This window comes from Shewanella sp. AS1 (genome assembly GCF_021412565.1).
In the GTDB taxonomy this organism is placed as follows: domain Bacteria; phylum Pseudomonadota; class Gammaproteobacteria; order Enterobacterales; family Shewanellaceae; genus Shewanella.
This window is the reverse complement of the sequence record NZ_JAKCLJ010000012.1, coordinates 1-57,671: the sequence shown is the minus strand read 5'-3', so window position 1 is coordinate 57,671 and position 57,671 is coordinate 1. Positions and strand designations below refer to the sequence as shown.

Annotated in this window: 51 protein-coding genes, 1 tRNA gene, 2 rRNA genes, 1 other RNA gene and 1 pseudogene (1 of these 56 running past the window's edge); 23 read left to right on the top strand and 33 right to left on the bottom strand. The window is 49.4% G+C overall.

Going from position 1 to position 57,671, the window contains the following annotated elements; translation table 11 throughout:
* The 5 genes from LZP69_RS13930 to LZP69_RS13910 form a co-directional block, all read right to left on the bottom strand.
* Positions 1-592, bottom strand: the 5' portion of a protein-coding gene (locus tag LZP69_RS13930; protein ID WP_234201327.1) for a thiol:disulfide interchange protein DsbA/DsbL. The gene continues 20 nt to the left of window position 1, outside the view; only the first 592 of its 612 coding nucleotides appear in the window; the start codon lies at positions 590-592; its stop codon lies beyond the left edge, outside the window.
* Positions 593-735: 143 nt separating this feature from the next.
* On the bottom strand, positions 736-1,740 hold the full coding sequence (locus LZP69_RS13925; RefSeq protein ID WP_234201326.1) for a serine/threonine protein kinase: 1,005 nt from the start codon (positions 1,738-1,740) through the stop codon (positions 736-738).
* Positions 1,741-1,779: 39 nt separating this feature from the next.
* A complete protein-coding gene (locus LZP69_RS13920) occupies positions 1,780-2,061 on the bottom strand; it encodes a DUF3630 family protein (RefSeq protein ID WP_234201325.1) in 282 nt (93 codons plus the stop codon).
* Positions 2,058-2,366: a hypothetical protein gene (locus tag LZP69_RS13915; RefSeq protein WP_234201324.1), complete on the bottom strand. Its 309-nt coding sequence runs from the start codon at positions 2,364-2,366 to the stop codon at positions 2,058-2,060. Before LZP69_RS13915 ends, LZP69_RS13920 begins: the two co-directional genes overlap by 4 nt.
* Positions 2,367-2,760: 394 nt before the next feature.
* Entirely contained in the window at positions 2,761-3,411 is a 651-nt protein-coding gene (locus LZP69_RS13910; RefSeq protein WP_234201356.1) for a hypothetical protein, read from the bottom strand.
* Positions 3,412-3,759: 348 nt separating this feature from the next.
* Between LZP69_RS13910 and LZP69_RS13905 the strand changes: the two genes are divergently transcribed.
* The 3 genes from LZP69_RS13905 (at position 3,760) to LZP69_RS13895 (ending at position 7,312) form a co-directional block, all read left to right on the top strand.
* A complete protein-coding gene (locus LZP69_RS13905; RefSeq protein WP_234201323.1) occupies positions 3,760-4,164 on the top strand; it encodes a nitrous oxide-stimulated promoter family protein in 405 nt (134 codons plus the stop codon).
* A gap of 114 nt (positions 4,165-4,278) precedes the next feature.
* The gene (locus LZP69_RS13900; protein ID WP_234201322.1) at positions 4,279-5,157 is read left to right on the top strand and encodes a hypothetical protein; all 879 of its coding nucleotides are present in this window, start codon (positions 4,279-4,281) and stop codon (positions 5,155-5,157) included.
* Between the two features lie 88 nt (positions 5,158-5,245).
* Entirely contained in the window at positions 5,246-7,312 is a 2,067-nt protein-coding gene (locus LZP69_RS13895; protein WP_234201321.1) for a S9 family peptidase, read from the top strand.
* A gap of 61 nt (positions 7,313-7,373) precedes the next feature.
* Here LZP69_RS13895 and LZP69_RS13890 read toward each other — a convergent pair whose 3' ends face one another.
* The gene (locus LZP69_RS13890) at positions 7,374-7,952 is read right to left on the bottom strand and encodes a hypothetical protein (RefSeq protein WP_234201320.1); all 579 of its coding nucleotides are present in this window, start codon (positions 7,950-7,952) and stop codon (positions 7,374-7,376) included.
* A gap of 507 nt (positions 7,953-8,459) precedes the next feature.
* Here LZP69_RS13890 and LZP69_RS13885 point away from each other — a divergent pair.
* Together LZP69_RS13885 and LZP69_RS13880 are read left to right on the top strand one after the other, a co-directional pair.
* Positions 8,460-8,879 (top strand): annotated as a pseudogene (locus LZP69_RS13885) (acetate uptake transporter); the annotation flags it as partial.
* A gap of 260 nt (positions 8,880-9,139) precedes the next feature.
* Positions 9,140-10,585 carry an MBL fold metallo-hydrolase RNA specificity domain-containing protein gene (locus tag LZP69_RS13880; protein ID WP_234201319.1) on the top strand — a complete coding sequence of 482 codons (1,446 nt, stop codon included), beginning with the start codon at positions 9,140-9,142 and terminating at the stop codon, positions 10,583-10,585.
* Positions 10,586-10,634: 49 nt separating this feature from the next.
* Here the strand turns inward: LZP69_RS13880 and LZP69_RS13875 are convergent, their stop codons facing one another.
* From LZP69_RS13875 to LZP69_RS13865, 3 genes are all read right to left on the bottom strand, one after another.
* A complete protein-coding gene (locus LZP69_RS13875) occupies positions 10,635-10,982 on the bottom strand; it encodes a YkvA family protein (protein ID WP_234201318.1) in 348 nt (115 codons plus the stop codon).
* 27 nt (positions 10,983-11,009) lie between these two features.
* Positions 11,010-13,262 carry a YgiQ family radical SAM protein gene (locus tag LZP69_RS13870; protein WP_234201317.1) on the bottom strand — a complete coding sequence of 751 codons (2,253 nt, stop codon included), beginning with the start codon at positions 13,260-13,262 and terminating at the stop codon, positions 11,010-11,012.
* Positions 13,263-13,446: 184 nt separating this feature from the next.
* On the bottom strand, positions 13,447-13,842 hold the full coding sequence (locus tag LZP69_RS13865; RefSeq protein WP_234201316.1) for an MAPEG family protein: 396 nt from the start codon (positions 13,840-13,842) through the stop codon (positions 13,447-13,449).
* A gap of 138 nt (positions 13,843-13,980) precedes the next feature.
* Between LZP69_RS13865 and LZP69_RS13860 the strand changes: the two genes are divergently transcribed.
* The 9 genes from LZP69_RS13860 (at position 13,981) to LZP69_RS13820 (ending at position 25,535) form a co-directional block, all read left to right on the top strand.
* Positions 13,981-15,201, top strand: coding sequence for a threonine/serine ThrE exporter family protein (locus LZP69_RS13860; protein ID WP_234201315.1), 1,221 nt, complete (start codon positions 13,981-13,983; stop codon positions 15,199-15,201).
* A gap of 175 nt (positions 15,202-15,376) precedes the next feature.
* The gene (locus LZP69_RS13855) at positions 15,377-17,080 is read left to right on the top strand and encodes a ShlB/FhaC/HecB family hemolysin secretion/activation protein (protein ID WP_234201314.1); all 1,704 of its coding nucleotides are present in this window, start codon (positions 15,377-15,379) and stop codon (positions 17,078-17,080) included.
* A gap of 17 nt (positions 17,081-17,097) precedes the next feature.
* Entirely contained in the window at positions 17,098-17,568 is a 471-nt protein-coding gene (locus LZP69_RS13850) for a TlpA disulfide reductase family protein (protein WP_234201313.1), read from the top strand.
* A gap of 3 nt (positions 17,569-17,571) precedes the next feature.
* A complete protein-coding gene (locus LZP69_RS13845) occupies positions 17,572-17,787 on the top strand; it encodes a DUF4266 domain-containing protein (RefSeq protein WP_234201312.1) in 216 nt (71 codons plus the stop codon).
* A complete protein-coding gene (locus tag LZP69_RS13840; protein WP_234201311.1) occupies positions 17,778-19,067 on the top strand; it encodes a DUF3570 domain-containing protein in 1,290 nt (429 codons plus the stop codon). Before LZP69_RS13845 ends, LZP69_RS13840 begins: the two co-directional genes overlap by 10 nt.
* A 121-nt stretch (positions 19,068-19,188) precedes the next feature.
* Entirely contained in the window at positions 19,189-20,025 is an 837-nt protein-coding gene (locus LZP69_RS13835) for an FAD:protein FMN transferase (protein WP_234201355.1), read from the top strand.
* 112 nt (positions 20,026-20,137) lie between these two features.
* Entirely contained in the window at positions 20,138-22,264 is a 2,127-nt protein-coding gene (locus tag LZP69_RS13830; RefSeq protein WP_234201310.1) for a TonB-dependent receptor, read from the top strand.
* Between the two features lie 80 nt (positions 22,265-22,344).
* Entirely contained in the window at positions 22,345-23,421 is a 1,077-nt protein-coding gene (locus LZP69_RS13825) for a PepSY-associated TM helix domain-containing protein (RefSeq protein ID WP_234201309.1), read from the top strand.
* Between the two features lie 167 nt (positions 23,422-23,588).
* A complete protein-coding gene (locus tag LZP69_RS13820) occupies positions 23,589-25,535 on the top strand; it encodes an alpha/beta hydrolase family protein (RefSeq protein ID WP_234201308.1) in 1,947 nt (648 codons plus the stop codon).
* 55 nt (positions 25,536-25,590) lie between these two features.
* On the opposite strand, the gene rnpB is transcribed toward LZP69_RS13820, so the two are convergent.
* An RNA gene (gene rnpB / locus LZP69_RS13815) (RNase P RNA component class A) lies at positions 25,591-25,951 on the bottom strand.
* A 53-nt stretch (positions 25,952-26,004) separates the two neighbouring features.
* Positions 26,005-26,847, bottom strand: a complete 843-nt coding sequence (rsmI, locus tag LZP69_RS13810; protein ID WP_234201307.1) for a 16S rRNA (cytidine(1402)-2'-O)-methyltransferase — start codon at positions 26,845-26,847, stop codon at positions 26,005-26,007.
* A 90-nt stretch (positions 26,848-26,937) separates the two neighbouring features.
* On the opposite strand from rsmI, the gene LZP69_RS13805 reads away from it, so the two are divergent.
* The 4 genes from LZP69_RS13805 to LZP69_RS13790 all read left to right on the top strand — a co-directional run bounded on the left by LZP69_RS13805 (position 26,938) and on the right by LZP69_RS13790 (position 30,553).
* Positions 26,938-28,986 (top strand): penicillin-binding protein activator, encoded by a 2,049-nt coding sequence (locus tag LZP69_RS13805; RefSeq protein WP_234201306.1) that lies wholly within the window; start codon positions 26,938-26,940, stop codon positions 28,984-28,986.
* On the top strand, positions 28,983-29,327 hold the full coding sequence (locus tag LZP69_RS13800; RefSeq protein WP_234201305.1) for a YraN family protein: 345 nt from the start codon (positions 28,983-28,985) through the stop codon (positions 29,325-29,327). The genes LZP69_RS13805 and LZP69_RS13800 overlap by 4 nt, the downstream gene beginning before the upstream one ends.
* Positions 29,328-29,393: 66 nt before the next feature.
* Positions 29,394-29,987, top strand: coding sequence for a phosphoheptose isomerase (locus tag LZP69_RS13795; RefSeq protein ID WP_234201304.1), 594 nt, complete (start codon positions 29,394-29,396; stop codon positions 29,985-29,987).
* The gene (locus LZP69_RS13790; RefSeq protein WP_234201303.1) at positions 29,984-30,553 is read left to right on the top strand and encodes a BON domain-containing protein; all 570 of its coding nucleotides are present in this window, start codon (positions 29,984-29,986) and stop codon (positions 30,551-30,553) included. Before LZP69_RS13795 ends, LZP69_RS13790 begins: the two co-directional genes overlap by 4 nt.
* A gap of 61 nt (positions 30,554-30,614) precedes the next feature.
* Here LZP69_RS13790 and trpS read toward each other — a convergent pair whose 3' ends face one another.
* From trpS to rpe, 3 genes are read right to left on the bottom strand one after another with little or no spacing between them, the layout of a single operon-like run.
* Entirely contained in the window at positions 30,615-31,613 is a 999-nt protein-coding gene (trpS, locus tag LZP69_RS13785; protein ID WP_234201302.1) for a tryptophan--tRNA ligase, read from the bottom strand.
* A 5-nt stretch (positions 31,614-31,618) separates the two neighbouring features.
* Complete coding sequence (locus tag LZP69_RS13780; protein WP_234201301.1) at positions 31,619-32,314, bottom strand: phosphoglycolate phosphatase; 696 nt, start codon at positions 32,312-32,314, stop codon at positions 31,619-31,621.
* Positions 32,308-32,985: a ribulose-phosphate 3-epimerase gene (gene rpe, locus LZP69_RS13775; RefSeq protein ID WP_234201300.1), complete on the bottom strand. Its 678-nt coding sequence runs from the start codon at positions 32,983-32,985 to the stop codon at positions 32,308-32,310. Before rpe ends, LZP69_RS13780 begins: the two co-directional genes overlap by 7 nt.
* 217 nt (positions 32,986-33,202) lie before the next feature.
* Between rpe and LZP69_RS13770 the strand changes: the two genes are divergently transcribed.
* Positions 33,203-33,523 (top strand): hypothetical protein, encoded by a 321-nt coding sequence (locus tag LZP69_RS13770; protein ID WP_234201299.1) that lies wholly within the window; start codon positions 33,203-33,205, stop codon positions 33,521-33,523.
* Complete coding sequence (locus LZP69_RS13765; RefSeq protein ID WP_326490272.1) at positions 33,510-33,722, top strand: DUF2970 domain-containing protein; 213 nt, start codon at positions 33,510-33,512, stop codon at positions 33,720-33,722. The genes LZP69_RS13770 and LZP69_RS13765 overlap by 14 nt, the downstream gene beginning before the upstream one ends.
* 77 nt (positions 33,723-33,799) lie before the next feature.
* Here the strand turns inward: LZP69_RS13765 and LZP69_RS13760 are convergent, their stop codons facing one another.
* The 9 genes from LZP69_RS13760 to LZP69_RS13720 form a co-directional block, all read right to left on the bottom strand.
* The gene (locus tag LZP69_RS13760; protein WP_234201298.1) at positions 33,800-34,639 is read right to left on the bottom strand and encodes a Dam family site-specific DNA-(adenine-N6)-methyltransferase; all 840 of its coding nucleotides are present in this window, start codon (positions 34,637-34,639) and stop codon (positions 33,800-33,802) included.
* A 54-nt stretch (positions 34,640-34,693) separates the two neighbouring features.
* Positions 34,694-36,253: an AAA family ATPase gene (locus LZP69_RS13755; RefSeq protein WP_234201297.1), complete on the bottom strand. Its 1,560-nt coding sequence runs from the start codon at positions 36,251-36,253 to the stop codon at positions 34,694-34,696.
* A gap of 33 nt (positions 36,254-36,286) precedes the next feature.
* Positions 36,287-37,369, bottom strand: coding sequence for a 3-dehydroquinate synthase (gene aroB / locus LZP69_RS13750; RefSeq protein ID WP_234201296.1), 1,083 nt, complete (start codon positions 37,367-37,369; stop codon positions 36,287-36,289).
* Positions 37,370-37,385: 16 nt separating this feature from the next.
* Positions 37,386-37,901 carry a shikimate kinase AroK gene (gene aroK, locus LZP69_RS13745; RefSeq protein WP_234201295.1) on the bottom strand — a complete coding sequence of 172 codons (516 nt, stop codon included), beginning with the start codon at positions 37,899-37,901 and terminating at the stop codon, positions 37,386-37,388.
* 209 nt (positions 37,902-38,110) lie between these two features.
* The gene (locus LZP69_RS13740; RefSeq protein WP_234201294.1) at positions 38,111-40,162 is read right to left on the bottom strand and encodes a type IV pilus secretin PilQ; all 2,052 of its coding nucleotides are present in this window, start codon (positions 40,160-40,162) and stop codon (positions 38,111-38,113) included.
* 21 nt (positions 40,163-40,183) lie between these two features.
* Positions 40,184-40,699 (bottom strand): pilus assembly protein PilP, encoded by a 516-nt coding sequence (locus LZP69_RS13735; protein WP_234201293.1) that lies wholly within the window; start codon positions 40,697-40,699, stop codon positions 40,184-40,186.
* On the bottom strand, positions 40,696-41,322 hold the full coding sequence (locus tag LZP69_RS13730) for a type 4a pilus biogenesis protein PilO (protein WP_234201292.1): 627 nt from the start codon (positions 41,320-41,322) through the stop codon (positions 40,696-40,698). The genes LZP69_RS13735 and LZP69_RS13730 overlap by 4 nt, the downstream gene beginning before the upstream one ends.
* On the bottom strand, positions 41,319-41,900 hold the full coding sequence (locus tag LZP69_RS13725; RefSeq protein ID WP_234201291.1) for a PilN domain-containing protein: 582 nt from the start codon (positions 41,898-41,900) through the stop codon (positions 41,319-41,321). The genes LZP69_RS13730 and LZP69_RS13725 overlap by 4 nt, the downstream gene beginning before the upstream one ends.
* The gene (locus tag LZP69_RS13720) at positions 41,888-42,967 is read right to left on the bottom strand and encodes a pilus assembly protein PilM (protein ID WP_234201290.1); all 1,080 of its coding nucleotides are present in this window, start codon (positions 42,965-42,967) and stop codon (positions 41,888-41,890) included. Before LZP69_RS13720 ends, LZP69_RS13725 begins: the two co-directional genes overlap by 13 nt.
* A 185-nt stretch (positions 42,968-43,152) precedes the next feature.
* Between LZP69_RS13720 and LZP69_RS13715 the strand changes: the two genes are divergently transcribed.
* On the top strand, positions 43,153-45,720 hold the full coding sequence (locus LZP69_RS13715) for a penicillin-binding protein 1A (protein ID WP_234201289.1): 2,568 nt from the start codon (positions 43,153-43,155) through the stop codon (positions 45,718-45,720).
* A gap of 181 nt (positions 45,721-45,901) precedes the next feature.
* Here the strand turns inward: LZP69_RS13715 and argH are convergent, their stop codons facing one another.
* The 5 genes from argH to argC form a co-directional block, all read right to left on the bottom strand.
* Complete coding sequence (gene argH, locus LZP69_RS13710) at positions 45,902-47,263, bottom strand: argininosuccinate lyase (RefSeq protein ID WP_234201288.1); 1,362 nt, start codon at positions 47,261-47,263, stop codon at positions 45,902-45,904.
* Positions 47,264-47,330: 67 nt separating this feature from the next.
* Positions 47,331-48,548 (bottom strand): argininosuccinate synthase, encoded by a 1,218-nt coding sequence (locus LZP69_RS13705; RefSeq protein WP_234201287.1) that lies wholly within the window; start codon positions 48,546-48,548, stop codon positions 47,331-47,333.
* Positions 48,549-48,619: 71 nt separating this feature from the next.
* Positions 48,620-49,525, bottom strand: coding sequence for an ornithine carbamoyltransferase (locus LZP69_RS13700; RefSeq protein ID WP_234201286.1), 906 nt, complete (start codon positions 49,523-49,525; stop codon positions 48,620-48,622).
* 39 nt (positions 49,526-49,564) lie between these two features.
* Positions 49,565-50,350: an acetylglutamate kinase gene (gene argB / locus LZP69_RS13695; protein WP_234201285.1), complete on the bottom strand. Its 786-nt coding sequence runs from the start codon at positions 50,348-50,350 to the stop codon at positions 49,565-49,567.
* Between the two features lie 30 nt (positions 50,351-50,380).
* Entirely contained in the window at positions 50,381-51,361 is a 981-nt protein-coding gene (gene argC, locus LZP69_RS13690; RefSeq protein ID WP_234201284.1) for an N-acetyl-gamma-glutamyl-phosphate reductase, read from the bottom strand.
* Positions 51,362-51,865: 504 nt separating this feature from the next.
* On the opposite strand from argC, the gene ppc reads away from it, so the two are divergent.
* Together ppc and LZP69_RS13680 are read left to right on the top strand one after the other, a co-directional pair.
* Positions 51,866-54,502 carry a phosphoenolpyruvate carboxylase gene (gene ppc, locus LZP69_RS13685; protein WP_234201283.1) on the top strand — a complete coding sequence of 879 codons (2,637 nt, stop codon included), beginning with the start codon at positions 51,866-51,868 and terminating at the stop codon, positions 54,500-54,502.
* Positions 54,502-55,041 carry a DUF1439 domain-containing protein gene (locus LZP69_RS13680; RefSeq protein WP_234201282.1) on the top strand — a complete coding sequence of 180 codons (540 nt, stop codon included), beginning with the start codon at positions 54,502-54,504 and terminating at the stop codon, positions 55,039-55,041. The genes ppc and LZP69_RS13680 overlap by 1 nt, the downstream gene beginning before the upstream one ends.
* Before the next feature lie 80 nt (positions 55,042-55,121).
* On the opposite strand, the gene LZP69_RS13675 is transcribed toward LZP69_RS13680, so the two are convergent.
* The 5 genes from LZP69_RS13675 to LZP69_RS13655 all read right to left on the bottom strand — a co-directional run.
* Positions 55,122-56,396, bottom strand: coding sequence for a CinA family nicotinamide mononucleotide deamidase-related protein (locus LZP69_RS13675; protein ID WP_234201281.1), 1,275 nt, complete (start codon positions 56,394-56,396; stop codon positions 55,122-55,124).
* 175 nt (positions 56,397-56,571) lie between these two features.
* Complete coding sequence (locus LZP69_RS13670) at positions 56,572-56,736, bottom strand: hypothetical protein (RefSeq protein WP_234201280.1); 165 nt, start codon at positions 56,734-56,736, stop codon at positions 56,572-56,574.
* A 294-nt stretch (positions 56,737-57,030) separates the two neighbouring features.
* Positions 57,031-57,107, bottom strand: a tRNA-Asp gene (locus tag LZP69_RS13665).
* 36 nt (positions 57,108-57,143) lie between these two features.
* Positions 57,144-57,259, bottom strand: a 5S ribosomal RNA gene (gene rrf, locus LZP69_RS13660).
* Positions 57,260-57,430: 171 nt separating this feature from the next.
* A 23S ribosomal RNA gene (locus tag LZP69_RS13655) occupies positions 57,431-57,671 on the bottom strand; the annotation flags it as partial.

Below are 57,671 nucleotides of genomic sequence, written 5' to 3'. Positions count from 1 at the left end.
AGTTAGTTAACTGCATCAGCTCATCCATAGACTTCAGTGAACTCATCTCAATACGGTACTTACCATTCACCACTAGCGCAGGAACGCCCTGGATCTTGGCATTCTCAGTTGCACGCTTCATCTGTGCCATCTGGGCACTCACCATAAATGAGCTGGCCGCCGAATCGAACTCTTTGCCACTAACGCCATTGGCGATAAACACCTGACGGATATCATCACGGCTTACGAAACGCTGTTTCTTATCATGGATTGCTGCAAACAGGGCCGCTTCCACTTTCGCTTCAACATTTAACTGATGGGCCACAGCAAAGGCGCGAGACATCTCGACACCCATTTCACGGCCAATAAACTCGACATGATGCTGTTTGAATTCAACACCCTGAGGCAGTTTAGACTTGATGATTGGCAGCTGATGCTTGGCGAAGTTATAACAGTGTGGGCAGTAGAAAGAGAAAAACTCAGCCACTTCAGGCTTAGCGGTTGCTGGGCCAGAATTAATGACAGTGTAATTCACGCCCTCTTCAAACTGGGCGGCAAATGCAGCCATAGGAGCCATAAACAAGGCCAGTGTGATCAGTAATGCTTTTCTCATGTTGATTCCTTATGAGTATTTCCAGGGTACTTGTACCGAATAAAAAATTGACCATAACATAATGTGCTTTGGAGTCGACCTCAAGGAGATTAGTTCATTTTATCTTGCCCACTTGTCTAATTAATCCCAAAACCGCTCGATTTTCAGTGTTGTGGCAACAGACTCAAAGGTGGTTCATCCAATGCCGCCAGCTGCTCCTTAAAGGCCAATATCTGTTGCTCCCAATACTTGGACTCTCCAAACCAGGGGAAATGCATAGGAAAGGCAGGATCGCCCCAGCGACGACTCAGCCAGGCGCTGTAGTGCAACATACGCAATGAACGCAGCGGCTCAATCAGCTTGAGTTGCCGCTTGTCGAAATCACAAAACTCTTCGTAGGCTTCCAGTATCACCTCAAGTTGCAAGGTCTGTTGTGAGCGATCCCCTGCCAGCATCATCCAGATATCCTGAATAGCCGGTCCCATCTTGGCATCGTCGAGATCCACAAATCCCGGACCATCGGGTGTCCAAAGTATATTGCTGGGATGCAGATCGCCATGCAGGCGAATATGGGGGGCATCGACTTCAGAGAACAGCTGTTTAGTCTTAGTCAGCACTTGCTCTACCACAGTAAAATAGGCAGTCTCCAGACCGACCGGCACATGACCAGACTGCTGCAGCCACAACAGAGACTCATCCCCCAAACGTTCAGGTGTTAAAGCCTCGCGGTGATGAAAGGGTTTAGCCTGGGCGCACTGGTGGATACGGCCGATAAAATGGCCGACCTCTTCAAGGTGATCCAGATTATCCACCTCAAACGGCCTCCCCCCCATAGAGGGAAACAGGGTAAAACGGTACCCCTGATATTCATGGAGCGAGCGGCCATCGACAATGAGAGGAGTAGCAACTGGGATCTCCTGCTCGCTAAGCTCAGCGGCGAAGCTATGCTCCTCTAGGATCTGCTCATCGCTCCAGCGCTCGGGTCGATAAAATTTCACCACATAACGGCGTTTGTTGTCGTCACGAAACTGATATACCCGGTTTTCATAACTGTTTAATGCCAGGAGTCCGGTTTCGGGATAGATAGCCAGAGACTCGATGGCATCAAGGATAAGATCCGGTGTCAACGCCTGATAATGAAATCCAGCGTCCATATGTTGATCATGCATTCAATTTGTCTCACACAATGGCTGATAAAGCCTATCGGGTTATTTTAGCGTTAACAGACAAGCCAGATACTCGAGCACTTCAAACTCGTCATCCCGCTCGACAGATAACCAGCAGCTATTGCCGTAAAATTCATAGTTTAGCTGCAGCAGGGTTCCCTCAAAGTCCAGCAACCACTGATGTCTGTCGGCGCCCCAATGACGTTCTATTATCCGGCAATCCAGCCCCTGAATAAGCGGCTCGGCAAACTGCGTAAAGTTATCGAAATCAATATCGCCGCTGATACTTAAGGCTTTTGCTTCTCTGTCCAGAGTGTACTTCATAATGCTTTCTCCAGTTCAAAGCGGACACACTGCACATCACCCTGCTTATCATCCTGACACTGAAAACCACACTGATAACTGCCCTTGCCCGACTCACTTAACTTCACCATACCTGCTCCTTTAGCCAGACATTGGTCGAGTTCTTGATAATAACCCGTGATATGGGGCACTAAAGGCCCTTGGGGTATAGTCGCTTGATCTTCATAGTAGAACAGGGTCCATTGCGGCACCTGAGTACAGGCTACTAGCCCAAACAGACTAAAACCTAGACCCAAAGCCAGGCTGATTAATAATCGCTGCTGCATCTTATCTCCTATCGAACCGGCAAGCTTGTCTTATTGACCTGGAGGCAAATTGCCATACATGTTCACGACACAACGCCAACTTGTTCCCATCCCTGGCAAGTTGACATAAATGTTCCCGACACAACGCCTATTTGTTCCGTCCCTGGCAAGTTAACATAAATGTTCACGACACAACGCCTATTTGTTCCGTCCCTGGCAAGTTGACATAAATGTTCACGACACAACGCCTATTTGTTCCGTCCCTGGCAAACAGGCATAAATGTTCCCGACATAAAGCAGACTCGTGATCATCCCTGCTCGTCTGCATAAATGTTCCCGACATAAAAAAGGCGAACTGAAGTTCGCCTTTAATCATAATCACCATTCTACACAGCTTCTAATCAGCTTGCAGTCATTACTTTGCCACTTTCTGCTTGGCCTTTTCGATGCGGGCAATTCGCCCCTCAAAGCCTGTGACCGTGCCATCTGTCAGCCCATATCCCATGGCCGTCTGACACACTTTTATCGCGCCATCAAACTGACCACTGTCATTGAGCAAGGTGGCCAACTGCATAAAGGCTGTGCCTTTTTCGTTTGCCGGTGAAGGTAACTGGGCAAATACTGCCTGATAATCGGCCGCCAGCCCAGCACCATATTCGCAATAAGATTGCTCTTTACGCTGTTTATAACACTCGCCTATAGCCTGTAGTAGCCCTGCATGTTTCTCCTCTGCTGTGGCGGCATTACGATACTCGATCAATGCGCTGGCGAGTTTATCGTTAGCCCAGGATTCATCCATTGCCGACTCACTCGACTCAGATACGCTAGCAACGACTGGCGTCGATTCGATCTCAGACTCAATCTCAGCCTCTTGCTCTATCTCAGCATCTGGCCCAATCGATATGGGCCTAACTGGCACTGGCGCTTCAGGCTCAGCTAAGGACTCGCTCTGAGTCTTAGTCGAGCTTACGACTTCATCTTCGAGTGGCACTAACTTTTCAGCCGCCCGCTGCGCCTGACGTTGCTCCTCTTTAGCCAAACGCTGCGCCCGCTTGTACAAATACACCCCAACAACTATTAGTAAAATAATGGCTATATATTTCATCATCATCCACCGTTGATTGAACGCCCCCAGAAGCTAAGCCCATTTTACCTTCTGTTAGCTGGAGCTATTAATATAAATCAATTGTTTATACCTCTTTTTTACTCGGGTATCAAAAAATGAGCTAAAAATTAACCCACTTTTGTTAAAAACATCATATCTTGTCGTTACAAAGTTGCGATTAACAGAAAAAACCCGACCATTTAAAACACTATTTTGTGCGCATCTTCATAAAATAGTTCGCTGCTTTTGTATTCACTAATCAAGCGAGTTAACCTCAGATATAACCCAGTAAAACACTCAGGTTTAGTCATGACAACACAATTACTCGACGGTAAACTTTTACGTGAATTTCAAACCATAAAAGCTATGGTGGAGATCTATTGTAAAGCGCACTCCCATACTAAAAGTAAAACTACACTGTGCGATGAGTGTCAGGCCTTTCTCGAATATGCCCACACCCGACTCGATCGTTGCCCCTATGGCCAACAGAAACCCACTTGCAACAAGTGTCCTGTTCACTGCTATAAACCGGAGCTTAAGGCTAAAGCGCGTGAAATCATGATTTTTTCAGGGCCTCGCATGCTACTGCCTCATCCCATCATGGCAATACGCCATCTACTTGCCGAACGCGCTCCCGTACCGGGCAAACCACCAGCAGGTGTATCAAATCGTCATATAAGACTTGCTAAAGAGCAAAGTAAGGCAAAAAACTAATCTGTTGAGATATTATATTAGCGATCGTTAATATCGCTTAATAATTCAACTAACTGTTGAAATTAAAACCGTTTTCTAGCATCTTTAGTATGGATGCTCTGATGATGGTTTATTATGGATATAACCTACGGTGGCTTTTTTTACGAAGGGTATTGGTGGATATCCCTGCTTGGTGGCCTGCATTGTGTAGGGTTGGGCGCCTATATCAATTACTTTTATCGAGAGCACAACAATACCCATAAGCTGTTGAGTGCCATATTTATTCTGATTTCAATCTACTTTCTAACGGCTCTGATTAACCAACACAACGCCCCCTTCTCAATTCAAACATTGCTGTTTTGCTTGGCGCCGACCTACTTTCTGTTAACGCCCTTACTCTACCTTTACTGTTATCGTTCGCTGCACAACCTAAGCGGAAAAAAATCCCACTCTTGGCATTACCTGCCTGCCGCGCTGTTGGCCTTAGTCATACTCTGTACTTTCCTGTTGAGCAGTGACTTTAGGGCCTATATCCAGAGCAATGGTCAGGAGGATGCCGGCTATTACATACTGTTTAGCGCCCTGATCCCCTTGCTACTCGCCGTACAGGCAACTATCTATTTTTTATTAATTTTCAACCTTTTAAAACAGTTTAAGGGACTGATAAATCCAGCACATCATAACGGCCTTAAGGCGATAAAATTCAGATGGCTTATGCTGCTGACATCGGCCATGTTAATCAATGGCATACTGCGTACTATTATGTTGATTCTCCCCATCTACCTCGGCGACAGTATTAGTATGACGGCTCAGGCCATCACAAACTTTGGCCTATTAGTCACTGTCTATGGCCTAGCCATCTACGGTATAAAACATATCACCATCACAGCCTATTTAAGGGGCAGTCAGTCACGGCAGAAAATCCAATCCAAAGTAAAATCCAGCAAAGAGCTGCTCTCTGCTGACGAGATAACCTACCTAAAAGATCTCATGCAACCTAAGAAAAAAGAGTAGTTGATTCCCGACTTTCACTTTTTGCGTTAAGGTATCGCCAACCAATAAAAACAACACTTCATCACGATTGCAAACTGAAGAGGACACAATGGGCAGAGCAAACCTATTTGCCGCACTTGCGGTATTTTCCGGCGGACTTCTCGCCGCCCAAGGACAGCCTGGAGCCATCGATCGTACACATAAGATCACTACCGATGATTTCTTTACTATAGCCAACATGAGTAATGTGCAGCTCAGCCCAGATGGTAAGCAGGCTATCTGGTTAGAGTCCCGCTGGGACAAGGCCCTGGACAAAGCGCAGAAAGATATCTGGCTGATCAACACTAAAAACCGTCAGACACAGCGTCTGACGTTCACCAACGAGAGCGAATCCAGCCTAGTGTGGAGTCCTGACAGCCAATATATCTATTATCTCAGCAAGCAGAGTAATGAAGATAAAAAGCCACCCTACAATGGCAAGTCACAGGTTTTTAGGCTGGCATTACAAGGTGGCGAGGTGGTTGCCATCACCAAAGAGGCTGAGGGGATCAAGGCGTTTCAGCTGAGTCAGGATGGTAATAGCCTCTATTTCCTTGGCAATAAAACTACCACAGAAAGCGATCTCTGGAGCGAGATGCGTAGCAAGCACGCAACGCCTAACTATGCCCATGGCAAAGTCACCACTAACCCTTTGTATAAACTGGATCTGAATCATTATCAGCAAAATCTGCTGCTCGATGACGACAAGGTAGTCTGGGAGTTTCGCGTCAATAAAGATGCCAGCCAGATAGCCCGTATCACCACAAAAGACAACGAAATCATCCACCTTGAAGGCTGGTCTGATATCGAAGTCTATAACACGCAAAAAGGTGAAAACCAGACGCTAAAAGCGACCCAGTGGCGCGATAAGGCGCCTTCACCCTACGGTTGGCTGCTAGGGTTAGACTGGAGTGGTACAAACCAGCTGGCGTTTCGAATCGATTTCGATGGCCATCCGGGCAAACTCTTTGTAGCCAATCCGAGTCAGCCTCAAAGTGATGCGCTGGAGATCAAACCTAAAGGCGATGTTACCCTCTACGCGAGCGACATCCACTGGCGAGCTCAGAGCGATGAGATCTGTTATCGCGGCGCCGATCATGGCCGCGTCAAACTCTACTGCAGCGAAGTTGATGACAACAAACAGGGCGATACCCGCACTGTGGTCGATGGCGATCTGGTTATCGGCAGCTACAGCTTCAATCAAGACGGTAAGAAGCTGGCATTCAGTCACAATGGCTTAGATCATTTTAGCGATCTATTTATCGCCGATGGCGCCAGCAAGAAGGCGAAATACAAGCGCATTAGCAACATTAACCCCCAGGTCGATAGCTGGATTTTACCCCAGATCTCTGTGGTCAAATGGCGAGCCCCGGACGGCACACAAGTCGAAGGTATTCTCGAGCTGCCAGCCGACTACAAGAAAGGCGATGCGCCCCTGCCGTTAGTGGTGCAGATCCACGGCGGTCCAACGGCTGCAACCCCTTATGCGCTGCAACACAGAACTTACGGCCGCACCACTTTCGCCGCCGATGGTTGGGCGCTGTTATCCCCCAACTACCGAGGTTCGACCGGCTATGGCGATAAATTCCTGACAGATTTGGTCGGTCACGAGCATGATATCGAAGTCAAAGATATTCTCGCGGGTGTGGATCATCTCATCAAACAGGGCATAGTCGATGGTGACAAGATGGCAGTCATGGGCTGGAGTAATGGGGGTTATCTCACCAATGCCTTAATCAGCACGACCACACGCTTTAAGGCCGCTAGTTCAGGGGCTGGTGTATTCGATCAGCGTCTGCAGTGGATGTTGGAAGACACCCCTGGCCATGTGATTAACTTTATGCAGGGGCAACCTTGGGAGAAAGCCGATGCTTACACCCATGGCTCGTCATTAACTCACGCCGACAAAATTAAGACTCCGACGCTAATCCACATAGGTGAGAAAGATGAGCGCGTCCCCTTAGGCCATGCTCAAGGTCTATATCGCGCCCTGAAACATTATCTTAATGTTCCCGTCGAACTGCTGGTCTACCCGGGTGAAGCCCATGGCCTGAGCAAGTATCAGCACAAGAAAGCCAAGATGGATTGGGATAAACTCTGGTTCGATCATTATGTGCTAGGTAAAGACGTGAAATAAATTTCGTTCTTGCCATCAAAAAAAGCGCCAAACGGCGCTTTTTATTTGAATCCAATCCAGACTATTCATGGCCCCAAGGCGTTGGTGGCAGCGCCACGGGCTTGCTCAAATCGAAATCTACCTTAAAGTCGCGGTTTTCCCGAGTTAAACGGTACACATAGGTATCGTCATTTATACCCACATGCCACACGTTAGTCACAGACTGAGCCAGACCATTTTCCTTAAAGTTATTAATCGAATAGGCATCCACCGGGAAAGATTGCCACTGAGCCGTACCATTAGAATCGGTATCGCCACCATACATGGTCACCTTATCTTCGCTGCCATCCTCGTGGCGATGGTCGTGCTTTAAACGCAGGCCGGTAGCTGTTTTAGTGATCACCCAGGTACGGGAATGATCCTCACCCACATGAAAGGGGATCTTCAGCTCATTGTCACTGCATTCACGTACATGCATCACCAGCTTCTTACCGCTAAAAGCAGAATCGGCGCTGTCCCCCGCGGTGATCTTGCCTTCAAATGCCTTGCCGCAATGAGCGGCAATATTGGCAAAGAAACTGTCTTGCTCACTGCTTGTGGCTAAGGCTGGCGCGGCAAGAAATGCCGTTGCAGCAATTAAAAACGGAGCTCGGTTTTTCATATTTTTTTCATCTCCAATTTATCGGCCAAAAAACAGTAACACGGGTGGATAAATTCAAACTGAAAATGAAGCGTTTCATTCAGCCGCTTTCATTTAAGCGGGAATTGTTAAAAACCGAAGTCAGATCGCTTTTGGCTTAAAGTTGTGACGAACCCAAGATTTATCGCGTTTTTAGTTCTCAAATAAAACCTCGCTCTCGTGACGCCGAATATTGAACTTTGATAGCGGTTAACTATTTGACAAGAAAGTGACTGTACTCATATATAAATTTGATAAAACACTAGCTGTATAAATTTAAATAAGTTTATTTTCCGCCTCAGCCTGCAAAGCCATCAAACAAAATATATCTATATGGTTTTTATCATTTAATTATTAAAAGCCTGCTGTTTTGTCAGTTTCATTCTTATCAATTGTTCACTTCTTATAATTCGCCGCCTTTTAAAATCAGTAGATTGAATATTGCGAGTCGGCATGCTGCCATGAAACTCATTTCATTAGGAAATTTTAGTGTCCACAAAACTTGCGAATCCAGCCCCATTAGGTCTAATGGGTTTTGGTATGACGACCATTCTACTGAGCATCCATAATGCCAGATATTTTCCGATTAACGCTATAATTTTAGCCATGGGATCTTCTATGGCGGCTTAAGTCAGGTCATTGTCGGCATCATGTGTTTTATGCGCGGCGATACCTTCGGTACCACAGCATTTACCTCTTACGGGTTGTTCTGGTTGACTCTGGTTGGCTTGATCTTGCCAAACACAGGGATCGCAGCAAGCCCAGTTCACTTTATGGGCTGGTATGTAACCTTATGGGGGATCTTTACCGCTTTCATGTTTGTGGGTTCATTGCGTTACCCACGTGCCAAACAATTTGTATTTGCATCGCTCACCCTGCTCTATTTTCCTTCTAGCAGCAAAGGATTATCGTGATTAGCGCGCTATCCCAGATGGCAGCGCCTGCAGGAATGGGTAATACTCGGGCCATTGCTTTTCTCTTATCACTCAGACTCTTTCCTACTGCTCTTGGCAGCCATATCGGTGATCCTGCTAGGCTGATAACTGGTGATGCCACAGCATAAAGACTATCTTTTAATGGCGGTTTCCTCACACTAAACCTGTCTCGTAATCGGCTTATTTAGCCTAGATTCAGTTGCAGACTGACAGTCAAAATACAGGGATAAGACTATGCAGATGACGCTCACTTTTCTCGGTGCAACTCAGGAGGTCACGGGCTCCTGTCATCTACTCACTATTGATGGTCGTCAGGTACTGCTCGATTGCGGCCTTATTCAAGGAGGAAAGCAGGATGCGCTGCGTAATCATGAGCCCTTCCCTTTCGAACCAAAGGCCATAGATGCGGTCATTCTCAGCCATGCCCATATCGATCATTCCGGCAGGCTGCCACTATTGGTCAAGTCAGGTTTTTCCGGCCCTATCTTTACCCATAAAGCCACAGTCGAACTCTGTGAGGTAATGCTTAAAGATGCCGCCATGCTGCAGGTTAGAGACGTTGAGCGCCTCAATAAAAAACGCCTGAAGATGGGGCTTGAGCCCTTAGCGCCACTATTTGATGAAACCGATGTCGATCAACTGATGCGCCAGTTTGTCCCCCTGGAATATGGGCAATCGACCCCCATAGTGCCTAATCTCACCGCCTGTTTATCCGATGCGGGGCACATACTCGGCTCGGCGATTGTCGAGCTCTGGCTTGGAACGGCCGAGGCACGAAAAAAACTGGTGTTCAGTGGCGATCTGGGCCGCGCCGGCATGCCTATATTAGACGACCCCACACTGATAGCCAGCGCCGATCTGGTCATCATGGAGAGCACCTATGGCGACCGATTGCACCGCAGCTGGGAGGCCACTCTCGATGAGTTAAAAAGCATTTTCGCGCAAACCATCAAGCAGAGCCGCGGCAACATCTTACTGCCCGCCTTTTCGGTTGGGCGAGCCCAAGAGCTGCTCTATCTATTTCATCTGTATGCCAAGGAGTGGCAACTGTCAAAATGGCGTATCTGCCTCGACAGCCCGATGGCGATTAGGGCGACCCAGATCTACGTGGCTAACTATCGGCTGATGGACGATGACTTTAAGCGTTTTACCCGCCTGTCGCCGGGGCAGCATCCGCTGCTGTCCAATGTGGATTTTATCGCCACCACAGAGGAGTCAATGGAACTGAATGAGATCCATCAGGGCTTAATCATCATAGCCGGCAGCGGCATGTGTAATGGTGGTCGCATCCGCAGTCATCTGGAGCATAATCTGGCTAATCCACAGTCAGATGTGATCATCTGTGGCTTTCAGGCCCTAGGCACGCCGGGACGCTTGTTAGTGGATGGGGCTAAATCCCTGACCATACATGGCAACAGTATCGAGGTGGCGGCGAGAATTCACACCATTGGCGGCCTGTCGGCCCATGCGGATCAGGCAGAATTGATGCGTTGGTATCAATATTTTAAGGATGCGCCGCCGCTGATTTTGGTACACGGCGAAGTCGAAGCGCAAAAAGTGCTGCAGTCCAAGCTCACTGCAAACAGGGCCGAGTCGCCCCATGTGGTGATCGCCGAGCATGGGGATACCTTGGACTTAACGGCCCTGCCAAAGCTGAACTGGCAGGCTAGTTTGCTTTAGTTTAAGAAGAAAGTTTACGGCAAGAGCAGCAAGGACGCTGCTTTAGTCGCTAATCTTCGAACCACTGAGCGGTTTTATCGCTCGCCTGCTGCTCAACTTCATCGTCGATATAGACGCTCACCATGGCCAGTGCGGCGGCAAGCGCGCCTAAGTCATCGGTAAAACCGACGAAAGGAGTCAGATCCGGCACCGCATCGAGGGGAGTAATGAAATAGGCCAGCGCCCCAAAAATCACTGTCTTAGCCCATTTAGGCGTATCGGGACGCTGGGCGGCGTAATAGAGACAGAACGCCTTGTGGATAACCTCTCGTCCGGCCTGCTTGGCAAACTGCTTTACCTTCTGCCAGAAACCCGCTTCGCTGTATGCTTCGCTGCTATGCTCTGAAGGATTGCTCATCTCACGCCTCTGCTCTTTTTTATCGACTTAACGCTGGTGCTTAGGAGTCGTACCCCAGGCATTTTTCGCCGGACGTTTACCGCTTCTCACCGCTGGCTTAGATTTGCCTGCCTTATCGGCAGATTTAGCCTTGCCCTGGCCTTTTCGCTCGTCGAATTGATTCGCCGAGAAACGGGTGAGGCCCTTCTTACCGGGCGCGGCTTTGGCTGCGGTTTTACTTCTGTGGCCCTCGCGCTCCTGACGAGTCTCAGTCGGCACCAGACAGTTGACGCCATTGCCGATAAGGTTTTCCTTGCCCATCTTTATCAGGGCTTCGCGGATCAGTGGCCAACCGGCAGGATCATGATAACGCAGCAGCGCCTTATGCAGCTTGCGCTGGCGCCCGCCTTTAGGCACTGACACTGTCTCGCTGCTGTGTTTCACATTCTTCAATGAATTGAGCTCGGTATGGTAAATGGTTGTGGCGTTCGCCATGGGCGATGGATAGAAGTTCTGCACCTGATCCAGCTTGAACTTCTCACTCTTAAGCCAGAGCGCCAGATTCACCATATCTTCATCTGTGGTACCGGGATGGGCCGAGATAAAGTAAGGAATAAGATACTGCTTCTTACCTGCCTGCTGGGAGTAATGATCGAATAACTCTTTGAATTTATGATAACTGCCCATGCCGGGCTTCATCATCTTATTCAGCGGCCCCTCTTCGGTATGCTCAGGAGCGATTTTCAGGTAGCCGCCCACATGATGGCTGGCAAGCTCCTTGACATAGCGGGGATCTTCCGTGGCTAAGTCGTAACGCACGCCCGAGGCGATCAACACCTTCTTGATGCCCGGCACGTCACGGGCGGCGCGGTATAAGTCAATAGTCGCCTGATGGTCTGTATCCAAATGGCCACAAATAGAGGGGAATACGCAAGAAAGTCGACGACAGGTTTTCTCGGCTTTCTCGCTCTTACAGCCCAAGCGGTACATGTTAGCCGTGGGGCCGCCGAGATCAGAGATCACGCCAGTAAAGCCCGGCACTTTATCCTGAATATCCTTGATCTCTTTGATGATAGAGTCTTGAGATCGGCTCTGAATAATGCGCCCCTCATGTTCGGTAATAGAACAGAAAGAGCAGCCGCCAAAGCAGCCGCGCATGATGTTGATCGAGGTCTTAATCATCTCATAGGCAGGGATCTTCTCCTTGCCATAGACAGGATGAGGCACGCGCTGATAGGGCAAGTCGAACACGCCATCCATCTCGTCGGTATTCAGCGGCCAGGCGGGCGGATTGACCCAAATCGCCCTTGAAGCATGGGGCTGGAACAGGGCGCGGGCACAGCCGGGATTCTGCTCCTGATGCAAGATACGCGATGCATGGGCGTAGAGATATCTGTCTTCGCTCACCTTCTCAAAACTGGGCAGCAAGACATAGGTATTCTCCCAGGGCTTGGGACGAGGCGGCTGCACCGAAATCACCTTAGGAGCATTATCGTCAAACACCTTCACATCTGAGGGGCCAGAGAGATTCTTACAGCCCACATCGTCGGCGCCGTAAGGATTAGGAATAGGATCTATCTTGTGCAGCTGATCCAGCTTACGCGAATCCATCCCCTTCCACTCGGGAAGCGGCTGATTGCGGATCACAGTCGTGCCGCGTACATCTTGGATCTCACTGATGGGCTCGCCCGCCGCGAGGCGATGAGACAGCTCCACCAGCGGGCGCTCGGCATTACCATAAACCAGAATATCTGCCTTGGCATCGAGAATCACCGAGCGGCGCACCTTATCTGACCAATAATCATAATGGGCTATGCGGCGCAGGCTGGCTTCTATGCCCCCTATCACCACAGGCACTTGCTTATAGGCTTCTTTGCAGCGCTGGGTATAGACAGTCACGGCGCGATCCGGGCGCTTACCACCCAGATTACCTGCGGTATAGGCATCGTCATGACGCAGACGACGCTCGGCCGTATAGCGGTTGATCATCGAGTCCATATTACCGGCTGTGACACCGAAATAGAGATTAGGCTTACCCAGCTGCATAAAGTCGGCTTTGCTCGACCAGTCGGGCTGGGAGATGATGCCGACCCTAAATCCCTGCGCCTCAAGCATACGACCGATAACCGCCATACCAAAACTAGGGTGATCCACATAGGCATCGCCCGTCACTATGATGATGTCACAGCTATCCCATCCCAGCTTGTCCATCTCCTTGCGGGACATGGGCAGAAAAGGCGCAGCCTTCTCGTTGCGGCCAAGATATTTAGTATGGGTAAATAATGTGGATTCAACCTGCATGAATAATACTGCCTAAGCTCAAACGGATAATCGATAACACTCAAATAAGTGTAGTCACAGGAAGGGCTTTATCCCTGACAAACTGCGCCATCTCTTCCCATAGGTAAAGATGGCCTCTAAAAGGACGCGGAGTATAACAGCCAAAGGCCAATCGATGCGAACAAAAAAGCAGCAAATATGCAATTTAAGCCAAGATAAAGAAGCCGATATTGACCAGAGCCAACTTGACTATGACGGCCCAGGTGATAAGCACGCCCCAAAAGCGTCCGAAGTGATAACCCCCTCGCCCCCATGTGAGCCCTATGGCATGCAATACCCTTCCTAGCAACCAACTGCATCCAAACAGGTGCAGATAGAGGGGCGCCAAGCCATTTAACTCGGCTACCAGCAGAAGACCGAGGGCGATGGGGGCATTCTCAATCAGATTCCCGTGAACCCGATTGGCCAGGGTAATCTCACTGTGACCGCCACTGCCCAATCCCACCTTAAGTCTGCGCCTTAACACTATGACCCTCAGACTAAAATAGACCACCATGAAGGCGGTTAAGGCCATATAAAATCCTGATACCGTGACTGACATAAGCTAACCCTGCTGTGATGATTTTGAATACTCTAAGCTTTCGCTAAAAAATTTCCAACTCATTCACTTATTTGCTAAAAGATAGGTTAATATGCGCGCATTTAACGCCCCTCGTTTACAGCACCATGGACTGCCAAATTGAATAACGAAGAATTTATCGAGAAACGTCGTTTTATTATCAAATTAGGTAAGGCGCTGCATAAATTTGGCACGCCGGCTTATCGGCTCGAGTCCCACCTGCAGACTGTGTCTAAATCCTTGGGAATAGACGGCTACTTTCTGATCACCCCGACAACCATGACATTCGTGCTGCAGCACGATACCGATCAGGAATATAACCATCTGGCACGGGTCAAACCCGGCGATCTCGATCTTGGCTCACTGGCACGTACCGACGAACTGGTTGGCGAACTGGTATCGGGCCAGCGTACCCTGCAGGAAGCCCTAGACAGATTAGATGAGATAGCCAACAAACCCAGTCCCTACGGTCCGCTGCTCACCCTGCTGGCCTTTGGCAGCTCGGCTGGCGCCTTCGCCATGTTAATGGGCACCAGTTGGCACGATGTGTTCTGGTCGGCCATGTTAGGCTTATTAGTCTACGGCTTAGTGTTTCGCGCCGAGCGCTCCAAGCGCTTGGCCGAATCCCTCGAACCCCTAGCGGCCATTCTCGTTTCTATTACTGCCTGTGGTATCGCCTATTTCGATCCCTACATTAATATTCCCGTGGTGATCCTCTCGGGTATCATCATCTTCGTGCCGGGCCTAGCATTAACACTAGGGCTGGCCGAGCTCGCGGCGCGGGATCTTATCTCGGGTACGGCGCGTATCATGGATGCCTGTATGCTGCTGTTTAAGCTGTATTTCGGGGCGATTTTCGGCATGGTGATAGGCAATGCCATCTTCGGTGAGACCATCTATTTCGAACCGGACCCCCTGCCTCGCTGGGCTATCTGGTCGGCAGTGCCAATTCTCTCCACTGCGCTGGTGATCATCTTTAAGGCGCGCATAAAAGATTCCCCCTGGGGAATCTTCGCCGGTATCATCGCCTTCTTCTCGGCCATGCTGGCGGGGATCTATCTTGGCGACTCTATCGGTATCTTCTTTGGGGCGCTGGCCGTCGGTGTCTATTCCAATCTGTTCGCCCGCTGGATGAAGGCGCCCGCCTCCATCGCCTTGCTGCAAGGCATAGTGATCCTGGTTCCCGGCAGTAAGACCTATATCGGACTCAATACCCTGATTTTAGGTGAGACCATGCTGAATCAATCCCATATTGGTCCGCAGATTTTCCTGATTTTCATGTCATTAATTGCTGGGCTTATCTTCGCCAACGTGGCAGTTCCTCCTCGCGGCACCCTGTAACACAGATAAATCCTGATGTAACAGCCCCGGTTTCATCAGGATTTGCCCAAGTAGAATCATCCACTTAATTTTATTTTTCCCCTTGACTAATCACCTCTGCGGGTGTGTTATTAATTTGTTATTTTTGTAAGAAATTCGTTCGGTTCAAAAATAAAAATAAACAAGCGGATTGCCTATGCCCCTCTCAATAAACCTGGTTGTTCTTAGCAGTTATCTGTTTATTGCCCCCTTGGTGCTAGCCCAAGAAACGCAACCGCAAGAAACCCAAACGCAGCAAAATAAGCCCCAAGATCCATCTTCATCTCAATCTGCTGACACGCCACGGACAATAGACCCGTCGGCAGAGACGACCAGGGACGGTAATCTTGTGATTGTCAGCCATCCGATTTTCGATGAATCCGCCTCTAATGCTTTTTTTCTGCATCGTTGGGCGAACTTTCTGCATATCAATACCCGTCCATCGACCATCACCAATGCGCTCAGTTTCGATAAAAACCAATCTGTGACTCAAAAAGATCTCGATGAGGCGCAGCGTATTTTACGTGAAGAGTCCTACATTCGTGATGCCAAGGTCAGTTTTACCCAAAGGAAAACCGATGGCCAAACTGATGACGAGGTCGGCCAGGATATCTTAGTGGAGACCTGGGATAACTGGTCACTGCTGCCCACTTTCAGCTTTGGCCGCAGTGGCGGTGATAACACTGTATCCATGGGAATAAAAGAGGATAACCTCTTAGGTTACGGCATCAGAACCCGGCTGAGATATCAGTCCGATGCAGACAGAAACGGTTATAAACTGGCATTTCGAATCCCCACAGATAGCCTGATACGGCATTCGACCCTGACGCTGGATTTCTATGATAACAGCGATGGTCAAGCCGCCTTTGTCGATTTCACCAAACCCTTCTACACCTTGGATGGTGAGAATATGTATTCCACCCGTTATGTGACAGATTCACGAGTCGATATCATTAGGCAAAATGGCAATAATATTAATGAATTCAACCACGAAGTCGATTATGCCGATCTGGAATATGGCTGGTTATTCAATAAAGCCGATGACTGGCGCTCACGTATCGTGGTGGGCATAACCCGAGATAATAACCAGTTTGAAAATATTGACCTCTTTCCAAGCGCACCACTGCCTAAGGACAGGGACTTTCTCTATCCCTGGATCAGCTACCAATACCTGCAAGATGACTATAAGGTGCTCAACAATATCTATTTGATCGGCAAGAATGAAGACCTGAATCTTGGTTGGCAACACTATTTCAAGCTGGGTATCGAAACCTTAGATACCCAGAGCAACCCTGTAGGCTATCATCTTGACTGGCGCACCTCTCGCGGCTATATGAGCGAGAACCATCTACTACTGCTGGCCATCGGCGGTGAGGGGATCTTAGCTACCGCGCAGAATGATTACTTCAAACTCAGTACCCTAGCAGAATATTTTTACCATATCTCGCCCAAATGGACTGCCTACGCCAAAAGCCGATTAAGCACCTCAAAAAATAACTTCCTGGATAAGACCTTCGCCCTGGGGGATGAAACCGGCATCCGTGGCTTTCCAAATGATTATCAACATGGTAATAATCAGTGGCTGGTCTCGGCAGAACTGCGACATTATCCTAATATCAATTTATATCAACTTGCCGAACTCGGCTGGGCCCTATTCACCGACTATGGTCAGGCGAGCGGCGGGCCAGATGAGAACAACGAAACCAAAGATCCCATTGGCAGCTTTGGGGTCGGAGCTAGGCTATTTTCATCCCGATCCAGTTATGGCAGTGTTGCTCATATCGATTTCTCTGTGCCCTTTACCGCAGGGGATCATGTCAATAGTTGGGAATGGCGCTTTCAGATTAAGAGCCACTTTTAATGTTAAGGAGCTATATAGTGAAACGATTGATTATCTTAGCCATCTTGATGTTTAGCGCCCTTGCCAGCGCACAGCCCAGCCTGTTACAACAGGTACAGACCGAACAAGGGAACAAAGTCACACTAGAAGAGTTCAAAGGTAAGGTGGTCTATGTGGATTTTTGGGCTTCCTGGTGTGGCCCCTGCCGTAAATCTTTTCCCTGGATGAACGCCATGCATGCTAAATATGCACAGCAGGGGCTGGCCATTGTCGCCATCAACCTAGATAACGACACCAGCCTTGCTAAACAGTTTTTAGAAAAACTTCCGGCCGACTTTGCCATTCGTTACGACCCCGAAGGCCAGGCCTCCGAAGCGTTTAATTTACTGGGAATGCCCAGCAGTTTCATCTTTAATAAACAAGGCGAACTGGTACAGACCCATGTGGGCTTCTTTACCGAAGACAGCGACAGGTATGAGCAGGAACTACGCGCCCTGCTTGAGGAGTAACAGATGAAAAAAGTCTTACTGGTGGCACTGATCTTAACAGGCCTCTCGGCCTGCTCCAGCATAGGGGTACAACCCTGGGAGAAAGATCAATTAGCCCGTTCCGATATGGCTCTGGATGCGGAGATGATGGATCTGGCTCTCGATGATCACATCTATTTCAGCAAGGAAGGCACCAGCGGTGGCCGCTCTATGGCTGGCGGAGGCTGCGGATGCAATTAACTAACGATAAGAATATTGCCAGCGCCTTAGCCGTGGCAAGTTGTGCGCTAATAGCCCAGCCAGCTCAGGCCGAAACCAACTATGAGGATTGGAAAGTCGATGCCGCCTTGATGTACTACGGCGAGCAAGACAGAGTGCAGGCCATCGAAGCGATCGGCAATGTGGAGAAAAACTTTGGCGATCGCTCCACCTTGAGTATGAAAATCGTTGTCGACAGCCTCACAGGTGCCTCTGCCTCCGGCGCCGTCGCCCAAAATCAGGGCCAGACTTTTACCCGTCCTTCGGGCAAAGGGGAATACCAGATAAAGGCGGGTGATACGCCGCTGGATGACACCTTCCACGATACCCGCGTACAGCTGAGCGCCAACTGGAGTGAGGTGCTTAATCCTCTGTGGACTGTCAATGGCGGTGTCTATGGCTCCAAAGAGTTTGACTATATGTCCTTGGGGCTCAATGGCGGCGTCGAGCGCAGTTTTAATAAGGACAACACCACCTTAGCGCTATCTGCAGGCTACAGCTATGATACTGTCGATCCTGTTGGTGGTCGCCCGATGGGGTTATCCGCCATGGCGCTGCGGGACAGATATAATACCGAGGCCGAGTTTCAAACCGCCTTCGACAACACGCGTCTCGACGGCTCCGACACTAAAGCGACCACAGATCTGGTGCTCAGCGTCACCCAAATCTTAAATCGCCGCTGGCTGTTTCAGGCCAACTATAGTCTCTCCTCTGTGTCTGGCTATCTGACCGATCCCTATAAGATGTTAAGCCAGGTCGATACGAGTGGTACCAGTGTCAATTACCTCTATGAAAACCGGCCCGATTCACGCCTCAAACAGAGTGTGTTTACCATGGTGAAAGGGGCGCTGGATAAAGGTGTGGTTGATTTTTCCTACCGCTTCAGCCGTGACGACTGGGGTGTTCAGTCCCATACCCTAGAGACACACTATCGCCACTATTTTACCGGCAACATCTATGGTCAGCTTCACCTGCGCTACTATCAGCAGCAGGCGGCGGATTTCTATACGCCTTTCCTAGTCGAAGGTGCAGCTCTGCCGCAATATGCCAGCGCCGATTATCGTATCGGCGATATGAGTGCCTACACGATAGGGATAAAACTAGGGCAGCGCCTGCAAAGCGGGCATGAACTCAGCTATCGACTGGAGTTTTATCAACAAAATCCAGAAAACAACGGCACGTCGCTCTTTGGTCAGCTCAATCAACAGGAGCTGTTCCCTGATCTGAAAGCCATAGTGGCTCAGTTTAGTTACTCATTCTGATGATAAAATCCGTGATGTATAAGTCAGGTAGAAGAGACCAGCCTTGAGCAAGCTAAGCTCAGGCCAACCAGGAGGCGATTTACAACCGCGCTCCTGGGGTTTTCTTGGTCAGTTTCGCGCCATGGCCAGTCCCTGCGAGCTGTTGATCCCAACACAGAACAGCACGCTGGCAGGCGAAATCCTCGAACTTGCCATCAGAGAAGCCATGCGCATCGAGCAAAAATACAGCCGCTTTATTGAGGGGAATCTACTCTGGCGGCTGAATCACAGCGATGGGCAAACACAAACAATCGATGATGAAACCTATCGCCTGCTCACTTTTGCCCAGCAATGTTATCAGCTAAGCGATGGCCGTTTTGACATAACGGCCGGCCCACTGATGCGCCTGTGGCGTTTCGAGCAAGGCAAACAGGCTAAAATCCCAAGCGCTCATGCCATCCAGGCTGCCAAAGCCTTAGTCGATTTCTCCACGTTACGCTTTGACCCAACTGAGCTGCTAATGCCCAAGGAGATGTCTATCGACTTAGGCGGTATCGCCAAAGAGTATGCGGTCGACAGCACGGCTTATCTTATCGCCCAGCGTTGGCCGCAGCTGTCTGTGCTGGTGAACTTTGGCGGCGATATTGCCTGCCCAGTCCCTAAGCCAGATTCGCCCTGGCAAGTGGGGATTGAAGATCCCAATGCCCTGGATAATGCCGCCGCTGTGCTGGAGATCCGCCAGGGCGCCCTGGCCACCAGCGGCGATACCCGACGTTTTATCGAGCAAGACGGACAACGCTACGGGCATATCATAGACCCAAGCACAGGTTACCCTGTAAGTCACGCACCACGCTCTGTCACAGTATTGGCGCCCAATTGCGTTATGGCTGGCATGTTGTCCACCATGGCCATGCTGCAAGGCGCTCACGCCGAAACCTTCCTCAAACAGCAGAATATCGAGTTCAACATTTATCGATAATCACAATTGTGATAATTATTTTAAACATATATTGAAATAGTAATAATTATCGTTTACATTCGCCTTCAGTTTATAGACACTCTTTCACATAATAATATTCAAGGGCGAAATCATGAAGTTCAACTTGTCGAAAGTCTGTATTGCAGTCATTGCAAGCCAACTCATCACAACCCAGGCAATGGCCGAAGAGGCTGACGCTCAGCAAGATGTAAAGCCGATTGAGACTATGGTGGTTACCGCATCCCGGATTGAGAGGCCCTTGAGCCAGATCCCTAACACAATTACCGTTATCGACAAGACCGAATTAGACCAGCAACTCTCTATCAACAATGATCTTTCTACCCTCCTGGGTAATCTGGTTCCTAGCTTCTCCCCCAGCCGCCAGAAGATGACCAGCGCAGGTGAAAGCCTACGTGGCCGCAAGCCCCTGTATCTTATTGATGGCGTCCCCCAGTCAAATCCACTGCGTAGCGGCGGTCGTGACGGCCACACTATCGATCCCTTTTTAATTGAACGGGTAGAAGTGCTGCACGGCGCCAATGCCATCCACGGCCTGGGCGCCGCCGGCGGTATCATCAACCTGATCACCAAGAAGCCAACCCAAGGACTGGAACAGCAGATTAAAATCGATGGCGGTTTTCAAACCCAGGATGTGCAGGAGAGCGCCGACTGGGGTCTGAGCTACAGCCTGGCAAACAACTGGGATAATACCGATCTGCTTGCAGCATTGACCTATCGCAGCAGCGGTATGGCCTATGATGCCAATGGCCAGCTAATTGGGGTAGATAACACTCAAGGCGACACCATGGATTCCAAGGCGCTGGACGCCTTTATCAAGGCTGGCTACAACTGGGACACTCAGCGCCTAGAGCTGATGGTGAATCGCTATCAAATCGAAGGCAATAATAACTGGATCTCGGTCAGTGGTGACGTTGCCGCCGATATCCCCAGCTCGGCAATAGAGGGCAGCGCCGATGGCGAGGCGGCACAAAATGCAGTCACCACCGTCAGCCTGGGTTATAGCAATCAAGATTTTTTAGATCATAAGTTATCGGTTCAACTCTTCCACCAAGACTTTGAAGCCACCTATGGTGCAGAAGCCACCCCTATTGCGACCTTCCAAGATCCGGCCTATGGTGCAGACTTAATCGATCAGTCGCAAAACAACTCGGAGAAAACCGGCATAAAGATCACACTGATCAAGAGTGACCTGTTTGCACTGCCAGTCGATCTGGTTTACGGCCTAGATATACTCAAAGATGAGACCTGGCAGGCGCTGATCCAAACTGGCCGTAGCTGGGTGCCACCGACTGAATATACCAACTATGCCCCCTATGCTCAGCTGGAGTTTGCGCCCGATGCGCCTTACACACTCACGGCAGGCGTGCGCCACGAAATCGCAAAATTACAGGTGGATGACTTCACCACACTGGCCTCCTACGGCAGCCAATTTGTCCAAGGCGGCAATCCCGACTTTTCGCAAACCCTGTATAATTTAGGCGCTACCTATAAAGTGACCGACAGCTGGCGCGTGTTTGCTAACTATTCCGAAGCCTTCTCTATGCCAGACGTGGGTCGCGTACTGCGCGGCATCAATGTGCCCGGCCAGAGCGTGGAAACCTTCCTGGATTTGAAACCTATCCTGACCGAAAACACAGAATTGGGCATCGAATATGCAGGCAGCAACCTGCAAGCCCAGCTGGCCTATTACATGTCAGACTCAGACTTCGGTCAGCGACTACAGCGGGGCGTCGATGGTATCTACACGGTCAAACGTGAAATGACAGAAGTCGATGGCATAGAATTTCGCGTTAATTGGACTGCCTCTAGCGACGATCTGCTTGGACTGAGATTGGCACTCTCTGAAGGCCGTTACGACTCAGATCAGAATGGCAAGGTCGATACCGACTTAGGCGGCTCAAACATAGCCCCCGATCGTATCAATGCCAGCTGGGACAGACACTGGGGCGACAACTTCAGCACCCGTCTGCAGGTCAACCACCTGCTGGATAGAGATTTCGAGAACAAGGACGGCGATGTCACCAACGAGTTTAACGGTTACACCACAGTGGATTTCAGTGGCAACCTGGAGATAGGCGATGGCAAGATCACTTTAGGGGTACAAAACCTGACCAATACCGATTATTACACCTACTACTCACAGACTAGCCCGAACGATATTCGTAACTTTAAGGGATTGGGCCGTAGCTTTACCCTCTCCTATCAATTAAATTTCTAAGTCGGCGTATCAATTGAGTGGGGCCTCACCTAATATGGAGCCCCATTTGATTGAGTCGATTGCTAAGTCATTTTGAATCAATGAAACCTGCTGTTTTTCGCTTACGCTTCTGGCATCGCTACTTAGGACTGGTAGCCATATTGCCGCTACTGCTGGTCTCCCTCAGCGGCATGCTGCTGGTCTATAAAAAGCCGTTAATACAGCTTTTAGTTACCCAACAGGCCGAGCTGCCGAAGGAGTATTCGCTAGCGCATATTGCCAAGCAATTGGATGACATTGCACAACTGGCGCAAACCCAAGGCGCCGTTAGAATCAAGGCACCGAATCGGCAGGAACCTTACTGGACAATTACCGATAGCGAACAATCACACCAACTGTTTGCCATCGACACCCTAGCGCCTTATCAAACCAACCTCTGGTTGTTAAAAACACTGGAGTTTGTACACCATCTGCATACCGAGCTGCTGCTCAATAAAACTGGCCAGACAATACTGCTGATCTCAGCAATCTTGTCATTGCTGCTGTTAATCGCTGGAATTTGGCTCTGGTGGCCAGGACGCAGAGGCTTTCGCTGGCGCTTTATCAAGCCTTGGCCAATCAAACTGAAGATGGTGCTGCAATTTCATCGCCATAGCGGCATAGTCGCCGCGCCGATACTGGCAATTATCCTGCTCACCGCCACCATCATGATGTGGCAAAAACAGATTGCCCCCCTGTTACCCACCCTGCCTTCACACACTATCGCGCAGACGGAGGCAAGCACTCAGCCGCTATCGGCCAAACAAGCAATGCGGCTCGCCCAGTCACAACTGCCCGATAGCTGGCCCACCTATATCCGCTTGCCCGAAGGCGAGAATGACACTTACCGATTCCGCTATCGCCTGCCCGGCGAATGGCACCCCAATGGCCGAACCTCTGTCAATGTCGACCCACACACAGGCAAGATGGAACTCACCCAACGCGCCGACCAGCTCCCCTGGCAATACCAACTCATCAATCAGATCTATCCACTGCATTCTGGCTACGGCATCAACGGCCTGTATCAACTGCTCATCTTACTCGGCGGATGGAGCTTAGCCTGGATATCATTAACAGGCTTATTGAGCTACCTGAAGCAAGAGGGTTGGCTTACTAGCAATAATCGTCAGCTTAAATAAGCTACAAATAATATATTGATAACGTTGCAATTTGTCACAACTCCCTGATTGACTTTAGCTCTTTTTTGAATGACATTGCTCTATTAACATTGCCAAAAAACCAATTTATACCACTTCACCAGCCAGATCACACAAGGCACTCGTTGCCATAAATAAGGAGATTTATTGTGTTTTATTCTTGGTCGTTTATATCGAGTCGTTGCCGATCTCAGTTGATCGCCGCATGGGTAACCCTATGCTTGCTCACCGCCAGCTCTGCCATGCCTAGCTTTGCCGACACAGTGGAAGACTTGTCCCGCCATCCTGAGTTTTATAACGTCAAAATTTCCCCCGATGGCAAACATCTTGCGGTATTGATTAATTCCGATGGCCGAAAGATTTTGGCTTTTTTAGAAACCGATACCTTCAAACTTACTTTTGCACTCAATGGAGATAAACGCGACCAAGTTGCTGATTACTATTGGGTCAATGACGAGCGGGTCGTTGTGCAAGTCGAACAGGTGCGCGGCGCACGGGAGCAACCACTCAATTACGGTGAGATTTATGCGGTTAACTATGATGGCTCAAAAAGTAGAATGATTTACGGCTATCGCGCTAAAACCCCCTCTGGGAATGGTGGTTTCCTACTGGATATCTTAAAAGATGATGACAAGAATGTACTGATCCGCTCTCAGGCATTAAGCCGTAAAACCGATGTGTTACCCGAGGTGGTCAAGCTCAATGTGTATTCTGGCCGCAGCCGTAAAATCAAACGAGCACCTATCGCCTACAGTCAATTTTTAGTTGATCACACAGGTACGCCGCGTTTCGTGGCCGGTACAGATGATGATTTCAATACTCAACTCTACTACGCCCCCGAAAAAGGGGAAGATTGGCAGCCTTTTGCGGAACATTTTAACGGTCAATTCGAGCCCATCGCCTTTACAGCAGATAATCAAAGCATTTATGCCTTAAAGAGTGATGATGGTGGCCCCAAAGGGCTCTACTATTACGAACTGAGCACAGGTAAGGAAACCCTGCTTTATCGCAGTGAAATTGCCGATCCGACTTTGACTATTGGCTCTCAGCTCAACGAAATCTATGGCCTGCGAATTGACGAAGATTATCCCAATTACCTTTATCTAAAACCCGACTCCTCTGAGGCCAAACTGCATAAATCACTGGTGCAGGCATTCAACGGCGACAATGTGCTTATCAGCAGCATTACCGATGACGGCACCCAGGCAATAGTCCATGTCAGTAGCGATAAAAACCCCGGCACATTTTACCTGTTTAATCCTAAAACCATGCAGGCTCGCCATCTGATGAGCGCCCAAGAATGGATAAAACCCACTGAGATGGCCACTACAACGCCTTTTCGTCTTAAAACACCGGATGGTTTAACGCTAAACGGCCAGATGACCTTACCTAAAGGTCAGGACAAAAACCTACCGACAGTGATCTTGCCCCATGGTGGTCCTCATATCCGCGATTATTGGGGGTTCGATCCACAAGTCCAACTGCTGGCGAACAAAGGCTATGCTGTGGTTCAAGTGAACTTTCGCGGCTCCACCGGCTATGGCAAAAACTTTGAGAAGGCCGGTCACGGAAACTGGGGCACCAAAATCCAAGATGACATCATGCTCGCAACCCAGTATGCGATTCAGCAGGGAGTCTCAGATAAAAAGCGTATCTGTATCTTCGGCGCCAGTTTCGGCGGCTATAGCGCGTTGCAAAGCGCCATCCGCTTTCCCGAAACCTATCAGTGTGCCATTGGCTATGCCGGGGTGTACGATTTAGAGATGCTCTACAACGAAGGTGATGTACAGAATAACACCTGGGCTGACGCCTACCTTGATACCACCTTAGGTAGCGATAAGACCCAACAGAGAGAACAATCTCCGGTCAATCATGTGAATCAGCTAAAAGCCCCTGTGCTTATTATCCATGGCGAAGATGATGAGCGTGCGCCCATAGAGCATGCCCAGGCGTTGAAAGCCGCCCTGGACGAGACGAGCCACCCTTATCAATGGCTGGTGAAAGATAAAGAGGGTCACGGCTTCTATAAAGAAGAAAACATCCTCGAAGCCAACAAAAAAATCTTAAGCTTCTTAGATAAATATATCGGCCACTAAGCCTAGAAATGGCGTATGAAAAAGCCCGCAGCTTGAAAAAGCTGCGGGCTTAAATTTAGTGAGTTGGCCGATAAGCCGGGTCCTGTCGAGGACAGTTATTCATCTAGGCCTGCAATCGCTCACAGGCTCAAGCGACCTACCCGGTTCCAACGCGAGCCACGCATTAACTCATAAAGAGTAGTGGAACCCTATTTGGTCTTGCTTCGGGTAGAGTTTACCTTGCTACGGACTATTGCTAGCCGCACGGTGCGCTCTTACCGCACCCTTTCACCCTTACCAATCCGAAGATTGGCGGTCTTCTCTCTGTTGCACTTGTCGTCGGTTCACACCGCCCAGGCGTTACCTGGTACCCTGCTCTATGAAGCCCGGACTTTCCTCCCCGCTCAGATGAGCGCAGCAACTGTCTGGCCAACTCGGCGCGGATTATAGCCTAATGCGATAGCGCGCACCACCCCAGATTGAGGTCGGCTTAGAGACCGAGATCTAATCCCTGTTTATACAAGGCATTTTTCTTGAGTCCATGGATCTGCGCCGCAATGGCGGCGGCCTTTTTCAGCGGCAGTTCCTCGCTGAGCAACTTCAAGGTGTTCATGGCGACGGCAGGAATTTCATCCTCAACATCGCTGCGATACCCATGACACATAAGCACGATTTCACCTTTCTGCTGGTTGGCATCGCTTTTCACCCGCGTCAACACCTCGGCTGCTGTGCCACACAAGAAGGTCTCAAAGGTTTTTGTCACTTCCCGCGCCATCACCACCTGCCGCTCGGCGCCCAAAGCGGTGACGATAGATTCGAGACTGTGCACTATACGATGGGGCGATTCATAAAAGATCAGTGTGCGAGGATCTTCGCTCAATTCATTGAGTTTATCTAACCGACCCTTCTCTTTAGCGGGCAAGAAGCCTTCAAAAGAGAAACGATCCGATGGCAGACCCGAGGCACTTAAGGCGGTGATCGCAGCGCAAGGCCCTGGCAGAGGGATCACATCAAAACCCGCTTCACGCACCTGAGACACCAGATGATAACCCGGATCTGAAATCAACGGCGTGCCCGCATCTGAGATCAAGGCAACGGCTTCACCGGCAGAGAGCTTTTGGATGATCCACTGGGCTCTATCTCGCTCGTTGTGGTCATGCAGCGCCGTTTTACGGGTTTCTATGCCGAAATGACTCAGTAATTTGCCGCTGTGGCGGGTATCTTCGCAGGCGATCAAGGCGACCTGGTTAAGCACCTCTATTGCGCGGCTGCTGATGTCTCCAAGGTTACCTATAGGCGTAGGAACGATGTAAAGCGCGACCGATAGGTCCATATCTACCTCTTTAATGATTTTCCAAGACTTTCGCCAAGCCTAAGAGCAGGTTAAACTACTAAAGCCAGCATCTTACCAGAGTGAAGTCCTGTGTTAAAAAGACTGAATACCACTAAATTTATCATGTTTGCGCTGTTATCGGCGGTTTTGTTCGGTTGTGCCACACCCAGTGAGCCGAAAAAACCACAAGCGCAGGCCGTTTCCTTAGTCAGTGCCACTGAAGCGCCCTCGCAATATTTAAGCGAAGCCGCCAAAGCTGAAACGGATGAGCAACGCGATCGCTATCTGCTGCTGGCAGCCCACGCCTTTATCAATCAGGGTGACAGCTTTAGTGCCGGTCAGACACTCACCTCAATGAAGGACAGCATGGTACAGCGGCCAGAGCTGCTTGCCGAACATAAATACCTGACAGCACGCGTCCTGGAGATGACCTCAAATTATGATGATGCCTTGGCACAGCTGGATTATCCGCTTCAGTGGCGCATGGCCGACTGGCAGTGGGTCTCCTATTATCAGCTTAAAGCCAGGCTGTATCAGCTGACTCAGCAGCCTATCGAGCAGGCCAGACAACTTAGTCTGCTGAGCGCTTACCTGCCCGCAGAGCAGGCCAGCGAAGTCAATGATGAGATCTGGTCGATACTGCAACCCCTGCAGGAAGAGACGCTAGAGATTTTCAGTCAGGATAAGAGCAATCCGATTTTTGCCGGCTGGCTACAGCTGGCCTATATCGCCAAACACTATGCCATTGACCCTCAGGTCTTAGTCCAGCGTTTAGGCGACTGGCAGCATGAGAATCCGCAGCATCCTGGGGCGCTGAAACTGCCGACCGATCTTGAGCGCGCACTGAACACTAAACCCTATAAACCCAAGAATATCGCTGTGCTCTTGCCCTTAAGCGGCTCACGGGCGGCGGTTGCCAATCCGGTAAAACAGGGGATCATCTCCAGCTATTTGGCTCAACACAATGCCTCTGTCTCGATTAACTTTTTCGATACCGCTCAAGGCGCGACCTTGGCATATCAACAGGCAGTTGAAGCTGGCGCCGAATTTATCATAGGCCCGCTGCTGCCATCGGAAGTCGAGCAGTTAATGCAGGCCCAGGCCAATGCCGAACAAGCACCTCTCACGCCAAACGAATCTACTTTGACGCAGGCGACCCAAGCATCTGCACTCCCTCAGCCCCAGCAGGAGGGCCTTGCACAACCGGCTATGGCACAACAAGATCTGGCGCAACAGGAGCTGACACAGCAGAGCGTAGGTCAACCCGAGCTGGCTCAACAGCATCTCGCCACCCAAGAAGCACAAGCTCAGGCAAGAAGCTTGGCGGCACTACAGATGGCGATTCCTCAGTTGTACCTGAACAGTTCACATGACAATAGCCACAGAGAAGAGCAATTTTTCTTTGCACTTTCACCGACGGATGAAGCGATTGATGCCGCCCAGAAGATGTTTAACGATGGCATCAGAAAGCCTTTATTGCTTGCCAGCAGCGACAGTACAGGCAAACGTATGGCTGAGGCGTTTAACCAGAAGTGGCAAGAGCTGGCCCAAGAGGACGCCGAAGTTCACTACTATAACGGTGGTAACGAGATGAAGGTGGCGGTTCAAAAGTCCCTTGGTGTGGTCGACAGCTATGAACGCATCGCCCGTATCAAAGCCCTGCTGGGCAATGATATCCAAGCCGATTTTCGCTCTCGCCGAGATATCGATGCCATCTACATGGTGTCGAGCAATCATGATCTGCCCCTGCTAAAACCCTTCGTCGATGTCAGCTTTAGCGTGTTCGCGCAGCCAGTGCCGCTTTACACCACCAGCCGCAGCCGCATAGAGACACATTCGAGGGCGGCAGCTCAGGAGCTGAACAAGTTAAGCATCAGCGATATGCCCTGGTTGTTGCAATCTAACGAAGAGACAGCCGAGGTCGCCAAACTGTGGCCGACCTGGACCAATAGCCAGAAACGCCTCTATATCATGGGGTTCGATGCTGTGGAACTTATTGGTAAACTGGCTCAGATGCGCGCCCTGCCCGGGTATCAATATTCGGGGCGAAGCGGACTGCTATCGGTCTCGTCCGATGGTACAATCAACCGACAACTCAGCTGGGGTCGATACCAGTACGGCAGCCTCAAACCACTATGAGCCAGGCCGAGCACCTTAACCAAGGTCAGCGCGCAGAAGACAAGGCGCTGGACTACCTGGAGCAACAGGGGCTCGAATTGGTCGAACGAAATGTACGTTATCCCTTCGGGGAGATTGACCTGATAATGAAACAGGGTCAAATATGGGTGTTTATTGAGGTAAAATATCGTCAGTCGAAACAGTTTGGCGGGGCGATACAGGCAATTAGCCAGAGCAAGATAAACAAATTACGCCGAGCGGCAAACCATTATATGCAGTGTCACAACATAGATGCTCAATGTCGCTTCGATGTGGTCGCCATAGATGCAAAAGCGATCGATTGGATCACCAATGCATTTTAGTGACCCACTGGCCTCCTAAAATAGGGCTAAGGCCAATGAAACCGTTATTATTGAAGGATATATCCGATGCTAGAACGTATTAAAGATAGCTTCACCCATTCGATCCAAACCAAGATCGATGCCGCAGAGGCACTGCCTGAATCCATAGAGAAAGCGGCAGAGATGATGGTTCAGTGTTTGCTGGGCGGCAATAAAATCTTAGCCTGTGGTAACGGTGGCAGCGCCGGTGATGCGCAGCACTTCTCTGCCGAACTGCTGAACCGCTACGAGATTGAGCGCCCGCCACTGCCGGCCATCGCCCTGACCACAGACACCTCAACAATCACGGCGATTGGTAATGACTACAGCTATGAAGAGATCTTCTCCAAGCAGATCTTAGCCTTAGGTCAACCAGGCGACATCTTACTGGCCATCTCCACCAGCGGCAATTCAGGCAATGTTATCAAGGCGATGGAAGCGGCGCTGAGCCGTGATATGACTATCGTTGCCCTGACAGGCAAAGATGGCGGCGCCATGGCGGGCTTAATGGGAGTTAACGATGTCGAAATTCGCGTGCCCTCTAACGTGACCGCTCGCATTCAGGAAGTACACCTGCTGGTGATCCACTGCCTGTGCGACAACATCGACCGCACCCTGTTCCCTCAGGACGAGCAAGCATGAGAGCTCTGCTCCCATTAATTGCCATTGTGCTAATGCTTCAAGGCTGCGCCGGTGCCATTATGGTCGGTGCGGTCGGCGGCGCCGTGATGATCAATGATGAGCGCAGTTTCTCCACTCAGCTCGATGACACTAATGCCGACTTTACCATCTCAAGCGCCTTGTCATCCCATGACGATATTAAGAATCAAACTAATATCACTGGGGTGGCGATGAATGGTAATGTGTTGATGATAGGCCAGGCGCCCAACTCTATGTTGCGCGATAAGGCGGTCAACACAGTGAAGGCGCTGAATCTGGGCGGCAAGATCCATAACCAGATCCGTATCGGCAATCCCACCTCTTTTACCACACGCAGTAACGACACCTGGATCACCACTAAGGTGAAAACCCGGATGATCAAGGATAAAGATCTGGATGTCACCCGTATCAAAGTGGTCACGGAAAACGGTGAAGTATTCCTGCTAGGCGTGGTAACTAAAGATCAGGCCGATCTGGCCGTCGATATCACCCGCAACACAGCCGGGGTGAGAAAAGTGATTAAGGTGTTCGATACACCCAGTAGCTAGAAACAGTAGCTAGAAAAAAGTTAAGCCAGCGTTATGCTGGCTTAATTCGTCATGCAGGCTGTTAAACCAACAGGCCAATCTTCTCATAGACCTTCTTCAGGGTCACTTCGGCGCGAGCCTGAGCTTTTTCGGCGCCTTCCTGCATCACCTGGTTGAGGAAACTCTGATCCGCTCTGAACTCCTGATAGCGTGCCTGCAAAGGCTCTAACATGCCGACAACCGCTTCACCGGCGGCGACTTTGAGATGACCATACATCTTGCCTTCAAACTCAGCTTCTATGCTGGCAATACTCTGTCCAGTTACGCCCGACATCAGACTCAGCAGGTTGGACACGCCTGGCTTATTTTCCACATCGAAACGCACGACAGGCGGCTCATCGCTGTCTGTCATCGCTTTTTTCAGCTTCTTCATCACAGCCTTGGGATCTTCGAGCAGACCGATCACATTGTTACGGTTGTCATCGGATTTTGACATCTTCTTCAATGGGTCCTGCAGCGACATCACCTTGGCCCCAAGCTCAGGAATGAAAGGCTCGGGAATAGTAAAGGTATCGCCATAGGCGTTGTTAAAGCGAGTGGCGATATCACGAGTCAGTTCCAGATGCTGCTTCTGATCTTGCCCCACAGGGATCTCATTGGCCTGATACAGCAGAATATCCGCCGCCATCAACACAGGATAACCAAACAGGCCTACGTTAATGTTGTTAGCATGCTTCTGCGACTTATCCTTAAACTGGGTCATGCGGCTCAGTTCACCCATCTGGGTATAACAGTTTAATGCCCAGCCGAGCTGGGTGTGCTGCGGCACCTGAGATTGGATAAACACTGTGCTCTTCTTAGGATCAACGCCACAAGCAAGATAGAGTGCCAGGGTATCGAGGCAAGCTTCACGCAGTTTAGATGGGTCTTGACGTACTGTGATGGCATGCAGATCGACAACACAATAGAGACAATCATGACTATCTTGCATCGCAACCCACTGACGTAACGCGCCCATGTAGTTACCAATGGTTAATTCACCGGACGGCTGGGCACCGCTAAGGACGATAGGTTTAGTCATAGGTTTTATTGCTCCAAAAGTTGTTGAGAGGTGATACCGACGAATACTTGCTCAAAAGTATCACAGACGAGCGTTGGCTCGCTAAGCCCAATATCTTCACCGTAGTTGTAGCCATAGGTCAAGCCGATAGAGGCAATACCTGCGGCTTGAGCGGCAAAAATATCATTTTTCGAGTCGCCCACCATCAAAAGCTGATCCGGCGTAAGTTGCCACTCATTCAATAGATGGGTTAGAGGTAAAGGATCTGGCTTCATCTTTGCCAGTGAATCGCCGCCTAATACGGCGCTAAACAAGGTATCTATGCCAAACGCCTGCAGTAGCGGCAAGGTAAAGCGATGAGGCTTATTAGTGACAATCGCCAGACGATAGCCCACTTGAGCCAGCTGCTCCAGCGCAGGTTTCACCCCATCATAGAGCCGACTGTGTTGCTGTAAATTAGCCTGATAGTGCTTCATAAACAGCGGCATAGCGGCTTTTAGTTCGCCCTCATCTACATCCGTCTGTTTGGCAAACGTCAGGGCACGCTCCATCAATCGCTCAGCGCCGTTACCGACCCAAGATCGTACCTGGATTTCACTGCAACTTGCCAGACCAAGCTCAAGCAAGCTCTCGTTAACGGCGACATAGAGATCTGGCACACTGTCGATCAGGGTGCCGTCGAGATCAAACGCGATCGCCTTTAGCGTTTTGCCATCTAGCATGACTCAACCTTAGCTAGCTCGGCGCGCATCTCATCGATCACCGCTTTATAATCGGGCTGATTGAAAATGGCCGAACCCGCCACAAACATGTCGGCGCCGGCTGCGGCGATCTCGGCGATATTATCCACTTTCACGCCGCCATCAACCTCTAGGCGAATATCGAAACCGCTAGCATCGATGCGCTCACGCACCTGACGCAGTTTATCTAAGGTCGATGGAATAAAGGATTGGCCACCAAAGCCCGGGTTAACCGACATCAGCAGGATCACATCCAGCTTATCCATCACATAGTCGAGGTAGTGCAGTGGCGTACCTGGGTTAAATACCAGGCCAGCCTTACAACCTGACTCTTTAATCAATTGCAGGCTTCTGTCCAGATGTTCAGAGGCTTCTGGATGGAAAGTAATTATCGATGCCCCAGCCGCAATAAAGTCGGGAATAATACGATCCACAGGTTTTACCATCAGATGCACATCGATATCGGCGGTCACACCGAAATCACGCAGCGCCTTACACACCATAGGACCTATGGTGAGATTAGGCACATAGTGATTGTCCATAACATCAAAATGCACTACATCTGCGCCGGCCTTAAGGACAGCATCGACATCTTCTCCTAAACGGGCAAAATCGGCAGATAAGATCGAAGGAGCAATTAAAAATGGGCGCATGGTAAACTCGCTACTCTACTGTGGGTAAGAAACGCACTATTCTACCCTATAGCGGCGCTGGCGCTCTAGGGTGAATCGAGGAATATAGCAGTAGATATCAGAAAAAACGTGGTTTCATGGCAATAGCAAGCCGAATGACAAAAAGGATGGTCAAAATATAAACGGCTTTGCTATACTGTGAGCCCTTGTTTGTTTTTGTATTCCACAGGATGTAGAAATGAAAGAGAAAAAAACCCTTTCAGTGAATATAAAATCCCTGATACTACCGAGCGCCATCGCCCTGGTAGTGAGCTTTATTGCAATCAACACTCAAGAGAAAAACACCCTCTCAGTAGCAACAGACTGCAACTACGACACTGCCCTGCCTGCCAGCCACCCTAACAATCTGTGTGAAGCCCAGATAGACAATATCAGCTGGGTAAACTGGTTAGCGGGTAACAGTCGCTCGAGCCAATTCCATTTTCTGGATCTACTCGAATTGCTTCATGGTCATGAGCAATCACGCCCGCTAAAAGAGGCCAACACTGGTAACTTATAAGGTCGTTTCTAAACAGCCCTCTCTGCTACGACTGTTTCTCAGTACGCTCGCGGCATTTTTCGGAGTACAGACTCAGGCGCGTCGTCAGCAAGACTTTCAATCTCACTCACCCCTTCCCTTTATTATCATGGGGGTCATTCTCGCTGCACTCTTAGTCTTGAGCCTGATCTTAACGGTCAACTGGGTTATAGCCCCCTAATTCAACCGCTATTTATTCACCCTAAGCTCTTATTCAGCCTTAGCTTTCGTTCGAATCTAGCGCAGCTTTAATCTGGGTTAATCATTGCCGCTATGGTAGCTCTCGTCGTATAAGGCCATCAGTTCATCGACTTTCTTGCGTCCATTGCCATTCTGGCTGATATTGCGTTGAACCTGAATCGTATCGAAGCGGGCACCGTGGTATAGCTCACGGGTGAGGGGAATATCATGATTACTGATAAGCACTGGGATCTGCCGATCGATCGCCGTATGACGGGCATGGCGTGCCAGCAATGCCTGATCATCCAGACTAAAACCTGAACCGACATAAGTGGTAAAACTGGCTGTGGTCGACAGAGGCGCATATGGCGGATCGCAGTAGACTACATCCCCTTCTCTGGCCAACTCGAAGGCTTGCTCATAGCCGATACAGAGAAACTCGGCTTTCTGTGCCTTTTCGGCAAATGCCATTATCTCATCATGGGGGAAATAAGGCTTTTTGTAGGAGCCAAAGGGCACATTAAAGCCGCCCTTCTTGTTATAACGGCACAACCCATTGAAACCATGGCGATTCATATAGAGGAAATAGACAGAGCGCAGAAAGGGATCGCGGGTCCGATTAAATTCATCACGGATCTTGTAGTAGGCCTCTTTATCATTTTTCGCCTCGACAAACATCGCCTTAGCTTCTGTCAGGTATTTTTCCGGCTTGGCCTGAATAATCTGATAAAGGTTGATTAGATCTTGATTGATATCGCAAAGCAGATAGCTAGGGTAGTCAGTATTCAGAAAAACGGAACCTGCGCCGACAAAAGGTTCAACTAAACGCTCACCCAGTGGCAGATGTTGCGTAAGTGCTTCAACCAGTTTGTATTTTCCACCTGCCCATTTGAGAAAGGCTCTCTGCTTTTTAATCATCGAATCCGATTGAATACCCTTAGTTACAAGTTGTCGATTGTACTCTGTTTATTTTTAAATTTCACGAGAAGGAACAGTTTGTTGTAATTGATATTTTGACAGTTCTGCCCATTTTCTTATCCAGAGTGACCCCAGATCCAGGGATTCTTGTAACCCCTTAATCTGCGCTTGCGCCTGAGCACGGGAATCGAATTGCCCATAAAAGGCTACCCATTGCTGGTTATATTTGGCGATTTTCACCTGTTCAATGGAATCAAATCTCTCAATAAGAACGATAAGCGACTCGACCTTTGCAACGCTGATCAGCTGTATTGTATAGCCAGAGGTCGGATGAAAGGTATTAAATTGCCCTGACTTATCATCAAGCTTGTGAGAGGAATCGACAGGATTTGAATTCGCAGCCACAGTCTCACTGCTGTTATCTCCAACAGCCTGAGATGAAAGCTGCGATGCCTCGGTTATTTGGGGCTCAGTTATTTGGGGCTCAGTTGAAATGGGCTCAGCTGTATTGGAATTGGCTATCTGAGCCTCTGCCATTTTGGCTTGTGCATTAGCAGCAAATACCTCAGCCTTGCTGGCTTGGGCGTTCTCCTCAGACACTGGAATATTTTGAGTCAGCTCTTCTGGCTTAAGCTTAGGGAACTCACTCTCTCCCACAGTATGCTGAGCAAGATCAGTTCCCTCGGTAAGATTCTCAATATCGGATGGACTCTGCGCATCCTCGACCGCCTGTACTCTGTCGAGACGCGCCATAAAGTAAGGGGCTAACACAGCTTCGCCATAGGCATAATTTGCTATGCTGGCTTTTAAAGATGCCACAGTATGTGCACGGCTTGCCTGAGGCGCTGACGGTTCAGAGTCGAAATAGACAATCACAGCAAGCAAAAATAGAAGGGCTGCAGCTAAGTAAACCCACAAATAATTGGGTTTGGACTTTATCTCTTCCTCCTCACCCTCTAAGGCCAGATACAGCAGCTTGACCACTTCTCCCGGTAATCCCTGCTGCATCGACAGTTGCTGCTGCACTATCTCCTTTGGCGTAAATGGCACCTGTTCGCTGCGCCAAAGCAGACTGTAATAGAGCATTTCCCGCTCGCTCACCACCAAAGGCGCGATATTCACAGGCAACATAATTTGCTGCTGCACCTCTGGCAGTTGAGTCAATATTTCAGACAAGAAACCGCTGGAAGTGGTGAAGGTGAATGAGATCTGCTTACCTGACAACTCGAGCTGACTGAGCACTATACACTCGGCCCAGATGGTCAGTGGCAAATAGTGAGCATCGTCGAGAACTATGTGGCAGTGGGCCGGCAGAGAATCGGTGAGATCGAGTAAGGTTTCCGGCAGTGGCAACTCATCATCGAACAGGGGGTCAGCCAAAAGTTGAACTAATATCTTACGTCGAATTTCACTGCTCTGTGCATGCTGTGGACACGCCACCAGCGCCGTACTCACCCCTTCCAGTCCATCCACCAATGCTGTGACTAAGGTCGTCTTGCCGGCACCGGACTCGCCGGTCAGCACAGTTAACTGCTGGCCGTAAAGCGCCACATGCTGCAAACGATGCAACAAAGATTCTTGACTGGGTAATAGGGTGGAAGTTTTGATAGTCACTGTCTTACCAGACGGGTTTATTAAAATCGGCGATTAACAGTCGGTGCGACAAATAACCTTTTCAAGGATAGATTCGGGGACATCACTGTATACCCCGGCTTTGCCTAGCCCTTCGGGTAATACCAGCCTCAACTTACCCTGAAGTACTTTTTTATCCCGACGCATATGCTTGATAAATTGCTCAAATCCCATGGTTGCTGGCGCAGCCACAGGCAGGTCGAAGCGTTCGATTAATCGGGTGATCCGCGCCACCATATCACTATCAATCAGCGTCATGTGACAGGCAGTCTTCGCAGCCAATACCATGCCGGCAGCCACGGCTTCGCCATGAAGCCAGACACCATAGCCCATCTCTGCCTCGATGGCATGACCAAAGGTATGGCCCAGATTTAGCAGCGCCCGCACCCCTTGCTCGGTTTCATCCTGTGCGACAACATCGGCTTTTATCTGGCAGCAACGGGCAATCGCATACTTTAATGCGGCTTCATCCAAGGACTTTAATTCATCCACATGGTTTTCCAACCAGACGAAAAACTCATAGTCCCAGATAATGCCGTACTTAATTACCTCAGCGATACCGGCGGCAAACTCACGGGCAGGCAGAGTGGATAAACATTGAGTATCTATCACCACCAGCTGGGGTTGATAAAAGGCCCCTATCATATTCTTACCCAAAGGATGGTTCACAGCCGTCTTTCCGCCAACCGATGAATCGACCTGAGCCAAGAGTGTGGTCGGAACTTGGATAAAGTCGACACCACGCTGATAGCAGGCGGCCGCAAAACCGGCCATATCGCCAATCACACCACCACCCAAGGCCAGGATAATCGTATCCCGCCCCATGTTCTGCTCCAGCAGCGAGGTGAAAACTGTATCTAATTGGCTTAGAGTCTTGTACTGCTCACCATCGGGCAAAATGACGGGGTCAGCACTGAGGTGATTTGCCAGTAGCGCCTGTACCTGTTTAAGGTAAAGGGACGCCACTGTCGTGTTGGTGACGATTAACACTTTTTTATTCTGAATCGCCCGTTGAAATAACTCGGGTTGTTTCAGCAGATTCGGGCCAATGTAAATCGGGTAGCTACGTACACCAAGTTCAACCTGAATCTGTTCCATGTAACCGCCTATAGAATTAAAAACCTAACTGTTCAATAATTTGATTAGCAACGACTTTTGCACTTTGCTCATCGGTTTTAACTATCACATCGGCGATCTCTTCGTAAAGCGGGTTACGAATCGCGGCCAGGTTTTCTAAGACTTCGCGAGGATCATCGACTTGCAGTAACGGACGACGCTTATCCCTTTGGGTGCGTGCCACTTGCTTATCGATAGTCGTTTCTAAATAGACCACAATACCGCGCGCTGACAGGTTATTGCGAATATCTTTGCTCTGGATTGAGCCACCGCCTGTCGCTAAAACGATACCTTGCTTCTCGGTGAGATCGGCGACCACTTGCGTTTCACGACGACGAAATCCCTCTTCGCCTTCGACGTCAAATACCCACGCAATATCCGCACCTGTGCGGTTTTCAATTTCTTGATCTGAATCGTGGAATTCTAAATGGAGCATCTGTGCCAGATGACGTCCTATCGTGCTTTTACCAGCCCCCATAGGACCTACTAGGAAAATATTACGTTTTTCAGCCATTGCTTTTACGTCGGAATCTTATATGAAGTTTGCCTACGTCAACCTGAAAACCGGGTTGACCTTAAATGTTACCTTGCTCTAATGAGACTTGACCACGGATTATCTCAGCTAACAACCTAGAAAGGCAAGTGATGGAAGTAAATTCTGTGAAATTATACTCCCACAAAAAAGCCAGCGATAGCGCTGGCTTTTGACAAGAATCCTATTGTTTAGAAACGTTCGGAGATAATTTTCGGGGTCACAAAAATCAGTAGCTCCTGACGCTCGTTAGAATCAGAGGTATTTCTAAACAGATAACCGATGAAAGGAATATCGCCCAGCACTGGCACCTTGCTGACACTATTGATCAACTGCTGCTGATAGATACCACCCAGGACGATAGTTTCACCATGGTCGACCAAAACCTGAGTGCCGATGCGCTGGGTATCGATAGAAACGGCCTGCCCTAGTGGAGTATCAACGGTTTTACCTTGTGAATCTTGGGTAATTTCCAAATCCAATATCACGCGGTTATCTGGGGTGATCTGTGGTGTGACTCGCAGTGACAACACGGCCTTTTTAAACTGCACTGTGGCAGCACCACTGGATGCCGATTCCACATAGGGGATCTCCACACCTTGCTCGATAAAGGCCGCCTTTTGATTCGATGTAGTAATACGTGGACTTGCAATGATCTCACCCTTACTCTCCTGCTCCAGAGCACTCAACTCCAGATCCAGTAAGGTACCATCGGCTAACCTGGCCACATGGAACGCAATACTTGCAGGGCTAGTGCCAGAGGCTGGCAGATTCACGTTTAATCTGTCATTGATACTGGGTACGATACCGTTAGCTATATCGGCAGCGCCCGCAATAGTCCCTGAAGTGCCTCGGGTTCCCTGTTGATCTGTCACGCCCCAACGGATACCAAGATCTTCAGACACATCATCCTTAACCGTCACCATACGAGCTTCAATCAATACCTGGCGGATAGGAATATCAAGCACGTCGATTAAGCGGTGGATATTCTCCAGCGTCTCTTCAGTATCTTTAACCAGCAGGGTATTGGTTCGCTCATCCACAGCCACAGAGCCACGGGCAGAGAGCAGGCTGGAATCATCGCCTTTGAGAAGCGCAGCAATATCACTGGCTTTGGCATAATTGATCTGCAGGTATTCAGAATATAGCGGCGCGAGTTCCTTCACTTCCTGCTGATTTTTCAGCTCCTGGCTCTCGCGAATCGCAATCTCTTCGGCAGGGGCAATCATCAAGATATTCCCTTCGATGCGCTTATCCAGGCCTTTGGTTTGCAGGATAAGATCCAGCGCCTGATCCCAAGGCACATCATCTAAACGCAGGGTAATATCCCCTTCGACGCTATCGCTAGTAACTAGGTTGAAATTGTTGTAATCGGCGATGATCTGCAACACGGTACGTACTGAGATGCTCTGGAAATTCAAAGACAGTGTCTTGCCAGTGTATTTTTTCTCTTCCTTAGCAACATTGGCTCTTTCCGCTTTTTTCACACTTAAACGGAACAGGTCGCCCTCTTGCTTGTAGTTATATTCGTAGTTGCCTGAAATATCGAGCAGGAAGCGGGTTGTCAGTTCCTCTTTAAAGGTCTCGAAACTTTTTACCGGGGTAGCGAAATCCTGCACATCCATGACATACAGCAGATCGGCACCGATATCGGTATTAAACAGTTTCACTTCCAGCTTAGCGCCGACCTGCTCCACATTAGCTGCCACCGCAGAGTTATTGAGTTTTACCAGCAGTTCGCCACTACCATTGGCCGAACGGCGAAAATCGATATTCTTGACCTTATTAACAAAAGGATTGGATGACACTTCACTGTGATCGATCGCTTCATCATTAATAGTGAGCCTATAGGTCTTGCCATATACCTTACCCTGATAGGCTTTCACCTTAGTCAGATCCACCAGCACTTTCAGCGCGCTACTATCCTGTTTAACGCTGACCGATTTCACGCCCACATTTTCAATAGGTAAGAGATCTTTTTCTAACCCAGATGTGGTATCAGAAAAGGCTAACTCTATCTGAGCTGGAGATGCGTTTAAATTGATCTCAGGCTCGGCAACATCCGTTTCAAAAACCAGTTGTAACTCGAGTTGATGATCGACTATCGAATGATATTTTACATCCACTAACCGATTTGCAGCAGAAGAATAGGGCGCAACACCAAGTATTAACACTAGCCCCAAAGCAACCCTTAAAAAAGGCGACATATTTAATAATGCTTTTTTTGCGGCAGAAGATTCCATTATTCCCTCATCCTTCGCTCGTTATTTACCAGTCAGGTCCATGCTGCTTGTTCTTTCACTCCAGCAGCCTGTTCCATCTGGTATTAATTCAATTATTTCGATTGTTTGTGGCGAGACTTTAGCAATACGACCATGATAGAGCCCCAAATATTCACCGACACCGAGCCGGTATACACTTCCATCATTGGTCTCAATTAAGGCCCATATCCGTTTATCTTCGCTTAAGGTACCACGCATTTTCAGATTATCTAGCGCATAAGTTTCTAAACGCCCCTTACGACGCTTTAAATCTGGCTGCTGACAATCTTTACTCGTATCTATCACCTCTTCCGTCAACTCCCGTGACGGCGGAACGAAGGGACTGCGCATCAAACTCGCCTGATAGGCAAAATGTTCAAACTTAGGCGGCTCTTTTAAAGGCGGAATATGAGCAACATGCTGTGCCTTAGTGGTGGTTATAAACAGCTCTAAGTCGCTTCTGTCACCCATACAACCGGTTAAGAGTACACAGAGGGCAAATAAAGAAACTCTCCTCATTTCTTACCCCCTTTCGCCTTGTTATTTTCCTGGGGTAATTCTGCACCCTCTTTAAAGCGATAGGTCTTAGCCAGGATCTCCATCCCTAACATTCCCTGCTCACTTCGCTTAATGACAAAATCATGCAGACTCACAATACGCGGTAACTTAGCGACATCACTGACAAACTTGCCCATCTCATGATAGTTACCTGTGACCGACATACTGATCGGAAACTCAATATAAAAATCCCGCTGGATCTCTTCTTGCCACTCTAAACTTTTAATCCCTAAACCCGAATCCGTTGCCACAAAAGTGAGGTCATCCAGCAGACCAGGCATCTCATTTTGCGAAGGCAGCATTTTCAGTAGTTCAGCAAACTGCACTTCCATCACGGCCAGCTGTTCACGATATAGCTTAAGGTTAGCCGCTAATTGATATTTTGCTTTAAAATCATCTCGTAAAGTCTGCTCTTTCGCCTGCTCGGCCTTTAAGATATCGACAGCATCAGAGATAAAAAGAAAATAACTGGCAATAAAAATGATGATCGCTAAGAAAGCGGCAAACACCACCTTGACCTGAGCCGACCAGCCGCCAATGTTTTCGAAATCGAGGTCATTAAATTCACTCAGATCGAGTTTCATTTCTTCGCTCCTTTCGCTGGCTTATCACTGTCGGCATCCTCTTCCCCAATCGAGACCCTTAGACTAAATCGCTGCAGCTGACGCAGCTCCTCATTTTGCGACACGATCGAGCGCATATTGGGATCGTGCAGCCATTGAGAGGCTTTCACCTTACGCATCATGTTGGCAACATTATTATTCGATTCACTGCGCCCCTCTATCCACAACATACTGCCTTTCTTCTCTATGCTGGAAAGGTAGATACCCGGCGGAACAATACGCACCAACTCATCTAAAACATGGGTCGGTAAATTTCGCGCCTGTTGCAGATCTAAAATAATATCGGTGCGGCGCTCAATATCTTTCTTACGCTCTTTGATCTTTTTAATTTCGGCGATCTGGGTTTCTAATAATTGAATTTCAGACTGAAGATACGCATTGCGTCCTCGTTGCTCTTCGGTCATCAAATCGATTATATGAAGGGCTAAATAAACGATTAAGGATGCAAAAAGAAAAACTGCTACCAATACACCTAAATAATCTCGTTTTTGTTTTTCGCGCGCCTCTTCCCGCCAAGGTAATAGGTTTATGTTCGCCATTGCGAGTAACTCCTCAGCGCCAACCCACAGGCAACCATGTATTTATTTATTTGTGGTTGTAATGCTGTTTTTACTTCTTCGTCTGCATACAAACACCCTAAAAATGGATCGGCAATAATGGTATGAATACCTAATTCATTGGTTAATAAATTAGCCATTCCCTCCAATTTAGATGTACCGCCACATAATACAATGTGATCGACTTTATCTCTGCCACTGGACGTACTGTATATCTGCAAAGTGCGTTTAATCTGTTGCAGTAATTGCGTCTGGAAAGGCGAGAGCACCTCAAACATATAGTTGCGTGGCAGGTCACCCTCGACTTTCGCCTTCTCGGCCTGCTCGTGATCCATACCATAAAATGAGGAGATAGACTGGCTAAACAGATCGCCACCAAATGCCTGCTCACGAATAAAGGCCGTTTCTCCCTTCTCAACCACGGCAAAGGTGGTCATGTTGGCACCGATATCGACCAGAGCAACCACTTTGTTGTTGGCATTTTCAGGTAGCTGCGCCGCAATCAGTTCAAAGGATCGACCTAGCGCATAGCCTTCAATATCAACAACTTTAGTCTCGAGATTGATATCATCCAGACTATCAACCCTGATATCGATATTTTCTGTGCGACAAGCACTCAGCAACACATCCACTTTGGAAGGGTCGGTTGAATTCACATTGAGTGTTTCAAAGTCTATGCTCACTTCGTCTAGTGAGTAAGGGATCAGGTTATCCGCCTCAATCTCAATCTGAGTCTCCATCTCTGCCTCTGTTAAAGCGGCATCCATGTATATCACCTTAGTCATTACGGCGGAGCCAGATACAGCAACTGCGGCATATTTAACCGTTTTTGGAATAGTTCGTTTTATCAATCTTAGCGATTCTAAAACGGCATCAGCATCTCGAATTTCATGATCATTTACGGCGCCTTTTTTTACTGGCACAGCCGCATGACTCAATATTTTATATCCATCAGCCGTCTTACTCAGCAGTACTGCTTTTATTTCGTGGGAACCAATATCAATTCCCACCATCTGCGGAGCCTGACGCTTCCATAAGTTTGAAAGCATAGTCCATTGTCACTTTAATGTTATAGTTTCTGAAACTAGATTAGCACAAAATCAACCCGTTATAGATATTAGTACAAAATGTTTATAACTTTTACAATTGCCATTTTTTTGACAATTATTTTTACTTCAACAATAGCCTTTCGCCTTATATACTGTGTGATTAGCAATTCATATTGGAATCATCCGTGAAGTGGTTTAAACGAATTACGATAGCTTTTTTTAGTCTGGCGCTATTAGGGATTGCGGCGGTGACTGCTGCCTATTTTTATGTTCTGCCCGAACTTCCCGATGTCAACACGCTAAAAACGGTGAAATTACAGACACCACTTCGTATCTATAGCCAGGATGGTAAGCTTATCTCGCAATTTGGCGAGAAGCGCCGCATTCCAGTGGAATATGACCAGGTTCCGACACAGCTGATCAATGCTGTGCTCGACACTGAAGATGCCCGTTTCTTCGAACACAAAGGGATAGACCCTATAGGGATCATTCGCGCCGCCGTCATCTTAGTGACCACAGGCAAGAAGAGCCAGGGCGCCAGTACCATCACACAGCAGGTCGCCAGGGGCTTCTTCCTTTCTCGCGAAAAGACCTATATTCGAAAGATTAAAGAGATCTTTCTCGCCCTGAAGATTGAGCAGGCCCTCAGCAAAGAGGAGATCCTGACCTTATATCTGAACCGCTCTTTCCTCGGTAACCGCTCCTATGGCGTAGGCGCAGCGGCGCAGGTCTATTACGGCAAAGAACTGAGCGAACTCACCTTGCCTGAGATGGCAATGATTGCCGGCCTGCCACAGTCACCATCGGCAGCCAACCCTATCAGGAACCCCGAGCGCGCCTTGAATCGCCGCAACTGGGTACTGAGCCGTATGCTGGAAAAACGCAACATCACCCAGGCAGAATATGAGGAAGCGATAAACGCTCCGGTAACGGCCAGATATCATGGTGCCGAAGTCGAGCTTTATGCGCCCTACATCTCTGAAATGGCAAGGGATTATCTGGTTGCCACCTTGGGCGAAGATGAAGCTTATACCGGTGGTTACAATGTCTATACCACACTGGACTCGCGCCTGCAGGAGTTTGCTCAGCAGGCCTTAAGAAACAATGTTTATGCCTATGACGAACGTCATGGCTATCGCGGCGCAACCAAAGTCTTGTGGCAAGTCCAGGATGAAAAACCTGAAGCACAAGCCATCACAGAGCAGCTAAAAGAAACCAAGAGCTTCCTGGGACTCGAACCTGCGGCCGTTATGCAAGTTGCTAAGCAAAGTGCAGAGGTACTCAACAGCAATGGCGATACCATTACACTCAGCTGGGATGGGCTCAAATGGGCAAGGGCCTATATCTCCAACACACGTCAGGGGCAAGCACCTGTGGCTGCCAGCGATGTATTAACTGTCGGCGAGCAAATCTGGATCCGCAATAATGGCGACTTCTGGCAACTATCTCAAATTCCAGAAGTATCGAGTGCTATCGTTTCCCTCGATCCCCATAATGGTTCTATCAAGACGCTAGTGGGCGGTTTTAGTTTCCACACCAGCCAGTACAACAGGATCACACAGGCGAAGCGGCAACTGGGTTCAAATATCAAACCCTTTATCTACACGGCTGCGCTAGAAAAAGGCTACACACTGGCGACATTGATCAACAATGCTCCCATCAACAATGCCGATATTCGTCAAGGGATCGCATGGCGACCCAAAAACTCACCGGACAAATATACAGGCCCTACCCGCTTGCGGATCGGCCTGGCGCAATCGATTAACGTCATGTCGGTTAGAACCATGCGCTATACCGGGCTAACGACCGCCATTGATACTTTAGTCAGATTCGGTTTCGACAGAGAGGACCTACCGAAGAACGAGTCATTGGCACTGGGCTCATCTTCTGTCACCCCGCTGCAGGTCGTGACCGCCTTCTCTGTATTTGCCAACGGCGGCTACAGGGTTGAGCCTTACTTTATCGATCGTATCGAAAATGCCTACCAGGAAATCATAGAGCAGGCCGACCCGACACTGGCCTGCACCCCAGAAGCACAACCTGAAAAGCCAGAAGAGCAGATTACTACAGAGGATCCTTTTACCGCCATGGCTAAAGAGATCCAGGCGCAAAATGAGATGACAAACGATGAACAAGCTGAAAATATCCAGGAAGGAGCCTGTCCATCTGATGGCCGTCACGCGCCGCAGATCATCTCCAGCCAGACCGCCTTTTTGATCACTGATGCACTAAAAAGCGTAATTTGGGGTGGTGGCAACTGGAGTAAAGGCACCGGCTGGAACGGAACGGCATGGCGCGCCGCCCGCGTAGTCAACCGCCGTGATATTGCCGGTAAGACAGGTACCACCAACGAATCCCGCGATACTTGGTTCAGTGGTTTCAATCCTAACCTAGCCACCACCGTCTGGGTTGGTTTTGATGACCATAGCCAGGAACTGGGCAGTACCAGCTGGAACACCAATGGTGCAAAAGATCAGATTTCGGGTGCCGAAGCTGGTGCTAAGACAGCTGGCCCAGCCTGGAATGAGTTTATGAAAAATGCCCTGGCAGGCACAGCAGAAATACCATCGCAACCACCTGAAAACATAGTCTCGGCGCGGATCGATTTAGCCAGCGGCAAACTCAGTCGTAAAACGGATCACACAACGGCATTTGAATATTTCATCAAAGGAACAGAACCCAAAGAGTTCGCGACTGAAGCCCCCGAAGAGGAAAATATCTTCACCGAAGATCCTGTCGAGGAGTTATTTTAGTATTTTGCCATTAGCAGAACATCAGATAGCAGTCTCGATGTGACAGCACAAACAACTGAAATAGTGTTGATTTTTAGTGAGTTCATTGCGCCAATTTTTTGATGCTGCAAAAATTTAATTGAATAAAAAAACCTGCAACTGCAGGTTTTTTATTCAATTATGTGAACTGAGTTTCACTTAATCAACGCTTGGCATTGAGTGCAGCCTTCACTTGGGGCAGCGAAGTCCCGCCTAACGCCTCACGTTTTGCCAGACAGGAATCGATTGTCAGACAATCATAAACATCCTGTTCAATGCTCGATGCAAAGGTTTGCAGCTTAGCCAGCTCAAAATTCTCGATAGGCTTCTTCTCTGCAATCGCGGCGACGACCACCTCACCCACCACATGGTGTGCCTCTCTAAATGGCATCCCTTTAGCGACCAGGTAATCGGCCAATTCTGTCGCATTGGCGTATCCCTGCTGCGCCGCACTTAGGGTATTGGCACGATTCACTTTCAGACCAGAGAGCACTAATGCCGCCATCTCTAAACAGATGGCCCAGCTGTCCATTACATCGAACAAGCCTTCCTTATCCTCTTGCATATCCTTGTTATAGGCCAGCGGCAGCGCCTTCATTGTGGTTAAAATGCCGACTAGAGCGCCATAAACACGGCCGGTTTTACCCCGGATAAGCTCTAAGGCATCGGGATTTTTCTTCTGTGGCATCAAAGATGAGCCAGAAGTCACCTGATCGGCAAGCTCGATAAAGCCCGCTTCCCCGCTATTAAAGAAGATAAGATCTTCCGCCATACGGCTAAGGTGCATCATGCTGATCGACGCATCGCTGCACAGCTCAATCACATGATCCCTGTCGGACACGGCATCGAGACTGTTGAGGGCGGGCGCGGCAAAATTGAGCGATTGGGCCAGCACATGGCGATCCATAGGATAGGCCGTACCCGCCAAGGCGCCACAGCCTAGAGGGCAGGTATCGGCACGCTTCAGGGCATCCTGCAGACGGCCGATGTCGCGCTCGAACATCTCGACATAGGCCAGACACCAATGACCGAAGGCCACCGGCTGTGCCCGCTGCAGGTGGGTGTAACCCGGCATGACGGCATCCAGTTCACGCTCGGCCAGATCCAGCAGAGCCCCGCGCACTTGGGTCAATTGCCCCAGCAGCGCCTGACCTTCTTTCTTGCACCAGAGCTTAAGATCTGTGGCCACCTGATCGTTACGAGAGCGCCCCGTATGCAGCTTCTTACCTAAGTCGCCCACTTTGGCAATCAGGGATTGCTCGACAAAACTGTGAATATCTTCGGCGCCAGAACTGATGATCTGCTCCGGCTTATCTTGCACTTCCTCGAGCAGTTCACCCAGGGCCCGTTTCAGCTCGACACACTCGGCATCGGTCAGAATCCCCACGGCGGCGATCGCATCGGCCCAGGCGATGGAGCCCACTATATCTTCTTCGACTAAACGGTAATCCACAGGCAATGAATCGTTAAACAGTTTAAACAGCTCACTGCTTTCCTGGCTGAATCTTCCACCCCATAACGCCATCTCATTATCCTCATCAATTCAGTAAAATTAAGGGGCGAATTTCGCCCCTTAGTCACGATAATCCGGTTTATTTAGTGTTTAATGCACGAATGCGACTCGCCAGCGAGTACAGACGGATAAAGCCTTCCGCATCCTTCTGATTGTAGACATCATCTTCACCGAAGGTCGCGAATGCTTCAGAATACAAACTGTTAGGTGAACGCTTCTTAACGGCTTGTGCCTGACCTTTGTAAAGCTTAACCACAACCTCACCGTTAACCAATTTAGCCAGCGGCTCAGAGGCACCCAGCAGCGACTCGCACAGAGGCGTAAACCAGCGGCCATCGTAGACAAGATGCGCCATCTTAGCGGCGATATCTTCACGCCATTCACGGCTGGTTTTATCCAGCACCAGCTCCTCGATGGCACGCAGCGCGGCAAACATCACTGTTCCACCTGGGGTTTCATAACAGCCCCGGGACTTCATACCCACAAGACGGTTTTCTGTGATATCGATACGGCCTACGCCATGAGCCGCTGCTATCTGATTAAGCTTCATCAGGGCAGCATAAGGTGTCAGCGCCTCACCATTGACTTTGGTGATACGGCCCGCTTCCACTTCCAGAGACACATATTCGGCTTGATCTGGCGCATCTTCCGGTGCGACTGTCATAGTCCAAACACCCTTGCTTGGCTCGTTCCATGGATCTTCCAACTCTCCACCTTCGTGAGAGATATGCCAGGCATTGGCGTCACGGCTATAGATCTTAGTGGCTGACGCTGTGGTCTTAATGTTGCGCTCGGCAAGGTACTCGAGCAGATCTTCACGGCTGACCATATCCCACTCGCGCCATGGAGCGATAACCGTCAGCTCAGGTGCTAATGCCGCGAAACAACCTTCGAAACGCACCTGATCGTTCCCCTTACCGGTACAGCCGTGGCACAGTGCGTCGGCACCTACTTTGCGGGCGACTTCAACCTGCGCTTTGGCGATAATGGGACGCGCCATCGAGGTGCCAAGCAGATAAGTACCTTCATAAATCGCGCCCGTGGCTATGGTTGGGTAGATATAATCCGCGACAAACTCTTCTTTCAGATCGACGATATGACACTCTGATGCACCCGAGGCGAGTGCCTTCTCATGCAAGCCTTCCAGCTCAGCTTCCCCCTGACCCACGTCGGCACAGAAAGCGACGATTTCACAATCATTATAGGTTTCTTTTAACCAGGGAATGATTGCCGATGTATCCAGACCACCGGAATAGGCCAATACCACTTTCTTAACGGATTTCTTTTCAATAGCCATTGCTTAATTTCCTAATCAATTTGATTGAACACTCGATTTCGCCTTCAACAACAATATTTTTAAACTAACGATTAACTCAACAGTGTAACCAACACAGCGTTTTGTGCATGCATCCTGTTTTCGGCTTGCTGCAAAATCAGAGAACCTTCACCGTCGATCACCTCTTCGGTCACTTCAATACCACGGTAAGCGGGTAAGCAGTGCATAAAGAATTTGGCATTGGCCTTTGTCATCAATGCCTGATTGACCTGGTAAGGCGCAAATTTGGCCTGAATATCTTCCAGGCTGGCATTATCGCCCATGGAGATCCAAGTATCGGCATAGATGGCATCCTGCGCCTGGATCTGATCAATATCAGAAGTTAATATCAACTCCCCACCATGCTGCGCCGCCAAACGTTGCGCTTCGAGTACTACTTCTCCATCGGGGAAATGACCCGGCGGACAAATCACTGTCATAGTGCAACCCAACAGCGCCGCACCATACATCAGCGAGTGAGTAACATTATTACCATCGCCAACATAGGCCAGCTTCACTTTGCTTAAATCATCGAAATGCTCGGCCAGAGTCAGAAAATCTGCCAGCCCCTGACAGGGGTGATAGAGATCAGACAGGGCGTTGATCACAGGAACCGTGCCGTGCTCGGCAAGCTCTTCTATGGTGGAATGAGCAAAGGTTCTTGCCACTATGGCATCGGCCCAGCAGGAAATGTTACCGGCAAAATCAGACACAGGTTCACGCTTACCCAAAGCACCATTTTGTTGGTCTAAATAGAGGCAATGACCGCCTAACTTGTTAATACCAATGTCAAAACTTACGCGAGTTCTTAATGAAGGCTTCTCGAATAACATCACCACGCTCTTACCATCCAATGCCTTGCGGTATTCACTTGGATTAGCTTTGATCTGTTTAGCCAGCGTAAGTAAGTCGAGCAGTTGTTGCTGACTTAACTGATTAATCGATAAAAAATGCTCCATTGAAGACTCCTGTATCTCTAAATCTATTCGATAACGTATTTAATTGGGCAGTATCTGGGTACCGATAGCTTCGCCTTTTTCCAAGGCTGCAAGCTGATCGGTATCACGCCATGAGGCCACCTGCACCGGCTGACCTAACCACTGAGCCACTTCCAATGCCGCTTCTACCTTGACCTTCATTCCCTTTTCGATGACACCTTGCTTGGTAAGCTCATCGGCATAGGCCTTGGTCAATGAAGGGATCAGCTGACCTTTTCCGTCCAATACCCCACTCACATCAGAGAGCAGAACCAGTTTTCCATTCACCAATTTGGCTAACACTGTTGCTGCCTGATCGGCGTTGACATTAAGAAGCTGCCCCAGCTCATCGATGGCAATGGAGCTGACGATCGGCATCCAGCCTTGAGAGAGGATAAAGTTGAGATAGGTCGCATCTTTCGGCGCCACTTCGCCGACAAACCCCAGCTGCTCATCTTTGATATGGGCGTTGACTATGCCACCATCGGCCAGGCTCATGCCGACACAAGTAATACCGGCTTTTAGTGCTTCGGCCTGTAATACCTTGTTGGAGGTTCCCGCCAGGGCTCCTACCACGACAGGGATCTGCTCTGCAGGAGTGACCCGCAGGCCATCGAGCTTAACTGTCTCCATGCCGTTGGCTTTTAACTGTTCATCAACCAGATACCCACCACCGTGTACCATGATGACAGACTGTCCCGATTTGATAATGTTGGCCGCAGTTGCCATAAGACGCGCCATGCCCATCTCGCATTGCATCAGGGCGCCGCCCACTTTAAGCACTAAGGTATTTTTTTCAGCAGACATTTCGATGACTCTCTTTACACAAGCAATTAATTAATAATTAAAGTGGATTTTGATACATTGATGCGCCTGGCTCGCCGCACCTTTCATTAAATTATCTATGGCACTCGCCACCACTAAGTAACCAGTCGAAGGGTCGAATTTCCACCCCAATAAACAGTTAGGGGTATGTACCACATCATCGACTTTAGGAAATTGATTTTTATAAACATTAACCAGTTCAGAGTCGTTATAAACGCTATAGGCCTCTTGAATATCAGCCTCTGTCACCCCGGCTTTTAACTGCACAGTAATAGTGGCTAAAATCCCACGCTTAAAATTACCAAGATGAGGCGTGAAAATCACCTCTTTGCCTAGATGGGTGGCAATTTCAGGCTGATGTCTATGACCTAACACACCATAAGGGGTCAGGCTTACTTCACAGAAACTGGTGTGCAACTGAGCCTTTCTGCCCGCGCCTGTCACCCCGCTTACCGCATTAATCACAGGTAAGGCATCCCCCATCAGGGCCTTCAGCGGCTTTAATGCCGTCAGAGAAGCGGTCGGATAACAGCCGGGGACGGCGATCATCTTAGTCTTGGTAATTGCATGACTATTCCATTCGGCCAAACCGTAAACCGCCTGTTCAAGTACCTGGGGATACTCATGCTCAAAGCCATACCATTTCGGATACTGAGCCGCATCGGCAAAGCGATAGGCACCGCTGAGATCAAACACGCTCAGCCCCTGTTGATAGAACCATGCAGCAAGATGCAAACTCACGTTATGCTCAGTCGCCAAAACCACCCCATCAGCCTCAGTGACAATTTTAGCCTTCGCCTCTTCGCTCAATGGCAAAAGAGGCAATTTAATATGGCTGTACACAGGGTAAAGTTCGGCCAGAGGTTTATTCTTATCTAGACTGTTTTCAGAGACATACAAGCCTTGAATTGTCAGCTGCGGGTCGGCCTGAATCAAAGATGTGATCTGTGCCCCTGTGTATCCACTGGCACCTATAATGGCTATGCTTTTCATGGTTTAAGACTTCTATCTATAGTAACGGTAATAAAGAAATAGAGGGGCACAACACTTGCCCTGGTAGAGACACCAATAATGACAGGTTTATCGTCGCAGGAAGTTATTAGAGGTCAACTTATAATCAGGACATAAGCATGAAATATTCATTTATCATCTCATTTATTGGCCAAGGCTAAATGGCGCTTACTTTTACTGCCTGATAGACTACCACGATAAATTATTTATGCAATATTGTTGAATAAATAATTATTTGGAAATAGTATGGATTCACATAATAATTACATTGCTAATGCCATTGATATCTAAACCACTTCAATAGGCTAGCACAAAGTAACCCAATTTGATGCTTTGCTGACCATTTTAGGTTACTGACCTCCTTACAAACTGAAAGACTCACGCAAGTAAATCAAGCTGGATCACACAGAATCAATATTCGCCTTATTGATCTTATTCTCTTAGGCGCCTATTGTGACGAATCAATAAAAGAAGTACGGAGCATTTATGGCAGATATGTACGCATCGCTACGATCGAATGTCGGTAACTTGGGTCAGATCCTCGGCGACACAATTCGCACTCATCTCGAACAACCCTTTCTAGATAAAATCGAACAGATCAGACACTTGGCAAAAAGCTCACGCCAGGGCAATGATGCTGCCAGAGAAGAGATGCTCAAACTGTTAACCGCCCTGCCCGATGATGAACTTGTACCCTTCGCCAAGGCCTTTAACCAGTTTCTTAATCTGGCAAATATCGCCGAGCAGTTCCACACCATCAGCCGAAACTGCGACGAACTGGTGTGCGTGCCAGATCCGGTCGACCAGCTCTTGGGGCGCATGCTCAACGGCCGCGTCGATGAACAAAAGATGTGGCAATGTCTCGAAACCTTAGACATAGATCTGGTGCTAACCGCTCACCCTACAGAGATCTCGCGCCGCACCCTGATCCAGAAATATTCGGCCGTGGTCGACTGTCTTGCCGCACTGGAAAACCCTCAGTTGACTGAGCGGGAAAAGAAGCAACATCAGCTCAGATTACGTCAGCTGATCGCCCAGATCTGGCACACCAATGAGATCCGCCACGAGCGGCCAACCCCAGTCGATGAAGCCAGATGGGGACTGAGTACCATAGAAGCCTCACTCTGGCAGGCTATTCCCGACTTCTTACGCCAACTTAATGAGCGTGTCGAAGAGCGCACAGGCAAGCAGATCCCCACAGATATCGCGCCAATTCGATTCTCCAGCTGGATGGGCGGCGATCGCGATGGCAACCCCTTCGTTACCGCCAAGGTGACCCAAGAGGTGCTGGATCGCAACCGTCACACGGCTGCACGTCTCTTCCTTAAAGATATCGTACTCTTGGTGAACGAGCTCTCCATGGAGGAGGCCAATGCCGAGTTACTAGCCTTCACCAACAACAGCCGCGAGCCTTACCGAGATGTATTACGCGATCTTCGCCAGAAGCTACGCAATACTATCGATTACCTCAATGCCCGTATCGAGGGGCATTCCCCCGAAGTGGATAGGAACCAGATAATCTGGGATGAAGCGGACTTAAAGGAACCGCTGAATCTGCTTTATAACAGTTTATGCGAATCGGGCATGAGTCTTATCGCCAACGGCCTATTGTTGGATATGCTGCGCCGTCTTGCCTGTTTCGGCATACACATGCTCAGGCTCGATATCCGCCAGGATGCTCAGCGCCACAGTGATGTCATCGCCGAGCTGACTCGCTACCTGGGACTGGGGGACTTCAACCACTGGGATGAACATGAGAAGCAGGCCTTCCTGCTTAGAGAGCTGACGGGCAAGCGCCCCTTGATCCCCAATAACTGGCAGCCAAGTGAGGATGTCGCCGAGGTAATTAGCACGGTTCGTCTTATCGCCACTCAGCCGGCTCAGGCACTTGGGTCTTATGTGATCTCCATGGCTAGCCAACCATCAGATGTGCTGGCCGTACTCTTGCTTCTTAAAGAAGCCGGTTGCCCTCACCCGATGCGTGTGGTGCCCCTATTTGAAACCCTGGACGATCTCAACAACGCTTCGCACTGCATGGCGGCACTATTTCAGATCGACTGGTATCGCGGCTACTGCAAAGGCAGCCAGGAAGTGATGATTGGCTACTCAGACTCGGCCAAAGATGCCGGCGTAATGGCCGCAGCCTGGGCGCAATACAGTGCTCAGGAAGAGTTGGTACAGGTCTGTAAACGCGCCGACATTAAACTCACCCTATTCCACGGCCGAGGTGGCACTATAGGTCGTGGCGGCGGACCGGCACATAAGGCGATTTTGTCTCAGCCTCCGGGCTCTGTCGATGGCCGCATCCGTGTCACCGAGCAGGGGGAGATGATCCGCTTTAAGTTCGGCCTGCCTAAACTGGCGGTACAGAGCCTGGCGTTATACACCTCGGCGGTCATGGAGGCGACTCTGTTACCACCGCCGGAGCCCAAACCAGAATGGCGCGCCGCCATGGAGCGCATCGCAGCCGAATCGGTCGAATCCTATCGCGCCATCGTCAGAGAAGAGCCAGATTTTGTCGCCTACTTCCGAGCCGCCACCCCCGAAATTGAGCTGGGTAAACTGCCCCTTGGCAGCCGCCCAGCAAAACGTCGTGTCGATGGCGGTATCGAGAGTCTGCGCGCGATTCCCTGGATCTTTGCCTGGTCGCAAAACCGTTTGATGCTACCCGCCTGGCTCGGCGCCGGTGAAGCCCTGCAAGCCGCAGCCGATCGCGGCGAGCTAGCCTTGCTCAGAGAGATGGAACAAGAGTGGCCCTTCTTCGAGACCCGTATATCTATGCTGGAGATGGTGTACGCCAAGGCTGAGCCTAATCTGGCCAAATATTATGAGACCTGCCTAGTGCCAGAAGAGCTTCACCACCTTGGCGTCGCCTTGCGAGAGCGACTGGCTGTCGGCGTCAAAGCCGTGCTAGCGCTCACCGAGGCTGAATCCTTGATGTCCCACACACCTTGGAATCGTGAGTCTATCAGTCTGCGTAACCCCTATATCGATCCGCTCAACTTCCTGCAGGCTGAGTTACTGGCACGTACGCGCAAGAATGAAGCGGCCTCTGCCAATGTTGAATTGGCCTTGATGTTGACCATTGCCGGTGTGGCGGCTGGCATGAGAAACACAGGTTGATGTTAGTTTTAAGAGCAACCCTCTTAAGTGTACTGCTGTTATTGACTGGCTGTGTCAGTCAATACAGCATCACACAGCAGGAGATGACCAATTACCTCAACAATGAGATGCACCTTGAGATTAAGCAGGGTAATCGATTGCTGGGTCTGGAAGTCAGAGTCGATGAGGTGGATGTCGTCTTAGGCGACAAACCCGAAACTATAGCGATCACGGCTCACAGCAAGATCCAAGTGCATAATCCAATAAGACCCATTGCCGCCATCCTCATCACTCGGTTTGAGGCAAAACCTTGGTACGATTCAAGCAGCCACAGCATCTACCTGAAACAGCTGCAATTGACTCGGGTGGAGTCCACACCGAAAGATATCGAAAAAGCCATCAAACCGGTTGCACCTCAAGTAATGCGTTTTTTAACCCAATACCTTGAGACACAACCCGTTTATGTGTTGGATACCAAAGAGAGTGATCAAGCATTGCTGGCCGAGATGACCCAGCGTATCGAGGTCGCGCCCGGTAAACTCAAGCTAATCTTTAAGTGAGCCTTGCGGCATATTTAGCAAATGCTTTTCAGCAAAGCCTACTTTGCAAACCTTACTTTGCAAACCTTACTTTGCAAATCCTACTTTGAAAACCTCTGATAGGAAGGGTAATCAACAATCACGGCCTGCTGCAGCAGCTCGCGTCTTAGCATATCCAGTGCCACAGCCGTACTCAGAGTACGCACTAATTCACGGGAGCGAGCCGGGAACTTCAGCATCTGGCTATAGACGCCCTGCTTGGTGGCTAGGGCAATCGCCACCGTGCCCACAGGCTTTTGCTCTGTGCCGCCGTCTGGGCCGGCAATACCGCTGGTTGCTAAGGCATAATCGCTGTCAAGCAAATCGCGGGCGCCTTTCGCCATGGCTTCTACTGTGGCTATCGACACGGCGCCATGATCGTCTAATGTTTGCGGGCTGACACCCAAGACTTTCACCTTGGACTCGTTGCTGTAAGTCACCAGTCCCTGATCCAGGTAGGCCGAACTTCCAGCAAAGGCAACCAACTGACTGGCAATCATCCCGCCTGTACAGGACTCGGCCAGACTTAAACTGCCGCCTCGCTCAATCAGCAACTGGTGCACAGATTTCGCCAGCGAATCACAGTTGTCGGCCACCACGCAGTTACCCAGCTGTTCTCTTACTCGCTGAATCACATCAGGCAATAGCGCTATTGCACTATTGCCTCGGGCAAACAGTTTGATTTCGATATAAGGCATAAAAGAGCGATACCCAATGGATACGCCATCTGGCAGAGCCAAAGAGGCCAGTCCTTCAGCCAACACAGATTCCCCACGGCCGAGCGTTAATAACTTATGCAGCGCAACAGGACTATGACTTGTAAGTTGAGACTGCACAAAAGGAATAAACTGATCTTTGATCATCAGCTTAAACTCGGATGGAACGCCCGGCGTGAAGAAGAGCCAGGCGCGGTTAAGCTTCACCCTGAATCCACAGGCTGTGCCCACTGGGTTATCTATCATCACAGCCGATCGGGGCAACATGGCTTGTTTTAAATTATTGGTTGTCATGACCCGACCATTGCGGCTAAACCAATCTTCAAGCTTGGTACGCCACTCGCTGAACTCGACCAGCTCCTCCTCTTTGGCCATGGCCATCGCCAGTGACGACATATCATCGCTGGTCGGCCCGAGTCCGCCATTGACTAAGATAATATCGGCTTCTTGACTACGTTCCTGAAACACGGCAATGAGATCTTCCAGGCGATCACCCACAGTGACCCTGCGCTGCATCTCAATACCCAGCTCCATCAACTCATTGGCCACCCAGGCCGCATTGGTATCGACTATCTGACCCGACAACACCTCTTCACCGGTACAAATCATCTCAATCTTCATATTTATCCCTTAAACAACAACCTAGCCACAAGTGCATATAAACAGGCTGACAAGCCACCCGACCACAGAGATTAGACGGACTAAATCACCATCGAAGACTAAACTAAATAGATTCGTTTTATAACCAGTATCACACTCAGAGGCAAAGAAAATGATGAACAGATTAATCTTCAGCTTAGGGTAAGCGGTAAGCGGTAAGCGGTAAGCGGTAAGCGGTAAGCGGTAAGCGGTAAGCGGTAAGCGGTAAGCGGTAAGCGGTAAGCGGTAAGCGGTAAGCGGTAAGCGGTAAGCGGTAAGCGGTAAGCGGTAAGCCAGCATTGTAAAACACTTGGATATGCATGCTTCTACTTTCTTAAAACTTATAGCTGATTTAAAACGAAAAAAGCCCTAGCATTGCTGCAGAGGCTTTCGTCTTAATGTTGGCGGAGCGGACTAGCTCTTTCTCATCAAAAGCCAAAGACGAACCCACGCCCCCGGCGTGACAGGCCGCTGATGTTTAAATAAAGAGTCTAACCAACTGAACTACCGGTTCTTTAGCTATTCTGTTGAACACTTCATCAAGCCAATGAATTCCGAGTTGGGCGTCATAACGAAAAAAGCCCTGTCATTTCTGACAGGGCTTTTATCTTAATGTTGGCGGAGCGGACGGGACTCGAACCCGCGACCCCCGGCGTGACAGGCCGGTATTCTAACCAACTGAACTACCGCTCCTTTAGCAAAACGCTTACGCGAGATACTAAATTAGGCGCTTGGCGATGACCTACTCTCACATGGGGAGACCCCACACTACCATCGGCGCGATTGCGTTTCACTTCTGAGTTCGGGATGGGATCAGGTGGGACCACAAAGCTATTGTCACCAAGCAAAATTGGAAATTCGGAAAGCTGCACTCTTTATTTAAAGAGCTAATTTGAGTCCACACTAAATCAAGTGCTGGTATTCTTTTGTATGACCTCCATGGATGGAGGAAATGCTAGAAAATGTCAGGAACATTTTCAGTAAACCATTGTTACGTCAAAACCCATTAGGGTTGTATGGTTAAGCCTCACGAGTCATTAGTACAGGTTAGCTCAACGCCTCACAACGCTTACACACCCTGCCTATCAACGTCCTAGTCTCGGACGGCTCTTTAGAGACCTTAAAGGTCTAGGGATGACTCATCTTAGGGCTCGCTTCCCGCTTAGATGCTTTCAGCGGTTATCGATTCCGAACGTAGCTACCGGGCAATGCGATTGGCATCACAACCCGAACACCAGCGGTTCGTCCACTCCGGTC

Bases quoted from the DNA above. Each gene is read 5' to 3' on its own strand.
- LZP69_RS13925 (WP_234201326.1), bottom strand. From the start codon at position 1,740: ATGCATGATCAACATATGGACGCTGGATTTCATTATCAGGCGTTGACA.
- LZP69_RS13920 (WP_234201325.1), bottom strand. From the start codon at position 2,061: ATGAAGTACACTCTGGACAGAGAAGCAAAAGCCTTAAGTATCAGCGGC.
- LZP69_RS13915 (WP_234201324.1), bottom strand. From the start codon at position 2,366: ATGCAGCAGCGATTATTAATCAGCCTGGCTTTGGGTCTAGGTTTTAGT.
- LZP69_RS13905 (WP_234201323.1), top strand. From the start codon at position 3,760: ATGACAACACAATTACTCGACGGTAAACTTTTACGTGAATTTCAAACC.
- LZP69_RS13900 (WP_234201322.1), top strand. From the start codon at position 4,279: ATGGATATAACCTACGGTGGCTTTTTTTACGAAGGGTATTGGTGGATA.
- LZP69_RS13895 (WP_234201321.1), top strand. From the start codon at position 5,246: ATGGGCAGAGCAAACCTATTTGCCGCACTTGCGGTATTTTCCGGCGGA.
- LZP69_RS13890 (WP_234201320.1), bottom strand. From the start codon at position 7,952: ATGAAAAACCGAGCTCCGTTTTTAATTGCTGCAACGGCATTTCTTGCC.
- LZP69_RS13880 (WP_234201319.1), top strand. From the start codon at position 9,140: ATGCAGATGACGCTCACTTTTCTCGGTGCAACTCAGGAGGTCACGGGC.
- LZP69_RS13875 (WP_234201318.1), bottom strand. From the start codon at position 10,982: ATGAGCAATCCTTCAGAGCATAGCAGCGAAGCATACAGCGAAGCGGGT.
- LZP69_RS13870 (WP_234201317.1), bottom strand. From the start codon at position 13,262: ATGCAGGTTGAATCCACATTATTTACCCATACTAAATATCTTGGCCGC.
- LZP69_RS13865 (WP_234201316.1), bottom strand. From the start codon at position 13,842: ATGTCAGTCACGGTATCAGGATTTTATATGGCCTTAACCGCCTTCATG.
- LZP69_RS13855 (WP_234201314.1), top strand. From the start codon at position 15,377: ATGCCCCTCTCAATAAACCTGGTTGTTCTTAGCAGTTATCTGTTTATT.
- LZP69_RS13845 (WP_234201312.1), top strand. From the start codon at position 17,572: ATGAAAAAAGTCTTACTGGTGGCACTGATCTTAACAGGCCTCTCGGCC.
- LZP69_RS13840 (WP_234201311.1), top strand. From the start codon at position 17,778: ATGCAATTAACTAACGATAAGAATATTGCCAGCGCCTTAGCCGTGGCA.
- LZP69_RS13835 (WP_234201355.1), top strand. From the start codon at position 19,189: ATGGCCAGTCCCTGCGAGCTGTTGATCCCAACACAGAACAGCACGCTG.
- LZP69_RS13830 (WP_234201310.1), top strand. From the start codon at position 20,138: ATGAAGTTCAACTTGTCGAAAGTCTGTATTGCAGTCATTGCAAGCCAA.
- LZP69_RS13825 (WP_234201309.1), top strand. From the start codon at position 22,345: ATGAAACCTGCTGTTTTTCGCTTACGCTTCTGGCATCGCTACTTAGGA.
- rsmI (WP_234201307.1), bottom strand. From the start codon at position 26,847: ATGGACCTATCGGTCGCGCTTTACATCGTTCCTACGCCTATAGGTAAC.
- LZP69_RS13800 (WP_234201305.1), top strand. From the start codon at position 28,983: ATGAGCCAGGCCGAGCACCTTAACCAAGGTCAGCGCGCAGAAGACAAG.
- LZP69_RS13795 (WP_234201304.1), top strand. From the start codon at position 29,394: ATGCTAGAACGTATTAAAGATAGCTTCACCCATTCGATCCAAACCAAG.
- LZP69_RS13790 (WP_234201303.1), top strand. From the start codon at position 29,984: ATGAGAGCTCTGCTCCCATTAATTGCCATTGTGCTAATGCTTCAAGGC.
- trpS (WP_234201302.1), bottom strand. From the start codon at position 31,613: ATGACTAAACCTATCGTCCTTAGCGGTGCCCAGCCGTCCGGTGAATTA.
- LZP69_RS13780 (WP_234201301.1), bottom strand. From the start codon at position 32,314: ATGCTAGATGGCAAAACGCTAAAGGCGATCGCGTTTGATCTCGACGGC.
- rpe (WP_234201300.1), bottom strand. From the start codon at position 32,985: ATGCGCCCATTTTTAATTGCTCCTTCGATCTTATCTGCCGATTTTGCC.
- LZP69_RS13770 (WP_234201299.1), top strand. From the start codon at position 33,203: ATGAAAGAGAAAAAAACCCTTTCAGTGAATATAAAATCCCTGATACTA.
- LZP69_RS13760 (WP_234201298.1), bottom strand. From the start codon at position 34,639: ATGATTAAAAAGCAGAGAGCCTTTCTCAAATGGGCAGGTGGAAAATAC.
- aroB (WP_234201296.1), bottom strand. From the start codon at position 37,369: ATGGAACAGATTCAGGTTGAACTTGGTGTACGTAGCTACCCGATTTAC.
- aroK (WP_234201295.1), bottom strand. From the start codon at position 37,901: ATGGCTGAAAAACGTAATATTTTCCTAGTAGGTCCTATGGGGGCTGGT.
- LZP69_RS13740 (WP_234201294.1), bottom strand. From the start codon at position 40,162: ATGGAATCTTCTGCCGCAAAAAAAGCATTATTAAATATGTCGCCTTTT.
- LZP69_RS13735 (WP_234201293.1), bottom strand. From the start codon at position 40,699: ATGAGGAGAGTTTCTTTATTTGCCCTCTGTGTACTCTTAACCGGTTGT.
- LZP69_RS13730 (WP_234201292.1), bottom strand. From the start codon at position 41,322: ATGAAACTCGATCTGAGTGAATTTAATGACCTCGATTTCGAAAACATT.
- LZP69_RS13725 (WP_234201291.1), bottom strand. From the start codon at position 41,900: ATGGCGAACATAAACCTATTACCTTGGCGGGAAGAGGCGCGCGAAAAA.
- LZP69_RS13720 (WP_234201290.1), bottom strand. From the start codon at position 42,967: ATGCTTTCAAACTTATGGAAGCGTCAGGCTCCGCAGATGGTGGGAATT.
- argH (WP_234201288.1), bottom strand. From the start codon at position 47,263: ATGGCGTTATGGGGTGGAAGATTCAGCCAGGAAAGCAGTGAGCTGTTT.
- LZP69_RS13705 (WP_234201287.1), bottom strand. From the start codon at position 48,548: ATGGCTATTGAAAAGAAATCCGTTAAGAAAGTGGTATTGGCCTATTCC.
- LZP69_RS13700 (WP_234201286.1), bottom strand. From the start codon at position 49,525: ATGGAGCATTTTTTATCGATTAATCAGTTAAGTCAGCAACAACTGCTC.
- argB (WP_234201285.1), bottom strand. From the start codon at position 50,350: ATGTCTGCTGAAAAAAATACCTTAGTGCTTAAAGTGGGCGGCGCCCTG.
- argC (WP_234201284.1), bottom strand. From the start codon at position 51,361: ATGAAAAGCATAGCCATTATAGGTGCCAGTGGATACACAGGGGCACAG.
- ppc (WP_234201283.1), top strand. From the start codon at position 51,866: ATGGCAGATATGTACGCATCGCTACGATCGAATGTCGGTAACTTGGGT.
- LZP69_RS13680 (WP_234201282.1), top strand. From the start codon at position 54,502: ATGTTAGTTTTAAGAGCAACCCTCTTAAGTGTACTGCTGTTATTGACT.
- LZP69_RS13675 (WP_234201281.1), bottom strand. From the start codon at position 56,396: ATGAAGATTGAGATGATTTGTACCGGTGAAGAGGTGTTGTCGGGTCAG.
- LZP69_RS13670 (WP_234201280.1), bottom strand. From the start codon at position 56,736: ATGCATATCCAAGTGTTTTACAATGCTGGCTTACCGCTTACCGCTTAC.